The organism is Pseudomonadales bacterium (assembly GCA_041395945.1).
Classification (GTDB): domain Bacteria; phylum Pseudomonadota; class Gammaproteobacteria; order Pseudomonadales; family Azotimanducaceae; genus SZUA-309.
In genome coordinates this window covers 1,899,364-1,957,034 of sequence record JAWKZN010000001.1, presented here as the reverse complement: position 1 = coordinate 1,957,034, position 57,671 = coordinate 1,899,364, and the positions used below count along the sequence as shown (strand labels likewise).

The following is a 57,671-nucleotide window of genomic DNA, read 5'->3' as shown; positions in this document are numbered from 1 at the left end:
CACTGTCTGGAGAGAAGTTTGAAACGGGTGGTTTTCAGCCGCACCCGTACGCCTCCTGCAAGCAGGCCCTTGCGGCGCAGCCGCCGGGCGATTCTGTCGGCGGAACGTTGCAGATGTGAGGCGATGTCTGCCGGATTGAGCACATCGACAGCCAGTGTACGTTCTGATCCCAGGCTGCGCTCCCGGCGTCCACCTTCGACCCGGCGCGGATCCCGGGCCTGGGCGAGATCATGGAAGTGCCGGCCCTGGCTCCCGAACCGGGCAACCAGGCGGTCGACGTCCTCGCTCGCGATATCACCAATGCGGTGATAGCCGGCGGCGGTGAGTCGGGCCTGGGTTTTCGGTCCTGCGCCCCAGAGGTGCGAGACGGGCAGGGCGGCCAGCCAGTCTCTGGCCTCGGCTGCGGGAATCACCAGCAGACCGCGGGGCTTGCAGTGTCCGCTGGCCACCTTGGCCACATATTTGCTCGATGCCACCCCTACCGAGACCTCGAGACCGGTGGCGGCACGCACACCATCCCGGATGCGCTGGCCCATCTCGGCAGGCTGGCCGAAGAGATGTTCGCTGCCGGTCATATCCAGGAAAGCCTCATCCAGGCTCAGAGCCTCCACCGCCGGTGAGAAGTCCCGGAACACGGCCATGACCTGGCTGGACACCTCTGCATAACGCTCGAACCGGGGCGGTACCACAATGGCCTGGGGGCAGCGCTCGAGAGCGAGCGCCATGGGCATGGCGCTGCCGACCTTGAAAGGGCGTGCTTCATAGCTTGCGGTGAGTACAACACCCCGGCGCGAGCGCGGACCCACCAGCACTGCTTTGCCGCGCAGTTGCGGATTATCGAATTGTTCTACAGCGGCGTAGAACGCATCCATGTCGGCATGGATGATGATCCGCTGCCAGCGCTCAGGCGTAGTCGGTATTGCGGCGGCCGGGCTCGTTTCTTCTATCTTTGTCAAGCAGGACCCCCCGATCGGGCAGGCCGAAATCGACATCCCGCCGCAGATCATCGCGCCGATCGGTGTGGTGCTGATAGCGGCAGCGACAGCGCCCCTTCAGAGTACAGCCCTCTACCGGGAGGCCGGGTGCCTCCACGGACAGAAATCGCTGATCGCCCAATACTGCAACCGCCTGACAGCAGTTGCTGCCGTGCCGGATAGACACGGCATGGTAGTCCCGAAACATGTTCCTTCCCTTGATATTTCCGAATTTCTCCCTTTTCCGCACATCGTCCGCAGGACAGCGCCGGTACGACAGCGTACGTTACTGCCTGCCTCACGCCCGCTCTCCCACCGCTGCGGTCCATGAGGTTCGGACCAGCCCGCCGCTCTTTTGACGGCTGAGGGGTTACTCTAAACCCCTCGGAGCACGGTGAAAAGTCCGGTCGATCTGAGGAGGTCGGAATCAGTGCGGGCAGGTCACTTACCGACTTTCGAGTGCCGCCAGCATGCGCTTCAGCGCGAAGTGCCGGTAGCTGCCCATCAGCAGACGCTCCACCTCTTCCCAGTCGACCCCATCCTCGATGTCGAGATCGATCCAGCCATTGTGTCCCGTGTACTGGGGGATCAGGTAGCGTGAATCATAGGTCAGGGTCGCCTGCCGTTCGGGCCCGACCCAGAACGACAGATGCAATCGACCGGTGTGGTAGTGGGTACTCACGAAGGTTTTCTTGCCCGCCTTCCACACCGGATTGCCGAACTGTTCGGCGGGACCGGTCTCAGGTAATCGTTCGCACAACGTGCCGAGTTTCTTCAGCACCTTATTAACCTTCGGGCGCAGGAACGGGTTGATGTCTGCCGCCGTCGGCATTCGCTCCGGTGGACGCACTTCCGGTGCTGCCGGCGCCTTGCGGACCAGGGCGGCCGGTGCCGTGTTCAGGTAAGCCTCGTGTACCCGCGCGCAGACGGTATTCCAGTTCAATCCCGTATTCAGCATTACCCCGAGCCAGCCCCGTGGCCCGACATAGGGTGGCACGAAATAGTGCTCGGGCTCCATCTCGGTATAGAGCTCCTGAGCACCAGCGGGTGCAGCGAGCCACAGTGCCAGTCGCCCATCGCCGTGATGGTTGGTGACGTAACTGGCAAAGCCTTTACCACGCACTTTGAAGTTCGGTGAACCGTGGGACAGTATCTCCTCGCACTCAGGCAGCGCGCTGAACAGTTCGCGCAGTGCGGTATCCAGATCTCTGGCCATCCTGGTCTCCTTCCTTACGGTATCATTCTTACTCCTATCACCCTGCCCTGCAAAGTTCGAGGCATCCTAAGTGTTCGATCCGATCCGTTCTCAACGACCGCTCATCGTCTATCTCGACTGTAAGAGCCCCTATGCCTTCATTGCCCGCAAGCCGACTTATCAGATGGCGCAGACCCTGGGCATCGACATCGACTGGCGACCGCTGACCCTCGACATTCCCAGCTATCTCGGTTCGGCGCGTCTCGACAGCGCCGGCAGGGTGGCGGAGAGTCAGCGTTCACCCGGACAGTGGTCGGCGGTCAAGTACGCCTACCGTGACGCCAGGCGCTATGCGGGTCTGCAGGGTTATGTACTGCGTGGTACCGAAAAAATCTGGGACACCTCCCTCATCCACATCGCCATGCTCTGGGTGGCCGGGCAGGGTGACCTGCTGCTGAAACGATTTCTCGATGATGTGCTCGAGAGTTTCTGGAAACGGGAATTCGATGCAGAAGACCTGGAAGTGCTCATCGATGCGCTCGATCGAGCCGGTGCCGATGTCGATGGATTCGAAGCCTATGCGACCGGCGCAGGCCGTCAGGTCCACGATGAAATGCAGAAGCAGATCTTCGCTGCGGGTATTTACGGTGTGCCTACCTATGTGGTCGAAGAAGAGGTGTATTTCGGTCGGGAGCATCTGCCCCGGGTGCGCTGGATCCTCGAAGGTCGTAAGGGACCGGCACCGGACATCGCCTATGAACTCGAGACAACCGGACGGGAGGTGCTCTGATGGACCAGCCACTTACCCTGCTGTTCGACTTCCGGGATCCGTACTCCTACCTTGCGCTCGAACCCACCTTCGCGCTGGTCGATGATCTGGGTATAGCGTCGCGTTGCGAAGTGCTGCTGATCCCGCAACCGAAAGCGCCCCGGGAGCCCGCTGCGGATGCGGATCGCGGCACCTGGCATCGCTGGCATCGGGGACGCTACCAGGAGATGGACGTGCGTCGTTACATGGAATCCCGCGGACTGCCGCTGCAGCGTATCGATGCAGGCGGCTGGTACACGCCCACCGCGGCTCGCGTGGCCGCCCAGGGTTCGGCCTGGCTGTCTGCCCATCAGCCCGATTCCCAGCGAGCCTACCTGCAGGCAGTCTTCTCCGGCTACTGGCGCGCCGAGCTGTCGCTGGATTCGGTAGAGGACGTCAGTCTGGTAATGAAGGCGCTGGGTGCAGATCCGCAACGCTTCGCCGCCTATCTGCAGGGGCCCGGGCCTGCTGCACTCGATGCACAGCAGAAAGTGCTGGGGGAACAGGGCTACTTCAATGTGCCCGCCTATCTGGTGGGTGCCGAGGTTTACTACGGTCGCCAGCATCTGCCGCTGATCCGGCGCCAGCTGCTCGCCGCATGAACTGGGAACAGCCCTGTGTCGCCGCCCGCTCTCCAGTGTGTGCGGATAATGTGGTGGCCTCGTCCCAGCCCCTCGCGGTGCAGGCGGGGATTGCGGCACTCAAGGCCGGCGGTAATGCGGTGGATGCCGCACTCGCAACGGCCATCACGCTCACAGTTGTGGAACCCAACAACAACGGGGTGGGCAGCGACGCCTTTGCGATCCTGTGGGACGGGGCGCAACTTGTCGGCCTGAACGGTTCAGGCCGGGCACCCGCGGCCTGGACACTGGATCGATTTTCCGGTCGCAGCCGCATGCCCGATCGCGGCTGGGACACGGTCACCGTACCCGGCGCCGTCAGCGTGTGGGTCGCCTTGTCGGAGCGCTATGGAAGGCTGCCGTTCGAGCGTCTGTTTGATGCCGCCATTCACTATGCCGAGGAAGGATTTCCGGTCGGCCCGAAAACGGCCGGTTACTGGAAGATTGCTGAACAGACCTACAGTGACTTTGCGAACTTCGCAGAGCACTTTCTCCCCGCCCCGGCGGCGGGTCAGCGCTTCCGTCGACCGGATCTTGCCCGGACCCTGTCGCTGATTGCCCGCACCCGGGGTGAAGCCTTTTATGCGGGGGGACTCGCCGAGGTGATCGCGCGTACGGCGGCTGCGGAAGGTGGTGGGTTGTCCGCGGAGGATCTTGCCGGTCATCGTTGCGATTGGGTTGAACCCATCGCGCAGCCTTACCGGGATGTGTGCCTGCACGAGATTCCCCCCAATGGTCAGGGGCTGGCCGCCCAGATTGCCCTGGGCATTCTGGGTCATGAGGCAGCGCCCGACATCGACACCGGTGCCGGCGTGCACCGACAGATCGAAGCGATGAAGATCGCCATCCACGCCGCCTTCACCCATTTTGCTGATCCTCAGGCCATGCATCTGACCCCGGCCGAACTGCTCGAGCCGGGGTCCCTGGCCCGGGCGTCCGCGGGCATTGGCCCCCGGGCCGGAGCGCTGCCACCGTGCGCGCTGCCGGTGAGTCAGGACACCGTCTATCTCGCGGCGGCGGATGCAGCCGGCATGATGGTGTCATTTATTCAGTCCAACTATCAGGGCTTTGGCTCCGGCGTGGTGATTCCGGGTACGGGGATCGCCATGCAGAACCGCGGCCGGGGTTTTTCCCTTGATCCTGCCCACCCGAACTGTGTGGCCCCCGGCAAGCGGCCTTTCCACACCATCATTCCGGGATTCGTCACCGGAGGCGGGAATCCGCTGCTGGCATTCGGGGTGATGGGCGGTCATATGCAGCACCAGGGTCATGTACAGATGGTGCACCGCCTCTTCGACCGGGGTGAAAACCCCCAGGCGGCCAGTGACGCACCGCGCTGGCACCTCTACGAGGATTTCAGCGTCGGCCTGGAGAGTGGCTTTCCGGAAGCGATCGCCAGGGATCTGGCAGAGCGCGGTCACCGGGTGCGTTACGAGCCGCGGGAGCACGTCTTCGGCGGCGCCCAGCTCATCCTGAAGGGGACCGACGCCTACGTTGGCGGTTCAGACCACCGCAAGGAAGGCCTTGCGGCGGGGTACTAGACCGATCGTTATAATTCCTGCTTCCCGACTAGACCGATTGCTAGAAATTCCCTCATGGGGGCCTCATGATCCGGCCATGGCGCGCCCGGATCACAGGACCAATCTCACCACCGCGGCGATCATGCTGTTCCGTGCCCAGGGGTTTGCCGCGACCGGCCTCAATCAGATTGTTGCAGACAGCGGGGCGCCGAAAGGGTCGCTTTATCACTATTTCCCGGGGGGCAAGGAAGAACTCGGTGCTACCGCTGTGGAGGTGGCCGGTGTCGCTGTTGCCGATGCGCTCAGGAGCATTGCAGCCGAGTCCGTGTCATTCGCCGACTTCCTGAGCCGCTATTTGTACATGGTGGCTGGCTGGCTCGAGGAGTCCGATTTTTCTGCCGGTTGCCCGATCGCTACTGTGCTGCTTGAAAATGCTCCCGGTTCCGAATCCATCACCGCAGCGGGTCAGGCGGCGCTCGATGACTGGACGGACATCATCGCCGATGTGCTGCGGCGGGACGGTGTCGAAGATGCTGCCCGTCAGGCTCGCGGTGTGCTGGCTGCGGTAGAAGGGGGCATGCTGATGGCGCGGGTACAACGCTCAACGGCGGTGCTGCTGGGGCTCCAGTCGGTACTGCGACGATCTATTCTCGATACCGATTTTCCAACCCAAAAGGAGACGACATGAAAGATTTTTCCGGCCGAATCGCGGTAGTAACCGGAGGTGGCACGGGTATGGGCAGAGAGCTGTGTGTCGCTCTCGCGAAAGCGGGTGCCCATGTCGCCATGTGCGATGTGTCGGTGGACAACATGAGTGAAACCCGCGCGCTGTGCGAAACAGCGGCGCCAGCGGGTACCCGCATCTCCTGTCACCAATGTGATGTCTCAGACGAACAGCAGGTGCTCAATTTCTGTAACGAAGTGCAGGAAGCGCAGGATACGGACCATATCAACCTGCTCTTTAACAATGCTGGCATCGGTGGTGGTGGCAGCTTCGTGGACGGCGATCGGGAAGAGTGGGAGCGCACCTTCGGTGTGTGCTGGTACGGTGTGTACCACTGTGCACGAGCCTTCATGCCACTGCTGGTTGCAAGCTCCGAAGGCTACCTGGTCAACACGAGCAGTGTGAACGGCATGTGGGCGAGCATTGGTCCCGGTGTTCCCCATACCGCTTACTGCGCGGCGAAGTTCGCGGTAAGGGGCTTCAGCGAAGCGCTGGTAACGGATCTGCGTGTGAATGCGCCCCATGTCAAAGTGGCCGTGGTGATGCCTGGACACGTCGGCACATCCATCGCGCTGAATTCCTCTGTCGTGCTCGGTAAGGGCACCGCACTGGAGATGTCAGCGAAGGAAGTCGCTCTGCTGCGCTCGCGCTGGTCGGCTATGGGTATGCCGGTGGACAATCTGCCGGACGACGACATCCGCCAGGCAGTTCATCAGAGAGGCATTGAATTCCGTGATAAGGCGCCGACCAGCGCAGCCCAGGCAGCTGAGATTATTCTCGACGGAGTGCGGGGCGATCGCTGGCGCATCCTGGTGGGTGAGGACGCCCACCGGATCGATGAACTCGTGCGCGAAATGCCGGAGCAGGTCTACGAGGTCGAATTCATGCAGCGCCTGCTGGAAGCCGGCCACTTCGGCGGTCTGTTACCGGCGAATTCACCCGGCACCTGATCCGCATGTCACATTCCGGTCTGCCCGGTCGTCTATGGGGTGGTTACTACAGAGGATGATGGCCATGACTGTGGAATCGACCGGAATACCGGCCGGGGAAATGACCGGAACAGCACCCGGAACCGACCAGACGACCGGCAATGGGATACGCCTGCTGAAGAAGGCTCAGGCGCTTTCCGGTCTGGTGTTCGCCGCCTTCCTGGTGCTGCACCTGCTCAACACCTGGCTTGCCGCTCTCGGACCGGCCGCCTATGACGGCGCGCAGCAGGAATTGCGGACCGTCTACCAGGCGCTGGCGGTGGAAGTGGTGGTGCTCGCTGCACTCCTTATTCATATCGGTGTCGGAGTGGTGCGAATTCTCATCGAGCCGAAACGCAGCCTGAGTCTGCGGGCGCGCCTGCATCGCTATGCGGGCTTCTTCATGATGCTGGTGATCGGCGGGCACATCCTGGCGGTGCGGGGACCCTCCTGGTTTTTCGATGTGCACCCGGGTTTCGCAGGACTGGCATTCTCAATCGCGGCGGTGCCCGGGTACTTTTACCCCTATTACTTTCTGCTCGCGCTGGCTGGTTTCTATCATGGCCTCAACGGGGTCAGCATCGCTGCGGGACGGCTGGGCTGGCCGGTGCGCGTGCCTTCGGACATATTGCGGCGCCTGTCGATGATCGCAGGGGTGCTGACAGCCCTGGCGCTGATGGGCTTTGGCGGCCTTTTCTTCGATGTCGGCGATGTCTACGCCAGCCCCTTCGCAAGACTTGCGATGGAGATTACGGGTGTCACTTTCACGCCTTGAATCCCTGGCCTATCGGATGCTCGGCTCGATTGCCGATGCGGAGGATGTGGTGCAGGAGGCCCAGGTTCGGCTGCTGCAGCTCAAGCAGAGTGAAGAGGCGGCCGCTGTGGAAAATGAGCAGGCCTGGCTGTTTCGAGTAGTGACCAATCTTTCGCTCGATCGGCTGCGGGCGCTGCGACGCGCCCGCGAGCAGTACCCCGGACCCTGGCTGCCGGAACCAGTGATGACCGACCAGGAAGCACCCGAAGCACTGACCGGTCTGGCCGAGGAGCTGAGTCTCGGTCTGCTCTTTGTCCTCGAACGCTTGAGTCCGCTCGAGCGCGTAGTGTTCATTCTCCGCGAAGGCTTCGATCTGCCCTTCGATGACATCGCGGTGATGGTGGATGCCTCGGCAGCCAGTTGCCGGCAGCGCTACCGCAGGGCGCGTGAGCACCTTCGCGATGAGCCACGGTTTCCTGCTCCCGCCGCAGCCCAGGGGGAGCTGTTGAACCGACTCCTGCTGGCAGTCGCAGAAAAGGACTCGGCAGCGATCGTTGCTCTGTTTGATGCTGATGCAGTCGTCTACACCGATGGTGGCGGTGTCGTCAGCGCCGCAGTGCGACCGGTCACCGACCCGCGGCGCATTGCTCAGGTGCTGCTGCATCTCGCACAGAAAGGGATAGAGGAGGGCGGCATCGATTACACACAGACACTGCTCAATGGCGCCCCTGCGCTGCTGTTAAGTCAGAACGGTGTACTGCATTCCACCGTGCAGCTCGAAGTTCGCGATAATCGCATCCTGCGTCTGTATGTGATGCGCAATCCGGACAAACTCACACGCGTGCGTCTTACACCGGCTTGCACCGGCCGTCTCGGGACTCGCATCAACGTCAGCGTTGGCTGAAGCGGTGACCTGGCGCGCGGGATTTCCACTATATACGGCAAAGCAGACATGTCGGAAGGGTTACTCTGGACGGGAGGCAGCCAGTAGCGGAATAACCGATTAACCTGGTACTGGTGCGCGCTGTAACTCCTGCCTCGCACGGCGGAGAACACGCGTGGCTGACCTCAGAAAGACCGCGAGCAGAACGATGGCGATCAGCAGATCTGGCCATCCGGAGTCAAACAGCCATACTGCAATGCTCGCAGCAATGACTGCGAGTCCATCCCAGATGTCGTTGCGTGAACATTCCCACATCGACTCCATATTCAGATCGTCTCCTCTGACCGGGTAAAGCAGACTCAGGCAGACCAGATTTGCCACAAGGTTCAGCGCGGCTGCAATACCCATCGATTCGAAAATGGGCGTCTCCAGATCGTACAGACGCCACGCGATCTGGATTGCCACTAAGATCGCCGCGCTGAGGATCAGCATGCCCTTGAGGAACGCCACACGTGCTTTGGTCGAAGTGGACGCGCCGACCACGGCCAGACTCAGAGCGTAGGTCAAGGCATCGCCAAGATTGTCCAGCGTGCCGGAAAGCAACGATGAGGACCCGCTGTGGACCGAGCCGAGGACCATGATGAAGAACGCCACGATATTGATCAGCAGTACCCAGAGCAGTACGCGCCGATGGCGCTGCTCAAGGGCGCCAGCGTCCAGACCGTCTCCGCAGCAACCGTCGCTCATCCCCGCTTAACCCATTCCATTGGAAATCCAGCATTAGCAATGATCGCGCGGAATCAGCTGCGGGCACAAGGCAGAAGCCGTGTGGTGCAGCACAATCGGCAGCTTTCAACTGCGGATGGACAGCACCTATTTGACGGGTTCTGCCTCCTGCTGCCTGGCCGCTTCCTGCTGGTGCATTGACGAGAGCCGCTCATCAACCAGTTTTCGAAACTCCGGCCGCCAGTCCGGCCTGGTGACGTCCAGCCATTCGCGGGTGCCCCGGTTGATGAGGATTTCATCGAGCAGACGCGCAGTACCCGAAAATTCCAGCGGATCGTGTACCAGTGAAAGCTGGCGAATGTATCCACCTTGAATACCGGCAAAAATATTTCGCAGTAACATACCGAATCGGAATTTTTCTGACCCACTGAGTGCTTTGAAGCTCTTAAAGCCGCTCAACAGGAGCTGTGCGAGATCTGGATTCAATATCAGCAACTCACGAATGTGGTTTCCTGACTCCACATTGCGTTCGAATGCCGCCAGCTGGTTGGCTTCAACATTACGGGTCAGCTGTTTCGTGTTCTGGCGGATTTGCACAGCCACATACAGGAAGGAGATGAATACGGCCAGTGCGCCTGCCGCTTCGGATATCGCCCCGAGGGCTTCCCAGTTCATAGATTCTCCTTGAAAAAGTGGCCGTGAGACGACGCGATCCGAGAGATTGGTCCGTATCAGAACAGACACGGCCCCGGAAACCTACCTGTAAGAAAATATTCTGTCATTGAGGCTTGAAGTCGGCTTAAGGCACCAGGCCGACATCCCCTGAACTGCTGCCGCTTTTTGAAACTACAGGCAGTCAGTCGTTCAACAGTTTTGTATTCCTTGAGATTTCAGATTCTGATCGAAGTGGTGCAGATCGCGTTTAAGGGCCAGCCTTGCCGCCGCCCCGTTGAATTCCGCCGATCGTTCCGTCTCTGCAAACCAATGCTCTGTTCCCGGATAGTCACAGGCGCGATAGCTGCATTCGGATTTGCTGATTGCTCTTTCCATGTTCTTTCGCGCACTGGTACTGACCCAGGGATCCTGCTCAGCAAAATGTGCGAGAACACTGGACCGGCAATGCGAGAAATCGCCTGCGCGTGCAGCGTAGTAGAGGACGGTTGCCGTCACATCGTACTCCGGTCTCTGGGATAACCAGACCGCCCAGTGGCCGCCCATGGAAAACCCGACTATGCCGGTCCTGATGTTGTCAAAATCTGCAATGGAGCGAAGTGAGGCAATATCCGCGCCCAGCGTTCTGTACATCGGGGTGCGGCGAGATGACGCTCGAAGCTGCCGGGCTCTGGCTTCGGTTCTGGCGGTCTGGCCGTCAAAAAGGTCGGTCAGCCCAACGAGGTAGCCCGCATCCGCAAGATAAGAACCGTAAGTTCGGAAAGAGTCGGTCAAACCCCACCAGGAATGGATGATAAGAACTGCTCCGGATGGTGTGCCGCTGGGAATGATAGTTTCCATGAATCTGCTTCCTGTGGCCCGTCATACATGCGCCGGGATGTTTCCGAAAATATCGTGCCTTGGCGAGCGCGGCGCTGTTTCTGCCCGCAGATTCCTTCGCAGATCTCATTGTCCAATTTTATGGAGACGAACGGCCAGCGTATTTTCATCATCCGGCGCGAGAAAACGAACCCAGCGATCCGCCAATCCGTATTTTTCACGAAGCGCACGATCGATCTGCGGGTGCGGACCAGGAATCGCTGCTGCCGAATACTTCTCCAGGGTACCGTTTCTGTCCAACTCAACCGTCGAGTGTTCTTCGAACAGTCGATGCCAGCTCTCTCCCGTGCTGTGCAGCCATACGGCGCCCTCACAGTCCACCACCCAGAGCCGCCTGAAATGTCGGTCACCCGACGTATCGGTCGTCCAGAGTACGACCACCTCTCTGCCCACTTCGATCAGGGCAAGATGTGACATGGCGACGACAAGCGCGAGGCCGAGTACAACAACAATGGATTTGAGTATTGTCTTCAAACTGGAACTTTCAGATATCTTTATCCTGGTTTGTTTTCCCGAATCCGTTGCGCACCGCAAGAACAGCAGTGTCGACGCTCGAGGCATAGTGCACTCGTGGTTTTTTCAAGCCATGAGTGAGCAATACACGGCGGATGTCCCGGCTTGCTCCACTTAACCACAATGTCACTCCTCGCTTATGCGCCTTATGAGCAAGACCTTCGATCATGTTTGCCCCGGTAGAATCGAGGAAAGGAACCGCCGAGAAGTCTACAACCAGGACTTTATGGCTATCCTGGATCTGATCGAGAACCGAGCCGATCGATGCGGTCGCACCAAAGAACAGCGAGCCGGTTATGCGGTAAACAACCAGGTCAGGATTCGCGGCCAGCTCTTCGTTGTACTCGCCGCGCGGCATTGTCCTGTCCGCTTCATCACGCCCGACGAAAGGGGCATCGGTTTCGACCACCGTGGTGCGGCTCATGCGCTGAATAAACAGGACTGAGCCAAGGGCGACCCCCACGACGATGGCTTCTGCCAGGTCACGAAATATGGTCAGGAAGAAGGTTGCGCTCAGGACCGTTACTTCACCCCAGCCTGACCGCACGAGGATTGCAATTGCTGGTTTTTCGATCATGTTCCAGGCAACGACGGTCAGAACACCAGCCAGCGCTGCCAGAGGGATGTAGGCTGCAAGCGGTGCGGCGACGAACATGAACAGCAATAGAAAAACCGAGTGCAACATCCCTGCGACAGGCCCATGTGCGCCGGATCGCACATTGGTCGCCGTGCGTGCGATCGTGCCTGTCACACAGAAACCGCCGAAGATCGAACTACCGATATTGGCTGCACCCTGTGCCACCAGTTCGCAGTTCGAGCGATGCCGTCGGCCGCTCATGCCATCGGCCACAACGGCGGACAACAGCGACTCAATTGCACCCAACAGAGTGAACGACATCGCGGCTGGCAGGACGGTCACAATCCTGTCCAAGGATAGCTCAGGGAGGCTCGGGGCCGGCAGCAATGATGGGATTCCGCCGAAAGTCGTGCCAATGGTCTGCACCGGCAGATGCAGCAGGCTTGTCGCGGCAGCGGCAGTACCGACGGCGATCAGCATGCCCGGCCAGTGCGGGCGAATTTTACGCAGCCACAGGATGATCGCCACACTTGTCAGGGACACTGCGAGGGCTTCCGGGGTCACCGTCGCACGGGCCGCCCAGAGGGTCGGGATCTTCTCGAGCAATTCGCCCGGTTCCTGGCTGAGCGATAAGCCAAATATCTCCTTGATCTGGCTCGCGAAGATGATTACTGCGATACCGGCCGTAAAGCCAACGGTCACGGGGAACGGGATGAACTTGATGAAAGTACCGAGGCGAAGTAAACCTGCCGTGCTGAGCATCAGGCCCGACAGAAATGTCGCGAGGATCAAACCATCCATCCCATACTGGACCACGGTCGCCGATACCAGAACGATGAATGCGCCAGCCGGTCCACCGACCTGAAAGCGGGACCCACCAAGAAGCGAAACCAGAAACCCGCCGACGATCGCCGTATAGAGTCCCTGGGCGGGTGTCGCACCCGAGGCAATTGCGATCGCCATGGACAGCGGCAGCGCGACGATGGCGACGGTCAGTCCGGCGATAGCATCTGCCCGAAGCTGGGGCAGTCCGTAGCCCTCTCGAAGTACCGTGACTAATTTCGGGGTATAGAGTTCAGCGAAGCTTGGCGCGTCGATGTGTTGAGATTCAGCGGTCTTCATGTACAGGACTATTGCGCATAGCTTTGCTCGATGCCACTACAGGTGGCACGATACTACTCGCTGATTGAGCGGGCGTAATGGACAAAAAGAAGACACCCCCGCGGTGGAGCAACCATCGGCGCTGTGCTGTGTTTTAATTCACCCAGACAGCAGCTGCGGGAAGGGATGAAGATGAACGGAAAAATAGCGAACTCTGTGTTCTGTTGTGCCTTGCTGGCGCTGTTGTTCCTGGGAGCCTGCTCGGATCCGGCACCCGGCAGGACCACCCAGGATGGCACACCGGAACCTGCCGCCTCGGATCAGATCCAGCAGGCGGTCGGGCAGGGCACGATGCACGCCGCCGGCACGATTGCCGCCAACCCGAACCGCAGTGCCTATTTCGGCGACCTGCACGTCCACACCCGCTTTTCTTTTGATGCTTTCATCTTCGGCACGCGCACAGGCCCGGACGACGCCTACCGGTTTGCGAAAGGTGAGTCCATTCCCCATCCGGGCGGTTTCGACATGCAGCTCAGCAGGCCGCTGGATTTTCAGGCCGTAACCGATCATGCCGCCTATCTGGGCATGCTGGCGGAGATGAGTGACCCTGCAACCCGGGCCGGTCAGCATCCGGCTGCCCGCTACCTGCAGCAGGCGAAGGACGTTCCCTCCATCCGTGAGGCCTTCCAGCAGATGGGCGGATACTTCCGTGGCGATATGGATGGCAGTGATCTGCTCGATCCGGAGGTGTTCCGATCGGCCTGGAAGGCCATCGTCGAGTCGGCAGAGCGACACAATGACCCCGGATCCTTTACCACCTTCATCGGCTATGAATACACCTCCTCCGGCAGCGAGAATCAGAATCTCCACCGCAATGTGATCTTCCGGGGCAGTAAGGCGCCGCCCCTGCCGTTCAGCAGACTCGACGACACCAATCCGGAGAAGCTCTGGGCCTGGATGGACGGTCTGCGTGATGAGGGCATCGAGGCGCTGGCCATTCCCCACAACTCGAATGGTTCGAGCGGCATGATGTTCGAGCTGACAGACTGGGCCGGTGACCCGATCGACGCGGAGTATGCTGAACTGCGGATGCGCAATGAACCGCTGGTGGAGATCACCCAGGTGAAGGGGACTTCGGACACCCACCCGGCGCTCGCGCCGAACGACGAGTGGGCGAACTTCGAGATCTTCCCCTACCGGATAGCCACCACGATACCCAGCGATCCACCGGGGAGTTATGTGCGCGACGCTTATCTGCGGGGCCTCACACTGGAGGCGACGACTGGCGTAAACCCCTACCGCTTCGGCGTTGCTGGTGCCAGCGACACCCATGTGTCGGCCGGCTCGTTTGACGAGTCCAACTACTGGAGCAAGGTCGGCCTGCTCGATGCAACTGCCCCGTTACGCGGATCCGTACCCCGGACGCCGGGTGATCCGGATACCTATCTGGACGTCTACTACCGGTTCTGGAGTGCGGCGGGTCTGACCGGGGTGTGGGCCGAATCCAACACCCGGGATTCGATTTACGATGCGTTCCGGCGCAAGGAAACCTTTGCCACCAGTGGCCCGCGCATCCAGGTGCGCTTCTTCTCAGGATATGACATCGATGGGTCCAGTGACGACATCGGCGCTCTGTATGCGCATGCGACCACGATGGGTGGCGATCTGCTGGGTAAGGGTGCGCGAGCGCCGGACTTCCTGGTCTGGGCCAGTCGCGATCCGCTCGGTGTGCCGCTGCAGCGGGCCCAGATCATCAAGGGCTGGTATGAAGAAGGCGGCGCCCGGGAGGCCGTTTACGATGTCGCGTGCTCGGGCGGAGTCGCGGTCGACGCCACAAGCCATCGCTGTCCGGATAACGGGGCTTTGGTGAATCTGAGTGACTGCAGCACCAGCGCTGGTTCCGGAGCCGCCGAGCTGCGGGCTTTGTGGCAGGATCCGGATTTTGATCCCCGGCAGCAGGCCTTTTACTACGTGCGGGTTCTGGAAAACCCGACCTGCCGCTGGTCGACCTGGGACGCTTTGCGCGCCGGTGTTCCGGTGCGTCCCGATCTGCCGGCAACCCTTCAGGAGCGGGCCTGGTCTTCGCCGATCTGGTTTATACCGGGAGCGGAGGGGACGGACGGGGGTGCCGGCAACGGTGCCTGAGCGGATCCGTCCGAAGTCGCCGGGCCGGCTGTCGCCCGGGTAGCCTTCGCCTGGGTAAAGGGCACCAGATTGTCGAGAAACTGATTGAGCGACTCGTCCCAGGAGTGGGCGAGGGCGCGCGCTCTGCAGAGGGCCGGGTCGATGCCGATGGCGCCCTCGATCGCAGCGGCAAGATCCGTATCGAGATGACCTGCACCGCTGTCGGCGACGACGTCCAGCGGGCCCATTACCGGGAAAGCGGCCACGGGCACACCGCAGGCCATGGCTTCCAGCATCACCAGTCCGAGGGTGTCCGTGCGCGAAGGAAACACGAAGACGTCCGCCGCACTGTAGTGCGCCACCAGGTCTTCGCCGAATCTGGCGCCGAGAAAGTGTGCGTGGGGATAGCGGCGCTTGAGTTCTGCGAGCTGGGGTCCATCGCCGATGAGGACCTTGCTGCCGGGGGTTGTGAGTTTAAGAAAGTCTTCGAGTCCCTTCTCCACGGCAATCCGGCCGACGAAGAGCTGGATGGGCTTCGGCAGATTCAGTTCGACCGGGGGCACTGGCCGGAACAGTTCGGTGTCCACCCCGCGCACCCACTGCACCAGGTTGGAGAAGCCGTGGGATTCGAGCAGCGCGCACAAAGTCGGCGTGGAATACATGGTGGCAGCTGCACCGGCGTGAAACCTGCGTAAGCCCGCAAAGGTCCAGCGCGCGGGCAGGCCGAAGCGCACTTGGAGATAGTCGGGAAACAGGGTGTGAAACGAGGTGGTGAAGGGCAGTCCGCGCTGCTTCATTACCCGGCGCACCATGAGCCCCAGCGGACCTTCGGTGGCAATGTGCACCGCATCGGGCGCAACTTCATCGATGATTCGTGCGATCCGTGCGGGCGTGCTCAGTGCCAGCCGGATTTCCGGATAGGTGGGGCAGGGCAGGCTGCGGAACCTGTCCGGACCCAGCACCTCCACCTGGATCCCTCGAGCCGCGGCCCGATCACGGATGGTCGACAGGGCGCGTACCACACCGTTGACCTGGGGGTGCCAGGCATCTGAGATCAGCAGCAGGCGCATGCGGGTGGGTTCCCCCTGATTAACGTACCGGCGCGCATGGTAGCGCCCTCCCCGATGATCTCAAGTGCGCAGATCGAGCTCGGTGCGGGCCGCCGCATGCTCGGCTTCGTTGAAACTGAAGGTCGTGAAGAGCAGTCCACCGAGGAAATAACAGGCAGCGGGCAGCAGACCGAAGATGGCCTTGATGGCGTCCCGGGTGTCCTCGGACTGCACCATGTTCGGCTCGAAACCGGACGCCTGGAGCACCAGTCCGGTGATCAGCGCGCACAGCGAAGCCGAGCATTTGCGGATCAGGTTCCATACCGCCAGATAGGCACCTTCTTTGCGTTCTGCGGTTTTGAGTTCGTCATAGTCGATCACATCCGCCTGAATGGCCGGCTGCAGCACCGCGCCGCAGCCGGCGAGGAAGCCGGTGATGAAGGTCAGCACCCAGAACGTTATCCCAGGTGATTCGAGCAGATAGAAGCCCACAAAGGGCACAGAAGCGCACAGCAGTGCCGTGGTCCACACGCGCTGCTTGCCGAAGCGTCCGGCCAGCCACATCCAGACCGGGGTGAAAAGTACCTGGGGCAGGGCATAGGTGAGCATCACGGCCACCAGCAGGGCTTCGAGCGGGAATACGTAAGCCACCAGATAGGGCGTGAGGGTGAACACGCTCGCCAGGCCGTAGGTCTCCACGCCGAAGACCACCAGCAGCACCCGGGCATGGGGATTGCGGAACACGTCGAAGAACGACTTGAAGACGTTCGAGCTGCCGCGTCCCTGGTGCTCGGCCTTCTCCGGCAGAGCGCGGGTGGTCAGAAAAATGGTGGCCATGACGATGACACCGGCCACCAGCGAAAGATCGAAGGCAAACGCCCGCTTGTCCTCCACCATGTTCATGACCTGCAGGGTGGCCATGCCCAGCACACTGCCGATGAAGCCGATCATGTGCACATAGCCGAACAGCCGGGTGCGCTCGTGATAACCCGGCGTGAGCTCCATGCCGAGGGCGCCATGGGGAATCAGGAAGGCGGTGGATGCGGTCTCATAGACGAGCAGAGCCAGTACCATCCAGCCCACCAGCAGCGCGCCGCTGAGATCCACCGGAGGTGCCCAGATCATCACGGTGCCGATACCCACCGGCAGCGCCGAGGCGTACATCCAGATACGCCGTCGGCCGAAACGCGAGCGGGTGCGATCCGACAGGTAGCCGACCAGGGGGTCGGTCACACCGTCCCAGAGCCGCGCGGCGGCGAGCAGAGTGCCCATCACCGCCGGTGCGATCAGCAGCACGTCGGTTGCGTATTTCATGAAATACACACCGAACATGACCCCCATGATGGACAGACCGACCCGGGACAGGGTGTAGGACCAGATCACCCGCAGCGGCAGGTTCTTCGGCGGTCTGCTGCCGTGATCCTCTGGCACGGTGCTTGGGGTCGACGTCATGGGCGGATACTACAGGCTCAGGGGAAAATTTCTGCTGCGCATGACGCTTGTCCCTGCCGCGGCTACAATCCTTCCCTACAGTCTGGAGTCTGAATGATGAGCGCAGTGAAAAACACTTCCGTAGACGTGAATTCGGTACCGCTGGAAGAAATTGATGTGAGCCGGGCCGAACTGTTCCGGGACGATTCCTGGCGACCCTGGTTCGCCCGCCTGCGCAAAGAGGCCCCCGTGCACTATCTGGCGGAGAGCAGTAACGGCCCGTTCTGGTCTGTCAGCAGCCATCAGCACATCATGGACGTGGATACCAATCACACGGACTTTTCCTCCGCCCAGGGTATTTCCATCGTCGATCCGCCGAGTGAACCCATCAATGGCGTAGACCCGGAAGAGATGCGGATCGAAAACTTCATCTCCATGGATCCTCCCCAGCACGGACCCCAGCGCAACACGGTTTCCCCTTCTGTATCGCCCCGCAATCTGGCCAATCTCGAGCCGCTGATCCGCGAGCGGGTGGTGGACATCCTCGAGAATCTTCCGGTTGGCGAACGCTTCAACTGGGTCGATCGGGTCTCCATCGAGCTGACCGCGCGGATGCTGGCCACCCTGTTCGATTTCCCCTACGAAGAGCGCCGCAAGCTCGTCTACTGGTCGGACATCACCACCGCAGTACCCCAGGTGACGGGCGATGACAGCCTGGATATGGAGCAGCGCCACAAAGACCTGATGGAATGCGCGGGTGCGTTCTATCAGCTGTGGGCGCAGCGTGCGGCGGCACCACCGACTTTCGATCTTATTTCCATGCTCGCCCATGGCGAAGCGACGAAGAACATGGCTGAAAATCCGAAGCTGTTTCTCGGCACCATCCTGCTGCTCATCGTCGGCGGCAACGACACCACCCGCAACAGCATCAGCGGCGGTGTGCTGGCCCTGAATCAGTATCCGGATGAATATGACAAGCTGCGCAGGAATCCCGGTCTGATCCCGAACATGGTGTCTGAAATGATCCGCTGGCAGACGCCGGTCATTCACATGCGTCGCACGGCGCTGCGCGATGTCGAACTCGGCGGCCAGCAGATCCGTGAGGGCGACAAGGTGATCATGTGGTATCTCTCGGGCAACCGGGATGAGTCGGTGTTCGAAGATGCGGATCGATTCCTGATCGATCGACACAACGCCCGCTCCCATGTTTCCTTCGGCTACGGCATTCATCGCTGCATGGGCAACCGGCTCGCGGAAATGCAGTTGCGTATCCTCTGGGAAGAGATCGTCAAACGTTTCCAGCGTGTGGAACTGCTCGACAGTGCGGTACGCCTGCCCAACAATTTCATCCGCGGCATCAAGGACGTTCCGGTGCGCCTGCACCCCCATTGATCAGAAACGCCTGTTACAGGCCGCTGATGCTGCGTGAGTCAGGCCGATGAGCCTGATCGGCTGGTCGTGGCTGTTTCTGGTGCTCTATGTGGGCCTGATGGTGGCCATCGGACTCTATGCCCAGCGCCGTATCGCCCACGCGGATGATTTCGCGACCGCAAGAGGTTCCTACGGACCTGTTTTCCTGGCCTTTGCCTTTGCGGCCTCCACCGCGAGCGGTGCGACCTTCCTCGGCGGACCGGCCCTGTCTTACGAGTGGGGGCTGTCTGCGACCTGGAGTCACTTCCTCTATCCCATCGGTCTGTACTTCGGTGTTCTGATCAGCATGCGGCTGATCGCCACCGCCGGAAACCGCTTCGGCAACCGGTCGATCCCCGAGTATCTCGGCGATCGCTATGGCTCCGAGGGCATCCGGGTGCTGGTCTCGCTGATGTCGCTGGTGCTGCTCTTCTATCTGGCCGGGCAACTGGTGTCCGGTGTGGTCATGTTCGAGCAGATGCTGGGACTGTCACCGGGCTGGGCGCTGCTGATCACGACCCTGGTGCTGCTGTTTTATGTGGTGCTCGGGGGTGCCCACGCGGACATCCTCACCGATGGCGTGCAGGGTTTCATGATGCTGGTGCTGGCGGTGGTGGTCATCCTCATGGTCCTGTTCGGGCTCGGGATCGAAGGTGGTTTCGGTGCAGTGGTCGACAGACTGGCCGCCCAGGATGACAATCTCGTTGCCCCACTTAATCCGGGAACCCCGCTGTACCACTCCTGGTGGGCGGTGCTTGCCATCGTGCTCGCCCACATGCCGCTGGGACTGCTGCCGCACCTGGGCAACAAGCTCTGGGCACTGAAGGACACAGGCGGACAGATGCGTTTCGTGAAACTGGCCTTCGGTTTCGGTATGACACTGGCGCTGCTGGGTATCGGCGGTCTGCTTGCCCGGGCACTGTTCGGCGCGGAGCTCTACGCCGACGGTGCCAACCCGAACGAGGCGCTGCCACGGCTGTTCATCGAGCTGTTTCCCCCCTGGCTGGCCGCGCTGGTTGGCATCGGCGTCCTCTCCGCGGTGATGAGCACGGCGGACGGACTGGTGGTGTCATCCTCCCAGATCATTGCCAACGATCTTTACCGGCGCACCATAGTGCCGCGCCTGCAGACGCCGCTGAGCGAGGAGGTACTCGACCGGCGGGTGCTGAAGATCAGCCGGGCGTCGACGGTGGTGGTACTGCTCCTGACCATGGGCATGGCCTGGGCCCTGCTCGATGTGAACATCGCCCTGATTGTGTGGATCGGCAATGGCGGCATGATGGCGGCCTTTGCCGGACCGCTGGTGGTAGGCGCGCTGTGGCAGGGGGTGACCCGCAGCGGTGCCTACGCCGGACTGCTCAGCGGATTCCTGACCTTCCTGATACTGCATACCCGGATGCTCGACCCGGCATGGTTCGACCCCGGTCTCCTGCATTCCGTAGTGGCCTGGCTGTACGCCGAGGGTCCGAATCCCTACAGCTGTGCCGCCATGGGCGAACTGGTTTCGATTCTGGTGACCTTCAGCGTCTCGAAGCTCACCCGGCCGCTGCCGGCCGCCCATCTGGCCCGGCTGTTCGATCCCGCCTGAACACCGGGGTGCGGCGGGTTGGCGCTGATACCCCGGGGAATGCGACAATCGCCGCCTTCCAGGATTCCCGCGAACAACGGAGGCCGTCATGGCACGAATCAATTTCGGGGCGTTTCTCGCTCCGCACCATCCCATCGGGGAAAATCCGACCCTGCAGCTGCGTCGCGATCTGGATCTGGTGGCCCATCTGGACCGTCTGGGATTCGACGAGTTCTGGTGCGGCGAGCATCATTCGACCGGCTGGGAGACTATCGCCTCCCCCGAGCTGTTTCTCGCCGCCGCTGCGGAACGCAGTCACCGCATCCGGCTCGGCACCGGCGTGGTCTCGCTGCCCTACCACCACCCCTTCAATGTGGCCCAGCGCATCGTGCAGCTCGATCACATGACCGGCGGCCGGGTGATATTCGGCTCCGGCCCGGGGGCTCTGCCGTCGGACGCCCACACCCTGGGTATCGATCCCATGGTACAGCGGGATCGCCAGGATGAAGCCATCGGGGTGATCCGCAAGCTGTTGCGCGGCGAGGCGCGTTTCAGCCACGACAGCGACTGGTTCACCCTGCGCGATGCGCGGCTGCAGCTGCTGCCCGTACAGGAAGACCTGCCCTTCGCGGTAGCCTCCATGATCAGTCCATCGGGCATGACCCTCGCCGGAAAACACGGCACCGGTGTGCTCTCCATCGGCTCCATGTCCACCGCCGGTCTGCAGGCGCTGCCCACCCAGTGGAGTTTCGCCGAGGAAAGTGCGGCGAAACATGGCAACCGGGTCGACCGGAAAGACTGGCGTGTGGTGCTTTCCTGGCACCTTGCAGAGACCAAGGCGAAAGCCAGGGAAGAAGCCAAACACGGCCTGCTGCGCTGGCATAACGAATACACCGTGGGCACCCTGATGCGTCCGGGCGCGGTGGCCTACGACAACGCGGACGAAGCGATTGAGCAGATGTCCGGCGGTGACTCGGCAATGGCCATCATCGGCACACCGGATGAACTGATCGATACGATCCGTCGGCTGCAGACCCTCACCGGCGGTTTCGGCACCGTGATCGGCTTTGTCAACGACTGGGCTAACCCGGAAGCCACCTTCCGCAGCTGGGACATGGTTGCCCGCTACGTGATTCCGGAAGTGCGCGGCATGCTCGACGCCTACCGGGATTCACAGCGCTATGTGATCAACAACCGGGAGGTCTTCGACCGGGCCGGTGCCGCCGTGATCTCGAAGATCATGGAAAACGAACGCGCGGTGCAAGCGATGAGCGAGGAAGCCAATGCTCAGACCGCGATCCCCGCGCATCATGCGCCGAAGCTTGGCGGCAAGTCCGCGAGCTGACGTCAGGTCAATTGCCTGGGACCGCTGCCAGACCGGCCGGTCCCCGGTCCACGGCTTTACGATTTTCAAGTTTCAACCAGAAAAGGAGACCTCCATGAGCACACTCACCGCCATTTTCGATACCAGCAAAGGCACCATCAACGTCGATCTGATGCCGGACAGAGCACCGGTCACCGTGGCCAATTTCGTGAACCTGGCGCGCCGGGGTTTTTACGACGGGCTGAAGTTTCATCGGGTGATTGCGGATTTCATGATCCAGGGCGGCTGCCCCCAGGGTACCGGCACCGGTGGACCGGGATACAAATTCGAAGACGAATGTGTGAAGGAACTGCGCCACTCCGAACCGGGCAAGCTGTCGATGGCGAACGCCGGTCCCGGCACCAATGGCTCCCAGTTTTTCATCACCCATGTGGCCACGCCCTGGCTCGACGGCAAGCACACCATCTTCGGCGCGGTGCAGGGCGCGGCGGATCAGACTGTGGTGGACATGATCGCCCAGGGCGATCTGATCAACAGCATCACCATCGAAGGAGATGCGGATGCACTGCTCGCCGCACAGGCGGATCGCGTCACCGAGTGGAACAAAGTCCTGGATCGTTAGATCGGGTTCGATCCGCCTGCTCGGGTCGCAGTGACCGGGGAGGCGGCGTCGACCTCGAAGGCGGGCTTTACTACAATCGCGCGCTTTGGTTGCAATCGTTTTTAAAGGCAGATCAGAAAGATGGTGAAAATCACGCTACCCGATGGTTCGGTCAGGTCCTTCGATGGGCCGGTGACCGGTACCGACGTGGCCGCGGACATTTCGAAGTCTCTGGTCAAGGCGGCGCTCGCCATCAGGGTCGACGGGGAACTCAAGGATCTGTATTTGCCCATCGAACGCGATGCCCGGGTGGAGATCATCACCGCGAAAAGCCCGGAAGGGGTGGAGCTGCTGCGTCACGATGGTGCGCACATTCTCGCAGAGGCGGTGAAGGAACTGTTCCCGGACACCCAGGTCACCATCGGCCCGGTAATTGAAAACGGCTTCTTTTACGATTTCGCGCGGGAAGAGCGATTCACCCCGGAAGATCTCGAAACCATCGAAGCGCGCATGCGCCAGATCGTTGCCCGGGATGAGGACATCCGGCGCGAGGTCTGGAATCGGGACGAGGCGGTTGCCTTCTTCAAGAGCATCGGCGAGCACTACAAGGCTGAGATCATTGCCGGTATCCCTGCCGGTGAAGAAGTCGGTCTGTACCGCCAGGGTGAGTTTATCGATCTGTGTCGTGGACCCCACCTGCCGTCTACTGGAAAACTGGGTAAAGCGTTCAAACTGATGTCCCTTGCCGGCGCGTACTGGCGGGGTGATTCCAACAACGAGATGCTGCAGCGCATCTACGGTACCGCCTGGGCCAGCGAAGCGGACCTGAAGGATTATCTGACCCGGCTCGAGGAAGCGGAGAAACGCGACCATCGCCGGCTCGGGCGGGAGATGGATCTGTTCCATCTCCAGGAAGAAGGCCCGGGTGCGGTGTTCTGGCATCCGAAAGGCTGGACGCTGTTCCAGGCGATGATCGGCTACATGCGTGAAAAGCAGGCGCGGGCCGGGTATCAGGAAGTGAACACGCCGGAAATTCTCAACCATTCCCTCTGGTTGAAATCGGGGCACGCCGAGAAGTTCGGCGAGAACATGTACCTCACCCAGACACCGGACGAGCGCCTGTACGCGGTCAAGCCGATGAACTGCCCCGGCCACATCCAGGTCTTCAAACAGGGCATCAAGAGCTACCGGGATCTGCCGCATTACATTGCCGAGTTCGGCAAGGTGCATCGCTATGAGCCTTCCGGCGCGCTGCACGGCATCATGCGGGTGCGGGCGTTCACCCAGGACGATGCGCACATTTTCTGCACAGAGACGCAGATCGCTGAAGAATGTGTGAAGGCATCCAGACTGATTTATGAGATCTACCGCGATTTTGGTTTCGAAGATGTGGTGGTGAAATTTTCCGACCGTCCGGAACAGCGGGTGGGTTCGGATGAGGTCTGGGACCATGCCGAAGCGGCCCTGAAGGAAGCCCTGGCCCTGATGCAGGTGGAATGGACCCTCAACCCGGGCGAAGGTGCCTTCTACGGACCCAAACTCGAATTCGTGCTGCGGGATGCCATTGGTCGCGACTGGCAGTGCGGCACCGTGCAGGTCGATCTCAACATGCCCGAACGTCTCGGTGCCACCTTTGTGGATGCGGACGGGGAGCGTAAACATCCGGTGATGATCCACCGGGCGATGTTCGGTTCCCTCGAACGCTTCTGTGGCATCCTCATCGAGCACTATGCGGGGCACTTCCCCTTATGGCTGGCGCCGCTGCAGGTTGTGGTTGCGACCATCACCGAAGAGGCGGACGACTATGCCAGGTCCGTGCTCCAGGCACTGCAGGCTGCGGGCCTGCGCGCAGAACTCGATCTGCGCAATGAAAAAATCTCCTACAAGGTGCGCGAACACAGTCATGCCAAAGTGCCCGTGCTGCTGGTGGTGGGTAAACGGGAAGCAGAAGAGCAGACGGTGGCTATCCGTCGTCTTGGGGGTAAGTCGCAGGACGTGCAGGCGCTTGTCGCCACGGTCGCGGCGCTGGTGGAAGAGTCGCAGTCGCCGCTGGTCCGCAACGTTTCCTGACGGGACCCCCCCCAGCTTCGAGATGGTTCCGAGACAGGCCCGCGAGACCAGACCGCTTTAGAGGTAGCACCCAACACGCGCATCGCAGGACTCAGAGATCCCCATTAAGCGCCGCGTGACCGTTGTGAATTGCGGCCAGAAGCACGGCCAGGAATCCGGGAAGAATTTAACCGGCGTGGGTGAGGACCTGTGACCCCGGGCCGTGTAGCGAGGCCGAGTACGGCTTTTTGACTCGCGGGCTTCCCGCGAGGCAAAAAGCCACACGAGGGCACAGCGGAGCTGCCGAGCGAGGCCCGGGATCACAGGTCCTCACCCACGCCCCGATTAAACTGCTTCCGAAATACCTGGCCGAAGCGCGTGGAGCTCAGGCCTTGGCATCCTCGTCGAACAGATCCCGCAGTTCCCGCGCGGCGTCCACCGTGGAGCGGCGGAAGGCCTCTTCGTCGTGATAGAGGGCGAGCTGTTTGTCCAGGGTTGCGGCATCGTGCACGCGAAAGGTGGCGACGGCCTCTTCGGCTTCGCTGCGATTCATGCCCACAGTAGTCAGCAGTTCGATCGACAGTTCCAGACTCGACAGCAGCGTTTCCCGGATCACGTAGTCCACGCCGATTTCACGCAACCTGAGTTCGTGCTGGCGATTGGTGGCGCGGGCCAGGATGCGGGTGTTCGGACAGGTCTCGCGCACCTGGCGGGCGATCTGCACGGCGGCGTCATCGCTGTCGACGGCAATCACTATGGCCTTCGCGGACTCGATGTGGGCGGTACGCAGCAGATTCATGTCCGATGGATCACCGAAATAGATCTTGTTGCCGAACTTGCGCACAAAGTCGACCTGTGCCGAGCTGGTTTCCAGAGCGGTGAAGGGTATCTGCCGCATGGAGAGAATGCGGCCCACGATCTGGCCCACTCTGCCGAATCCGGCAATCACAACGGGTGTCTGGGGCTCTTCGATTTCGTCATAGGCGCGGGTGTCTTCGCTTTGCAGCAGTCGATCCGCGAGTGCTGCCAGCCCGGCCGTAGATGCCATGGACAGGGTCACGACCAGTACCGCGATGTCTGCGGTGCCTGAGGTCAGAGCGCCGACACCGATGGCGGCGGTAAGCAAAACAAAAGCGAACTCGCCGCCCTGAGAGAGGATGATCGCGGTGCGCAGGGATTCCCGTGCGTCGAGGCCGTGCAGCAGGGCAAGCGGGAAGACCAGCACGGTTTTCACGATCACCAGCGCCAGCGTGAGCCCAAGGATCAGCCCAGGTGCGGAGACCAGCAGGGAGAGGTCGGCAGACATTCCGACCGCCATGAAAAACAGTCCGAGCAGCAGGCTCTTGAAGGGGGTGACATCCGCTTCCAGCTGGTGGCGGTATTCCGAGTCCGCCACCATCATGCCGGCGGCGAAGGCGCCGAGCCCCATGGACAAGCCGATGGACTCCATGGTCAATGCCGCACCTGCCACCAGCGCAAGGGCCGCGGCGATGAAGAGTTCGTGAATGCCGGTGGAAGCGACAAACCGCAGCAGCGGGCGCAGAGAAAAACGTACCACCGCAAGGCCCGCCAGAGTGCCGAGGACCACGAGCGTGTTTTCGACCCAGGTCGATTCGCTGCCGTCGCCTTCCCCCATCAGATTGACCACGGCGATGGCCGGAATCACCGCCAGATCCTGCAGCAGCAGCGTGCCGAAGGCGGCACGACCGTGTGGATGATTGAGTGTGCGACGTTCACCCAGCAGCTGCAGCACGAATGCTGTGCTGGAGAGTGCCAGGGAGAAGCCGAGCAGCATGGCCGGTGTCCACGCCAGCCCCAGCAGCCAGGTGGCAATCAGTGTGATGGCCACCGAAGTCAGCACAACCTGTGCCGTACCCAGTCCAAACACGATCCGGCGCATCACCCACAGGCGCCGGGGCTGCAGTTCGAGGCCGATGATAAACAGCAGCAGCACCACGCCGATCTCGGCGAAGTGCATCACTTCACTGGCTTCTTCCTTTTCGAGGACGAGCCCGATACCGCTGGGCCCGATGAGCACACCGGCGGCCAGATAGCCGAGCACGGCAGAGAGCCCCAGGCGCTTGCAGATCGGTACCACAATGATGGCGGCGCCCAGGAAGACGAGCGCCTCAGCCAGAAAGTTCAATCCATGACTCCAGCGATGCGGCGGGGCCTGTACCGGACTACAGTGCCCCGGCCGGATCGAGCATTTCCCGAAGCTCACGCTTCAGGAATTTACCATTGGCATTGCGTGGCAGGGGGGCATCCACGAACCAGATGTAGCGCGGGATCTTGTGACTGGATATCCGCGCCTTGCAGTGAGCGCGTATCGCGGCCGCATCGACCTTTGCGCCGGGATTGCGGAATATGGCCACACCGACTTCTTCACCGAGTCGATCGTCCGGCACCCCGAACACGCTGCACTCGGATACTGCCGGGTGGTCGAATATCGCGCTTTCCACTTCCGCGCAGTACACGTTCTCACCGCCGCGCAGGACCATGTCCTTTTTCCGGTCGACGATGAATATGAAGCCGTTTTCATCGAGACGCGCCACATCGCCGGTATGCAGCCAGCCATCGGTGATGGATTCGGCTGTTGCGTCCGGCCGGTTCAGGTAGCCGCGAATCACACTGCCGCCTTTGACCCAGAGTTCACCAACCTGGCCGGGACCGACGGTGTTGCCTTCATCATCCACGCACTTCACATCGAAGTTCGGCATTGCCGGCCCGCAACTCTCGGGCTTATCGACAAAGAAGTCACCACCGATGGAAGTGATGATGCCGCAGGTCTCGGTCATGCCATAGCCGGTGCCGGGTCTGGCGGTTTTGACACTGCTGTCGATCTTGCCCACCAGGTCCGGTTGCAGCTGGGCACCGCCGCCGCCAACCGAGAGCAGGGAGGAAGTATCGTACTTGTCGAAATCCGGATGAGAAATGAGCTCCCGGGACATCACCGGCACGCCGGTAAAATTGGTGATCTTTTCGCGCTCGATGATTTTCAGCGCTTCCAGGGCGTCCCATTTGTACATGTGCACCAGCTTGCCGCCGTTGAGGGTCGCACCATGGGCGAGGCAGTTATTGGCGGTGACATGAAACAGCGGTGTCGTGATGAGACCGGCCATGATCGGCGGATTGGCCGGATCCGGCGGCGGTGGGGCCTTACCCTGCCGCTGTGCGAACAGCGCCAGGCACTGGCCCCAGAAAGCCAGGTTCATGATGTTGTTCACACAGCCCCGGTGGGTAAGCTGGGCGCCTTTCGGATGGCCGGTGGTGCCTGAGGTGTAGAAGATGCAGGCGTCGCTGTCCGGATCGATCGCCGCTTCCGGCAGCTCAACATTCGCGCCGGTAAGTTCCTGCCAGTCGATTACCCCGCTGGGTACGCCACCCGGGATGCGCACGCCCACGATGCTCATTGCGGGAATCTCGTCGATATGTTCGAAAACCCGCTCCAGCCGCTCTGCGTCCCCGATCAGCACGGTGGGTTTTGAATCGTTGAGACCGTAGACGAGTTCCGGGCCGATCCACCAGGCGTTCACGCCGACCACGGTGGCGCCGATACTCACCGTCGCCCAGTAGGCGAGCAGCCACTCCGGATAGTTCCGCATCGCGATGGCCACCCGGTCGCCGCTGCCGACTCCGTGATTTACGAGCCACTGTGCGATCGAAGCGACCTGGCGATGCGCCTCTGCGTAGGTGATGCGCTCATCTTCGTAGACCAGATAGTCGCGCGCGGCGAACTGCTTCGAGGCCAGCCACACCTCCCGCAGACTCGGTGGCGCGGCAGTGTAGGCCTTGATCCGGTTGCCACGGACCTCGATTTCAGAGATGGCAAACGGACTGCCCTCGGCTATCAGTTCGTTCCATACCTGACGCAGTTCCCGATACATCACTCACTCCCCCGGGTTGAATAGCGCCTAACTCTAAAATAGATTCGATCACTCTGCGAGGCGGGTTTGGGGAAATCATGAATATGAGGGGATGCTGCGGCTGGATCCTGGCGGTTCTGGCCACTCTGACGGCGTCCTGCCCGGCACACGCAGCCCGGTTCGATGTCGAGCCTGGTGAGGAAGGCCCGGCGCTGGCAGCGTCACTGGGTGTTGGGCTGCCCGCTCCGGCACCGGAGCGACAGGAGGGATCGGGCCCATTTGATTCTCTGCTGATCCGCAATGTGATGCTGATCAATGGGGAGGGGGCGCCACCCCAGGGTCCGGTAGACGTCCACATTCGCGGCGGACACATCTACAGCATCGAGCGGCCGGGACAGACCGCACCGGCGTCTGCAACCGAAGAACTGGACGCCCGCGGCATGTACGCCCTGCCTGGCTTCGTCGATTCTCATGCCCACATCGGCACCATCGGTCAGGGCCTCACCGGCGATCTGACACCGCCGGAATACGTCTTCAAGCTCTGGCTCGCCCACGGCATCACCACCGTGCGGGAGGTTGGCGCCGGCATGGGATTGAAGTGGACGCTCGATCACAGGCGCCGCAGTGCAAGTGGCGCAATCACCGCACCCCGCCTGGTGGTCCATGCAATGTTTCCCGGTGGTCGGATCACCGATCCGGAAGCGGCGCGGCAGTGGGTGCGTGCGGTCAGGCGTACTGGTGCAGATGGGGTGAAACTGCGTGGTGGCCGGGGCGAAGCACTCGAGGCGGTGATGGCGGAGACTCAGAAGCTCGGCATGGGCACCTCGCATCATCACGACCAGACTGCCGTCTACAAGGTCAACGTGCTCACCAGCGCCCGCATGGGCCTCGACAGCATGGAGCACTGGTACGGCCTGCCCGAGGCACTGTTCGAAGACCGCACCGTGCAGGACTATCCGCCGGACTACAACTATTCCGACGAGCAGTGGCGCTTCTCGGAAGCGGGTCGACTGTGGGCGCAGGCGGCCGCGCCAGGCTCGGAGAAATGGAATGCGGTGCGGGACGAGCTGCTCGCCCTCGATTTCACACTGGTACCGACATTCACCATCTACGAGGCCAACCGGGACGTGGCCAGGGCGCGGGACGCGGAATGGCACCGTGACTACACCTGGCCCGGTCTGAAACGCTTCTTCCTGCCCGACCCGCGGCTGCATGGCTCCTACCACTTCGACTGGACCACCGCCGACGAAGTGGCCTGGCGGGACAACTTCCAGCGCTGGATGCGCTTCGTGAACGACTACAAGAACCACGGCGGCAGGGTTGCGGCGGGCTCGGATGCGGGCTTCATCTTCAAACTGTTCGGCTTCGCCTACATCCGGGAGCTGGAGATGCTGCAGGAAGCGGGTTTCCATCCGCTCGAAGTTCTGCAGGCGGCCACCTTCAATGGTGCCCGGCTGCTCGGCCTGGAGAATGAGATCGGCTCCCTGGTGCCCGGGAAGCGGGCGGATCTGGTGCTGGTCGCGGGCAATCCGGTGCAGAACTTCAAACTGCTCTACGGCACCGGCCACATGCGTCTGAATCGGGAAACCGGCGCCCTCGAACGGGCAGGCGGGGTCGCCTGGACGATCCGGGATGGCATTGTTTTCGATGCGAAAGCGCTGCTGCAGGATGTCCGCGACATGGTGTCTGCCCAGACGGAACGGGAAGCCGGGACCCCGGCTGCGGGGGCGACCCCTGAACCCGCCCGATACTGAGATCGCCGCTGATCGGCCAGTCGCGTATATTCACTCCATTAACCGGCCAATAGAACGCAACAACTCTCACTGGGGGAACACCATGGATTTCGATATTCCTGAAGACATCGCCACTCTGCTCAAGCGGCTCGACGATTTCATTGAGAAAGTCATCAAGCCGCTGGAACAGCAGGATGACAACATCCGCTTCTTCGACCATCGCCGCGAAGACGCGCGCACGGACTGGGAGCGCGGCGGTCTGCCCAATGAAGAGTGGGAGCAGCTGCTCTTCAAAGCCAAACGTCTGGCGGATGAGGCCGGTTTCTACCGGTATCCGCTCGCCAAGGAATACGGCGGCATGAACGGTACCAATCTGGGTATGGCCATCATCCGCGAGCATCTGGCCGTCAAGGGTCTGGGCCTGCACAACGATCTGCAGAACGAACACTCGATCGTGGGCAACAATGTCGGTCTGCTGCTCATGCTCCAGTACGGCACTGAAGAACAGAAAGCGGAGTGGGTAAACGATCTGGCGGAAGGCCGCAAAGGCTTCGCCTTTGGTATTACCGAGCCGAATCACGGCTCGGATGCGACCCACATGGAAACCTCTGCGGTCCGTGAAGGGGACGAGTGGATCATCAATGGTGAGAAGACCTGGAACACGGGAATTCACAAGGCCCAGTACGACATGGTGATGGCCCGTACCAGCGGCAAGCAGGGCGACGGCGATGGCATCACTGCTTTTCTTACCCCGATGAAGGCCGAAGGGGTGAAGATCGAAGAGATGCTGTGGACCTTCAACATGCCCACCGATCACGGTCGGGTGTCCTTCACCAATGTGCGGGTGCCCCACGGATCCATCTTCGGTGGGGAAGGGCGTGGCCTGCAGGTGGTGCAGCACTTCTTCAATGAAAACCGCATCCGCCAGGCCGCATCGAGCCTCGGGGCTGCCCAGTTCTGTGTCACCGAATCGGTGAAATACGCCATGGAGCGCAAGCCTTTCGGCAAACCCCTGTCCAGCAATCAGGGTATTCAGTTTCCGCTGGTGGAGCTGCAGACCCAGTGCGAGATGCTGCGGGCGCTCATCCACAAGACCGCCTGGCTGATGGATAAGAATGGCGCGTTTTCCGTCTCGGATAAGGTCTCCATGTGTAACTACTGGGCGAACCGCCTCTGCTGTCAGGCTGCGGATCAGGCGATGCAGGTACACGGCGGGCTTGGCTACTCGCGCCACAAGCCCTTCGAACACATCTATCGGCATCACCGCCGCTACCGCATCACCGAGGGAGCGGAAGAAATCCAGATGCGCCGCATCGCCGGCTACATGTTCGGTTACATGAAGCAGCGCGCACCGAAAGGGGTGAAGGAAGTCTGATCGATGAGTGTGTCCGAAGAGTTCCAGACCCGTCTCGAGCGGGTTCTGATTCGGGAAATCGGCGGCTGCGAGGGTCTCAAATCCGTGGAGCGCCTCTCCGGAGGCGCCAGCCAGGAAACCTATCGCATCGTCATCACCGAAGCGACCGGTGAGCGGCGGCTGTGCATGCGGCGGGCCCCGGGCGGGGTTGTTGTGCAATCCGAGGTAAGGGTGGCACCGGGTCTGGCAACCGAAGCGCTGCTGATGGATTGTGCACGCAGGGCGGGTGTACCTGAACCCGAGGTGCACTACGTGCTCAAGGAGTCGGACGAACTCGGCGAAGGCTTCATCATGCAGTGGCTCGACGGCGAGGCACTGGGCGCACGCATCGCCCGTTCACCCGACCTGGCAAAGGTGCGCGAAAGGCTTGCCTTCGAGTGCGGCCGCATCATGGCGCGCATTCACGCCATCGATCTGGATCAGACCGGATTGCGCGAACGGCTTGAAACCGCACCGCCGGAGTACTTCGTCAACCAGACCTGGGAGCGCTACAAGCTGCTCAACACGCCTCAGCCGATGATCGACTACACGGGTCGCTGGCTCATGGAGCATCTGCCGGAAAACTATGCGTCCACCCTGGTGCACAATGATTTCCGCAACGGCAATTTCATGGTGGACGAAAGTGGCATCGTCGCCGTGCTCGACTGGGAGATCGCGCATATCGGGGATCCCATGCGGGATCTCGGCTGGATCTGCACCAACTCCTGGCGTTTCGGGAAATCAGAACTGCCCGTGGGCGGCTTCGGCACCAGGGAAGATCTGTTTGCCGGCTACGAGGCTGAAACCGGTCGGCCGGTGGATGCGGACCATGTGAAATTCTGGGAAGTGTTCGGCTCTTTCTGGTGGGCGGTCGGCTGCCTTGGCATGGCCGAACATTTCCGCAGTGGTCCGGACAAGACCGTGGAGCGTCCGGCGATCGGCCGGCGTTCATCAGAGTGCCAGGTGGATTGTGTCAATCTGCTGATTCCCGGTCCGGTGGATCTGGTGGCCCCTGCCGATCTCGACGACGGTGTCGACATGCCGCGAGCGGACGAACTGCTATCGAGCGTGCGCGATTTCCTCCATGGCGATGTCATGTCGTCCAGCAGCGGTCGCACGAACTTTCTCGCCCGGGTGGCCGGTAATTCCCTCGACATTGTCCTGCGTGAACTGGCGATTGGTCCCGGCCATCGGCAGCTCGAAGAGGAGAAGCTGCGCAGACTGTTTTCCAGCGCAGCGGATCGAGTGACTCTGCGCCGACGACTGGTAAATGAATTGCGGGACGGCACCATGACGCTGGACAAGGCGGAACTGGTCGATTACCTGCGCAGTTCCGTGGTTAATCAGATTGCCATCGATCAGCCGAAGTACTCGGGGTATAAGACCGCGCTGAGCAATGCCGGTTTGCAGTCCGGGTGATCAGACCGCTGCAGCACCATCTGACACCCAGCCTGAGTCGTCCAACAGCTGCTTACTCCGTAGCAGACATTGCTTGGTCTACATAAATCGCGCCAGAACGGCCAAGAGCCGCCATTCGAGCTTGTGGTTATAGCAATTCCTGTCACGCTTAGGCCATGAATATTAGAATTGCAACCGTCACCGATTTGAACGATCTAGTTCGACTCAACGACCAGATACAGCGTCAACACGCTGAACAGTACCCTGAAGAATTCAAATATCCAGCTAACTCAAAGGAGGTTGCGAAATTTTTCGCAACACTGATTGAAAGTGACACTGATACGGTTTTGGTCGCCTCCAATGAAACCGGCGTCTACGCCTACCTCTACTATGAAATACAACGCATACCTGAAAACACGTTTAAATATGCTAAATCCAGATACTACATCCATCATGTGTTGGTAGATTCATCAGTTCGTCGCTCTGGAACGGCATCCGCTCTATTCGCGAAAGTAGAAGGACGTGCTCGACCGGAAGGTATCGCCCATATCGCTCTGGATACTTGGATGCTGAACAAAGAGGCTCACGACTTCTTTGAGTGGAAGGGTTTCACAGTAACTCAGCTGCTTTTTTCAAAGATGCTCAACTAATCTCTAGATCAGCTTTCGGTAACCAATGGACATAGTAAATGCAGATTTTGTTATGCTCCGTCCACTTTCGCTCGCGATCTGGTGAATCGCCAGGAAGGACCGCTATGGCTCTAAACCGATTCGGTCTGCTCGCTGCAGGCATGCTGCTCGTCGCGATCATGGTCGGAACGACCTACGTGCTCACTACGTCCCCGAACGGGAATTGCGATATCGAGAAGCACCAGCGTGACGCGGATCTGGGACACGCCGACGACATCACCGCGCTCGCGGTCATGTACTCGCAGGGCATTTGCGTTGAACAGGACCCGGTGACCGCCGCAATGTGGATTCACATCCATGACCGCCAGGTGTCATTCATTGCGCCTCGCAGCGGCATTGGAGACGGCACGAACGTCAACACTGCGGCGCAGTTTCTGTTCGAGCAAGGCGCCGAAATCGAGGAACTCGGTGCGTCCATCAACGCAACGTTGAATGAGAAGCAACAAGCGCTTGCTCTCGAGCGCGCAATAAACTGGGTTGGCCCGCTGGAGCGTGATCTTCTGAGCCGCGCCGAAAGCGGTGACGCTGATGCCCGGGCGCAGCTTCGAAAAATGTACAACTACCGGCTGATCGGCGGTAAACCGTGGGCCAAACCACGCGCCGATGAGGGCACGGCGAAAGTCGAAGCTCTGGAAACAGCAGCTCTGGCAGCTTCCCAGGAGTCGCCTGAGAACCCATTGCCTTAGATCGGATATCGAGCTTGCGAACGCACGCTTGCTGATTCCGGTAATGTCCCCTGTGGGCATCTTCCGGGCTTCGCCAACCCGCTGGGCTACATCCGGTTCGGCAGAAATTTTGAGGTAGATCGCGCAGAGCGGGTGACTACCTCGTAATCCGCCATTCCCGGAGCGCCCTCCCACTGGCGGATCCGGGAGCTTAACAGTCGCGCGAAATCCGCCGATCACAATCTTTCATCCGATCAGCCTTTGCGTGGATGTGTTCTGCGCCACTCCCAGGGTGGCTGTCGCTGAGCCGCAGGCAATGCCCAGAGCCCCTTTTTCGCCTGCTTTGCCGCGCGCTCCAGATCAGACAGCCGTGCCTCTCGCTGATAGTGCCGGTACACCCATGCCGACCCGGAGGCGATCATTTCGGCGGACACATCCGTGGTGCCGACATAGGGTCGTGCGACTGCTCGACCATAAGTGTCTGTGGTCTGCACGAGCAGCTGCACGCTGCGTCCGCTCACGAGTTTTGTCAGCGCCCTTTTTGACTGGTCACCGAAGGGTTGGTCCTGTTCTGGAGCGTCGATTTCCGCAACCCGCACCACGAGGCGAACGCCTTCTGTAGTTTCCAGCAAAAAGGTATCGCCATCTGCAACACTGCGGACCCGGCCCGTCACATCAGCTGTGATGTCCCTGGTGTCGCTTGCGCTGTTAACAGATTCCGAAGCGTCATACAGCGCCTGGAATCCGCTGATCAGGGAAGACAACAGGGCAAATGCTGCCAGTGCGACCACAACGTAGAGGGGTGCGAGCAGTACCTTCCGCCATGCCGACCGGCGCGGGGCCGACACTTTGTAGCGAGAGGTGCCAGGGTGTCGCGATCGCGGGAGATCTCTGTGTGTCGGCACTGTTTCTCACATTCTCGAACTCAGCGCGCAGTTTATGACGACTGGTGTGCCGATTGCCTGCTCTGTGATGAGCGGCGCTGATGCAGATTAGACCTGCAGGAGTGGTTGCAATTGGATCCGCCGGCTTCTAGCGTGAGATGGTCGTTCGCCAGGTACCCTGATTGAGCATGACAGTGCTGACATACGAACTTCTGATGCAACGGCTGAGTAATATCGAACCGCTGATCCGGGGTGCTGCAGAAAGCGCGGAAGCCCGGCGTCATCTTGACAGTGCGGTCGCCAGCGCCATGGCACAGGCCGGCCTGTATCGCATCGCAGTGCCCCGCAGTCTCGGCGGTGCCGAGGCGCATCCCCGCGAGCAGATTCTGCTGATCGAAGCGGTGTCCCGCATCCATGGTTCCAGCGGCTGGAACCTCATGATCGGCATCGAGAACATGGGCATGCTTGGTGCGGTGTATGACCGCGCGGTAACAGAAAGACTCTACGCGGATCCACGACTGATCATCTCCGGCAGTCTCAACCCCCTGGGTAAGGCCCTTCGGGAAGACGGTGGCTACCGGATCAGCGGGCAATGGCCCTTCGTCAGCGGTATTCACAACGCCGGCTACTTCTGGAGTCAGAGCATCGTCCAGGACGCCCAGGGTCCTGTGCGCGACGATCGGGGTGTGGTGCTCTGCGAAACCATGGTCCCGACAGACCGTGTAGAGATCCTCGACACCTGGGAAGTCTCCGGGTTGAGGGGCTCGGGCAGTCACGACGTGGTGATCAGGGATCTGTTCGTTCCGGATGAATTCGTCAGCCAGGTGCAGCGACAGAAGCCGGTGGAGGCGGGCGTGCTCTACCGGTTGCCGATTTACAGCCGGCTGGCCTACAACAAGGTCGGTGTGGCCACCGGCATCGCCCGGGCCGCCATCGAACAGTTTGTCGAACTGGCCTGCGAAAAACGCCCGCGCGGTTCCGCCGCTCTGCTGCGCAATAGAACCGACGCCCAGCGGGCGGTAGCGGAGGCGGAGCGAATCGTGGGATCGGCACGCAGCTATGTTTTCGAAACGGTGGACGCCCTCTGGCGGACGGTTGAAAAGGGAGACCCAGTGACCGCGAAGCAGAAGGCACTGCTGCAGCTCGCCTGTTCGGGTGCTGCCAGCGAAGCGATCAGGGCAGTGGAAATGCTCTACGCTGCCGCGGGAGCCAGTGTGAATTTCACTACCAGCCCCCTGGGACGCAGCCTGCGCGACGTGCTGGTGGTGCGCCAGCACATCATGGTCTCGTCCCAGTTCACGGAAGCGGCGGGCAGGGTATTGCTCGGCATGGACTCTGATTCGTTTCTGTTCTGAGCCGGGATTTCGATCGTAGGTCTGCTCGAAGTCGAAAACCTCAGAGTAAGCATTGGCCATCGCGAAGCCGTGCCTGGTGTTTCCTTCTCGATCGAAGATGGCGAGACGCTGGTGCTGGTCGGTGAATCGGGTTCAGGATAATCCGTCGCCGCGTTGTCAGTTCTGCCGGCTGCCGCGTTTGTGGCGTCACTGGACCTCTTGAGGCGAGGGTTGGCGGCGCGGTCGTCTGTCGCCCGCAAAGGCTGTCTGGACCCGTCCCGGTCCCTGGGCTACTCTCGCTCCCCGTGCCTCTTTTCTAGGGACTGTGTTGAGACTTGTGATAACTGTCCTGCGCTGGCTGCTGGTGCCTGTTTCGCTGGCTGCGGTCGTCGGTGGCACGCTGTTCGCTGCCCGAAGCACAGTGGATCTGATCGATGCGCGCTGTCCGGCACAGAGTATGGTGGCGGGTTCCTGTGTGGAGCCCTGGCATACGGGTGCCATCGAAACCGTCATCTATGTCGCCCTGCTGATCGCGGCGGCGGGTCTGGTTGTGATTCCCACGCTCATCGCCCCCGGGATCAAACGCGTGGTGGCGAGTGTCGGCTTTCTGCTCGGTGGCGGCCTGGTCGGCGGGCTCTATTTCATGACCACCTGGTCCGATCTTCGAATGCCGCTGCTGATCGTGCTGGTCAGTGGTGGTCTCAGTCTCTGGTGGATGTGGACGAGAGGAGTCGCCGATGTCGGGCGCTAGTTTGAATTACCTGGCCGGAGTTCTGGTCTGCTTCAGTTGCCTTTACGTCACGGCCGCGACGCAGGCCGAATCTGCTGCCGCAAATGCGGTCGCTGATCTGGTTGCAGAACCGAATGCAACTGAAGCGATGATTCCCCGCCAGGCGGATGGCAGGCCGGACTTCAACGGTGTGTGGCAGGTACTCAATACGGCGAACTACGATCTGCTCGCCCACCCGGCGCGACCCGCACTGGCAACCCGGCAGGGCCCCTTCGGTCCGGTACCCGCTCTGGAAGTACTGGCGCTGGGTGCGGTGGGTGCGGTGCCGGCGGGACTGGGCGTGGTGGAGGGCAATGAGATTCCCTATCTCCCGGAAGCCCGGGAGAAGCAACTGTTCAACCAGGCCAACTGGCTGACCGAAGACCCGGAGATCAAGTGCTACCTGCCCGGTGTACCGAGGGCGAATTACATGCGTTTTCCCTTTCAGATCTTCCAGAGTCAGCGCGCGTTCTTCATCGCCTACGAATACGCCGGAGCGGTGCGCAATTTTCATCTCACCGACCCGGGTGAAGCGCCCGTGGAGTCCTGGATGGGTCAGTCCTATGCGACCTGGGAAGGCGACACACTGGTGGTGGAAGTCACCGGACAGAACGATCGCACCTGGTTCGATCGCTCCGGCAATCACCACAGTGCCGAATTGAAGGTCACCGAGCGCTATCGGCTGCTCAACGCCCATGTCATGGAATATGAGGCCAGGATCGAAGACCCGGCTACCTTCAGCCGCCCCTGGACGATGCGCATGCCGATCTACAAGCGGGTAGGCATGGACGCCCAGCTGCAGCAGTTCAAGTGCGTGGAGTTTGTCGAGGAACTGATGTACGGACATCTGCGCAAGACGCCGCTGCCCCGGGAGGAAGTGCGATGAGACAGATTCAACGTTACAGAGGACGCTCCCCGGTGCTGATGATCGTTGCGTCAATGCTCGTTGCCGCCGCATCCGTCGCAGCATCTGCCGCATCGGCGGCCGCCGCGTGGCAGCCGGCGCGTACCGCGGATGGCGTGCCTGATCTGCAGGGGAACTGGACAAACGCGACTGTGACGGCGCTCGAACGACCGGCGCAATTCGACAGCCTGGTGCTGACCGAAGAACAGGCCCTCGCCTGGGAAGGCCGCACTGCTGAAATGTTCGCCGCCATCGATGATGTCCCTGAGGAAGGCGTGCCGGCAGGCGGAGATGTCGGCGGTTACAACTCCTTCTGGATGGATCCCGGCACCCGGGTGATGCGTGTCAACGGAGAAATCCGCAGTTCGATACTGATATCGCCGAAAAACGGCAAGCTGCCCTGGCGTCTTGGCGCGCGGGCCAAGCTCGGCGAGTTTCTGCTGCGTATTCAGGGCGCTTTTGATGGCCCGGAACAGCGACCGCTCGGCGAACGGTGCCTGGTGGGATTCGGTTCCACCGGTGGGCCGCCAATGTTGCCGGTGTTGTACAACAACAATTATCAGATCGTGCAGTCACCCGGATACGTGATGATCATGGTGGAGATGAACCACGATGCACGCATCATCCGTCTCGACTCGGAACATCTGCCCGCAGACGTGCGGCCCTGGATGGGTGATTCCATCGGTCACTGGGAAGGCAATACCCTCGTGGTGGAGACCACCAATTTTCACCCCGGCCAGAGCTTCCGGGCCGCAATCAAACACCAGTTCTATGTGACGAAAGATGCGGTGGTCACCGAGTGGTTCACTCCGGTCAGTGAGAACGAGATCGTCTATCGATTCGAAGTCAATGATCCGGGTGCCTACACGGAAAACTGGATCGGTGAAGTGGCGTTGCGACGTACTCAGGACACAATCTACGAATACGCCTGTCATGAAGGCAACTATGCGCTGCCGGGCATTCTGGCGGGGGCGCGGCGGGAAGAGAATCCGGAGTCCCTGTAATCGCGCACCACTAGCCTGCAGCCAGGGTGTTCGGCCTTGGAGCTCGGAAGAAGGTTGATCAGTGGGTGGGCGAGGACCTGCGATCCCAGGCCTCGCTCGGCAGCTCCGCTGTGCCCTCGCGTGGCGTTTTGCCTCGCGTAGGAACACGAGTCAAAACCCCGTACTCGGCCTCGCTACACGGCCCGGGATCGCAGGTCCTCGCCCACTCCCGATGAAACTTTCCGAGTTTCGTGGCCGAGCGTCTGGCTGACGTCAGGGGAACTCTCACGCTTGTAGAAGCTGATCTTCGAATCCTGCGTTGTGTTTGAATTTTGCGTGGTGCTCCCGTGCTGGCCTGCACTCGGCCGTCCTGTCTCGGAGCCATCGTGAAGCTGGGGTGGTGAGGGGGGTGTGACGGACCGTGGAGCGAGGCCGAGCGCGGCAGATTGACCCGCTTCGGGGCAACTCTGCCAAGAGAGGGGAGCCCGGAGGGCCCGAGCGTAGGTCCGCCACACCCCCCTCACCACCCCAGCCTCTCAATCCGATCCAAATACAGACCCGCTGATCGTGCGTGCCTCCAGCGGTGGATCAGCGACGGAACGTTCCAGGTACTACCAGGCCGCCGGATGCTCCCCCGGCAACGCCGAAGGCCATCGCCAGTGCGCCGGAGTCACAGAAAACTCAGCCGCGTGCGGCATCGCCCTGAGCTTTGCATGGGTGCAGGGGTAATCGAGCAGGTGGTCTGCGAGCTTTGGTCGCTGCACAGCGAAACCGTTATCGATCCGACCGAGACTCCGTAACCAGTTGGCCGTCTGCAGCAGAGAGACCTGCACGTGCCAGCTGCCGCCCTCGATGCGCTGTCTCAACAGTGCAGTCTGCGCACCGAAGGCCATCAGAAAGCCGGAGGCGTAGTCGAGTATCGGTACCGGCAGCGCTTTGGGCTGCCTGACGCCGTTCGCCGCGGCGCTTGCCTCGCCCTCAGCAACATTGAATCCGGTGGCTGTCTGCACAAGGGAGTCGAAGCCGCGGCGTTCTGCCCAGGGTCCCTTGGGTCCGTAAGCCGACAGCGAGACGGCGACGATGCCCGGTCGCCTTTGGGCGAGCTCCCCGGGGCTGAAGCCCAGCGCGGACAGGCCACCGGGCCGGTAGCCCTGCACGAATAGGTGTGCCGTTTCGAGCAGGCGACCGAGCTGGCCGCGACCTGCTTCGGTGCTCAGATCGATATGTGCCGAGCGTTTGCCGCGACTGGTGTCGGCGATGGACTCGATGTTCGGCAGGTGGGGTGAGTTGATGAGCATGACATCCGCACCATAGGCGGCCAGGGTACGCCCGCAGATGGGGCCGGCGAGAATGCGGGTGAGGTCGAGGACTCGAATACCCGTCAGCGGTGCCTGGTCCGCACTGATCGGTGGATCGGCCAGGGGCTTTGCATCGTCGATTCTGTCGATGGTCAGCAGCGGCAGCTGCGCAGCGGCGAGGGCGTGGGGGTGACGGTCCCACTCTTCGAATGAGCGTGCCATCGCCACCACCAGACCCTGTTGTGCTGCGGCTTCTTCGAAGTCTGCGGCACGCCAGGGCTGCAGAGCGCTGGCAACTGCCTCCCGCGGGGCGGATTCACCGGGCGGCAGTCCCAGCAGAGCCAGCACGCCATCGCGATGATGGTCGAAGTTCGCATGGATGCGCACATGACCATCGCTGCAGCCATAGAGACCGGAGTACTTTGCCCAGGCCTCCGGCACCTGTCCGTCGAGGGTGAAATAGCCCGTGCACTCAAGCTCTGCCGCAGCGCGTGGCACACGGATGAGCTGGCGCGCACCGGTTCGGTGGCTCCAGAACTCAGCGCCCGCGAGTGCTGCGGCGGCGATACTGGTCTGGGCGGCGGCACTCACGGCGAAGGAAGACGCCAGTGTGGGGGGCGATTCGCCGATCTCGAGCTCGTTGACCGGCTCCCGGCCGGTCACGGCATGCGCCCACAAACCCTTCAGAATGTGAGCTGCAGTTTCAGGTGCTCTGTCCGGCGATGCCATGACCGGGCGATTGTCTGGTCTGTGGTGCGGTCGATCAGCGGCCGAACAGTTTACCCGCCATGCCGAGGAGATCGTCGACCTTCGGATTGTCGCCGCCGCCCAGCAGACCGCCGAGCAGACCGCCCAGCGATTCGCTGCCGCCGGCTTCGCTGGTCTGCTTACTCAATGCACTCATGGCCAGGGCGGCCACCATCGGCAGCATCTGCTTGATGAGGCTGTCGCTGATCCCGGTCTGTTCCGCCGCCTGGCTCGCCAGCTTGCGGCTGACGTCCTTGCTGCCGAGGATGTGGCCGAGAATCTTGTTGCCTTCGGCGATTCCGCTGTCACTCACTGTCTGCGCGGGGTCGTCGAGGAAACGCTCATGGTTGCCGGATTTCAGGGCTTTGAGCAGGTCGTTGAGGTTGGCAGGGTCCGCGGATTTCTTCGCGATGCCCTGGCCGAGGGCGGGCGCGAGGGTGCCGATCAGCTTTCGGGCATCACCGTCGCTCAACCCGAGTCGATGCGCAATCTCAGAAACAGCCCTGCCGTTCCCGGCAGAAAACATGGTGCCTAACAGATCCATATTGAGTCTTCCCTGTATGTGGGCCTGATGGCCAGTGCGGCCTGAGTGCTTTCAGAAGCTTCGAGGGATTCTGATCTTCTGGCCCGGAAAAATCTTGTCCGGATCTTCGATGACTTCCCGATTCGCCTCGAACAGCTTCGGGTAGTCCATGCCCTTGCCGTAAAACTCCTTGGCGATCCCGTAAAGTGTGTCGCCTTTCTGAATGACGTAAAAGCGGGTCGAATCGACCGCCGCTGCTGATCGGGCGTCAACTGCCGCTGATGTTTCCGCCGCCGCCGAGGGTTCCGGGGCGGTGGCCGTCTTTTTACCGAAACCCGCTTTTTCCATCTGTTCAGGCGTTGCTGTGGGGATCACAGAGATGCCTTCTGCATCAACCCGCTCGACGCCCTTGACGTTACCCGCCATCAGCACCACCTTCTCCTTGGCTGCCTGGTCACGCGCGCGTCCGGTGAGGGTTACCGCCCCGTCGTCGAAGGTGACCCGCAAGGTATCCACACCCGGATTGTTGGTCTGGATGTGCTTGAGGATGTTGTCTGCGGCTTCGGCATCGGTGTCGAATATCTTCCGACCGATGTGTTTCGTGAAATCGAGCAGGTTACTGAGCATGATTGCCTCTTCAGTGATAGATCAGGATAGATCGTCTGTGGTGGCACCCGGTGCGTTTTTCATCACCGATTCGATGCCCGCCTTGCAGGCGGCTGGCGATTCATACATCTCGCCCTGACCGATCACCTGATTGTTGCCTGCCTTCAGCACGAAATAGGGCTTGCCGGAGCTGGACTCGCGGGTCTCGAAGCGCTTGTTGTCCGCTGCGTTTTTCTTGATCGATTCAATGCCGTTGAGGGCGCTGGGTTTTGACGAGTAACCTTCGCTGGCCAGAATTGACTGCCCATTGGATGCTTTCAATCGGAAACGGAATTCGCCGGCCTTGTCTTTGTAGAGTTCGAATTTCCCTGCCATCTGTTCCTCCTGGAGTGAGTTGATTGATTTTTAAGGAAACCATCAGAAGGAAAAAAGCTCAAGGTTGACGTGGGAAATCCGGCAAGTTAGGCGGGCACGCGGGTTGCTCAGCGAGAAGCTACCCAGGGCTGAACCGGCTCAGGGAAAAAGATGGCAGGCCACCCGCCGGTCCTTCTCGAGTGCGATCTCGGGTGGTTCCACAATACGGCACTGGCTCATGGCACGCGGGCAGCGAGTATGAAACCGGCATCCGGACGGCGGATTGCGGACACTGGGCACTTCCCCGGGAATGATCTGCGCGGCACGGGAGGACTCGACCACAGGGTCCGGCACAGGCACTGCACCCAGCAGCGCCTGGGTATAGGGGTGCCGGGGTCTGTCGAACAGATCGTCGCGATCGGCGATTTCCACCAGGCGGCCGAGATACATCACCCCGATGCGGTCGCTGATGTGCCGGACCACCGAAAGGTCATGGGAGATGAACAGATAGGTCAATCCCAGCTGATCCTGCAGATCCATGAGCAGGTTGAGTACCTGTGCCTGAATGGAGACATCGAGTGCAGAGACCGCCTCGTCGCAGATCACCAGTTCCGGATCCAGCGCCAGGGCGCGTGCGATACCGATACGCTGGCGCTGGCCACCGGAGAATTCGTGAGGATAACGATCTGCCATATCCGGCAGCAGGCCGACGAGTGCCATGAGTTCGTCGATACGCCTGCGAAACGCCGGTTTGTCGCCTGCGAGCGCGTGCACGGTCAGGGGCTCACCGATGATGTCCCGTATCTTCATGCGCGGGTTAAGGGAGCCGAAGGGATCCTGATAGACCATCTGCATACGGCGGCGGATCGCGCGCATCTGCACCGGCGTGAAATGCGTGATGTCCTCGCCGTCGAACAGAATGCGCCCTGCGGTGGACGCCTGCATGCGCAGCACCGCCAGGGCGGTGGTGGATTTGCCGCAGCCACTCTCGCCGACCAGGCTGAAGGTTTCTCCGCGCTTCAGCTGGAAGGAAATGCCGTCGACCGCGCGCACAGCGCCGATTTCGCGTCGCCGCAACACACCTTCATGGACAGGGAAGTGCACCTTCAGCTTCTCCACGGCGAGCAGCGGTGTGCTGGGCGGGTCGGGACGAATATCACTCATAACCGATGCACGCGCAGGTGTGCTGGGGTGCGATTTCAGTCAGAGGAGGAACGGCCGCCCGGCAGGCCGCCCGGACATGCGGACAGCGCGGTGCGAAGGCGCAACCGGGCGGCAGACGGGCGAGATTCGGTGGCTGTCCCGGAATGGTGGTGAGCCGGCTTCCCGGCTTACCGGTCAGGGAAGGCACTGCAGCGAGCAGCCCGCGGGTATAGGGGTGGGAAGGATTGGCGTACAGAGTGCGCGCCGGTGCGGTTTCGATGATGCGTCCTGCGTACATCACAGCCACGCGCTCGGCATAGCGTGCCACCACGCCCAGGTCATGGGTAATCAGGATCAGTGCTGCACCTGTTTCCCTGGTCAGGTTTTTCAGCAGTTCGAGAATCTGGGCCTGAACCGTGACGTCCAGCGCGGTGGTAGGTTCATCGGCAATGATCAGGCGGGGATTGCAGGCCAGCGCCATGGCGATCATCACCCGCTGCCGCATGCCGCCGGAGAAGTGGTGTGGATACTGATCGAGGCGTTCGCGCGCGTCCGGAATGGTGACCCTGTTGAGCAGTTCCGCCGCGCCGTCGAGGGCCTGCTCCCAGGATTTTCCCTGGTGCAGCCAGATCGGTTCGGCGACCTGCCGACCGATGGTGAGTACCGGATTCAGAGACGACATGGGTTCCTGAAAGATCATCGCAATCCGGTTGCCTCGAATCCCGCGCAGCTCGGCGTCGCTGAGCGAGCGCAGGTCGACACCGTCGAAGCGGGTGCGTCCGCCACTGATACGGGCATTGTCTGCCAGCAGCCCCAGTATCGACAGCGCGGTGACGCTCTTGCCCGAGCCGCTTTCACCGACGATGGCGAGGGTTTCACCGGCATCCACCTGCAGGCTGACGCGGTCCACCGCGCGGACGATGCCGTGCTCGGTATGAAAGGACACGGACAGGTCCTCGATGCTCAGCAGTGGTGGGCGAGCGTCCATCAGAATCCCAGCGCCCGTTTCAGATCCTGATCGATCCATATGCGCGCGTAGATGGGCGCAGGCCGCACCGCACCTGCACGCAGTTCGCCGCCGTAGTTGCGCACCCAGGGCCACCAGGCGGTGTACGCATAGCCGGTGGGCAGCCAGATGTAGGGCGCCTGTTCGAGAATTTCCCGGGTCAGTGCGCGGATCATTTTTACCCGTTCGGTTTCATCCCGGGTGCGGTAGGCCTCTGCCATTCGGGCGTCGAAACTCGGGTCCGAGTACTGGGAAGGATTCCAGGTCTGCCCTGTCACGAAGCTCTTGCGCAATGTGGTGGTCGGGTTCACATGCCCGCTGGTCATCAGGTAGAAGGGCGCGTGTGTACGGGTGGTCATCGCGGAGAGAAAGGAGGCATATTCCATCGGCCTGATGTTGAGGACGATGCCGACCCGGGAGAGGTAGTCCTTCAGCAATGGCACCAGGTCCATGTGACTCGGGCTGCAGCTGCAGACCTGCAGGTCCATTTCGAAGCCATCCGGATATCCCGCCTCCGCCAGCAGGCGGCGGGCTTCATCCGGGTCGTAGCGAAAGAGCTCTCTGACCGCCGCAGGCATGTCCTCGAGGGGTTCGAAGTATTCCCCGAAGTCCGGATGCTGGGGGTAGGCCATGAGTTCCGCGTGACCGCCGTAGAAACTCTCCACGATTTCGGGCTGATTGATGGCCAGATTCAGTGCGCGGCGAACGCGCAGATCCTGCAGCGGCGCGACATCCATGCGTAAAGCCACAAAAGTGCCTCCGGTGCCGAGCCAGCGCGACCAGCGCAACTCGGGCGTGGTCTCCTTCAGATGATCGACGGCTATCCAGCGGATGGCTTCGAGGATGTCGAGCTTGCCGGTGCGCAGGGCGGTGAGATAGGTGGCTTCGTCTTTGATGATCCGGTAGGTCACCCTGTCCAGGAACGGGATCTGGTAGGACGCACTGTCGATGATTTCCCTGTCCCAGTAGTCCGGATTGCGCAGATGCGTCTGGGAATTGCCGTGGATGTACTCCTGGAGAAGGAAAGGGCCGGTGCCGGTGACCGTGCGCCAGCTCTTGCGGTCGACGGCACTCATCTCCCTGGGCACGATGCCCGAGTAGTAGCCATAGCCGAACCGGTAGTCCCATTCGGCATTGAATTCGTTGAAGTGAAAGACCAGGGTGCGATCGTCTCTGGCTTCGACCGCATCGATGTGATCGAAATAGGAGGGAATTCTTCGTGGCGAATCCCGCAACAGCTCGAAGGTATAGACCACGTCGTCGGCACGGGCGGGCCGCCGGGCCATCACACCGGGTTTGTCTGGAAAGTAAGCGTTGTCCCGCAGTTCCACCCGTAATGTGAGCGGATCTTCCCAGCGCCAGCGCTCGGCCAGTTCGCCGCGAATTGCCGCGCTGGGCAGGTAGGCTTCGGATATGAACGCAAACTCGCCGCCTTTGCGCAGACTCCTGTCGAGATTTCCGGAAAACAGCTGTTCCCGCATCATCCCGGTGTCGTGATTGCTCTTCCAGGTCCAGTCCGCAGGATCCCAGGACAACGCAGACAAGGTGACGGACACAGTTCCGACATCGAGACTGCCACCATATTGTGGCTTGCCGGGTGTGTAGGCGGATTCGTCGAAATCGTGGCGTTCGGCGCAACCGGCCGTGAAAATCGCGAGTGCCAGCAGTGTGCTCCAGCGGATGATCTGCACCGGTGCTTTCACCGCGAGCCCCGCATGCGCGGGTCCAGCAGATCGCGCAGCGCATCCCCGTACACGTTGATCGAATAGACGACCACGGTCAGACAGAGGCCGGGGGCCAGCGCCAGCCAGGGCGCCAGATACATGTAGCTGCGACCGGAATCGCTCAGCATGCCACCCCAGGTCGGCGCGGGTGGGGGTACGCCGAGTCCGAGAAAGGACAGTCCGGCTTCGGCGAGAATCACCGCACCCACCCGTGTGGTGAACAGCACGATCACCACCGGCATGATGTTCGGCAGTATGTGCCGGCCGAGCACGTGCAGGGTCCGTGCGCCCATGGACTGGGACGCGTGGGTGTAGGCGTTTTCACGGACCGACACCACAGCTCCGCGCACGATGCGGGAACCCGCAATGCCATAGAGGAGGCCGAGGATGATCACGATCTGGGTCGCTCCGGGGCCAACGATGGACACCACGACAATCAGCAGAACCAGATCCGGAAACGTCATCCAGGCATCGACCATGCGCTGAATGAACATGTCTACCCGGCCGCCAAGATAGCCGGAGAGCAGACCGAGCACGATGGAAACCACGGTCGCCAGTCCGGCGGCGAGAAATCCCACGATCATGGACAACTGAGCGCCGACCAGAATTCGCGAAAGCACATCGCGTCCGAGATGATCGGTACCCAGGAGGAACTCGCCACCGGGTGGTTTGAGGCGATGCAGCATGTCCGTGTCGTTGATGCCCTGAGGGGCGAGCAGATCGGCACCGAGTCCGGCGATCAGAAACAGCAGGAATATCACACCACCGACCGCACCCAGTGGCTTCTCGCGCCACAGCCTGCGGAAAAATACCATTGCTCTCACTGGTGTCGCACCCGCGGATCGAGCCAGCCGTAGGTCAGATCCACCAGCAGGTTGATCAGCAGAATGCCGACACCAACGACGAGGAATACGCCAGAGATCACCGGATAGTCCCGTTGAAATACCGCTTCGAGCAGCAGCAGTCCCATGCCGGGTACGACGAAGATCTGCTCGAGGATCACCGCGCCGCCAATCAGCAGTGGCGCCTGCAGACCGATCAGCGTCACCACCGGTATGAGGCCGTTGCGCAGCGCGTGACGCACGATCACCAGCCCCTCGCTCAGGCCCTTGGCCCTGGCGGTACGGATGTAATCCTGGCGCATTACCTCGAGCATCATCGTGCGCGTCATGCGCATGGTCACCGCAGAGATTGCCAGGCCCAGCAGAATGGCAGGCACGATCATGTGAGAGAGGTTCTGCAGCGGATCTTCGAAGAAGGGTGTGTATTCCAGCGGGGGCGACCAGCGCCACCAGACAGACGGGAAGACCATCACCAGAGTACCGAGCCAGAAACTCGGTACGGCGAGCATCAGCAGCGAGACGGAGCGGGCGACATAGTCGCCGGTGGTGTCCTGACGCATCGCGGAGTAGGTACCGATGGGAAGCGCTACGGTGATGGAGATGATGAGCGCGAGAAATCCGAGTTCGAAAGTGATCGGAAGTGCGTCGGCCAGCTGCTCGCTGACCTCGGTGTTCTGCCACAGGGATCGACCGAGATCGCCCGTCAGCGCGGCGCCCAGCCAGGCGAAATACTGTATGTGCACGGGCTTATCGAAGCCGAGTGCGGATTCTATGGTGGCCCTGTCCTGGTCCGTGGCAATGTCGTTCTGCGCCAGCATCAGGTCGATGACATCACCGGGGATCAGGCGCATGGAACCGAACACGATGAGACTGGCAAACAGCAGTGTCGGCACGACCGCCAGCAGCCGACGCAGAATATAGGCGCGCAATCCATCCCCCTCAGGCTTCGGTCCCCGCGGAATTGTAGCGCAGTGGTTACGGCATCGCCGCGCAGGAGAGCAGGTGTCGACTGAAAACCGCGCATCCGTGCACGCGTGCAAAGTGCACGGCGGCGGTGACTACCGTTGAGTCGCGATCTGTCGGGATACACCTGCCTCGATCGCACGCGTGGCGGGCCGTAACGGTGGCTGAAGAAGTTGCATGCTGGTGGGCGCCGGGACGCCGGAGGCCGTCATAGTGAAAAAGCGGCGTTGTGATGCCAAAACACTATTGGACGATGGGGTTTCCAGCTCTCACTATGTACAGGTGAATCCGCTGCCGGACTGAACAGCAACCCCACCCGGAAGGCAGCTGCAGACAGCCCGAACGCAGTTACAGTATGAGCGGCCACAGTATGAGCGGCCAAAAATGAATGGAGGTGCGCTATGCACGGTCGATTGATAGTTTCTCTGTTCGCGACCGGTATCCTGGTGGTGACAGCGGCATCGGTGGATGCGGCGCGCGGCAAAGTCCCCGATCTCTCAGGGACCTATGACATCGCCACGGTCACACCGCTGCAGCGCCCTGCGGAGCTGGGCAATAAGCTGACACTGTCAGAAAAGGAAGCCAGCGCCATCGCAGCCCGGGTCGCAGCGGCCAAGGCGGCCGGTCTGGAGCAGAGCGATCCTGACAGAGAGGCCCCACCGGCGGGCGGTGACGGCTCGGCGGGTGCCGCAGGCAACGTCGGTGGCTACAACTCCTTCTGGATCGACAACGGCGATACCGCCATCCGGGTCGATGGGGAGTTCAGAACTTCGATCATCGTGGACCCGGCCAACGGCCGCTATCCGGAGATGACGCCGCAGGCCCGCATGAAGATGGCGAAATTTTTCGCCCAGTTCCGGCAGAACACGGGTGAAGCCTGGTGGGTCGGGGAAAAAGGCCCTGGTCCCTACGACGATCCTGAAGCCCTCACCCTGAGCGACCGCTGCCTGCTCGGCTTCGGTTCTTCAGCGGGGCCGCCGATGCTGCCGGTGCTCTACAACAACCTGAAACGGATCGTGCAGACCCCGGATCATGTGATGATCCTTAATGAGATGGTGCACGACGCACGCATCATCCGCCTCAATTCGGAGCACGTGGATCCTTCGGTGCGGAAGTGGATGGGCGATTCCATCGGCTGGTGGGAAGGAGACACTCTGGTGGTAGACACCACCAACTTCTCCGACCGGACTGCACTCTACGGTGCCACCCGGGAACTCCACGTAGTGGAGCGCTTCCGGCGGATCGACGACAGCACACTCATGTACAGCTTCACGGTGGAAGATCCGAATACCTGGACCAGCGCCTGGAGTGGCGAGTATCCCTGGCCGGCGTCCGACGACATGGTGTACGAATACGCCTGCCACGAAGGCAACTACGCGATGGAGGGCATTCTGCGGGGTGCCCGGCTGCTCGAAAGCGAAGTGGAACCGGCAGGAGGTTCGGCTCCCGGCGGACGCTGACGGTCGGCGCTGCACGCCGGGGGCCGGTCGGCGCATCGCGGCGCTGAATCGGAGCGGTCCGTGTGACCACTCCAGCTTCTGACAGGGTACACTTGCCCGCTCGCCAAGTTCGTCCCTGTTTATGCGTTCTCTACTGCGGCTGATCCCCTACCTGCGTCAGTATGCCTGGTCATTCTGGCTTGCCGTTGCGGGCATGGTGGCGTCCCGGATATTCGAGGGGATCATCCCACTCTACCTGAAGATGGGTATCGACAGCATTTCCGACGGGCAGAAGGCGCTCGGTGCCGGCACCCTGGCAGTGGAATCCGCCACCGAGGTCCTAGTCTATCCGGCCCTGGCCATAGCCGTCTGTGTGGTTCTGCAGATGCTGGCCACCATCGCCTACCGAATCGCGCTGCGCCGCATCGGTGTGAACGCCGCTTTTGATCTGCGCAACCGTCTCTATCACCACCTCCAGCTGCAGGGGCCGATGTTCTTTGCCCGCTTCTCCGTGGGTGATCTCATGGCCCGGGCGATCAACGACATCAATCTGTGCCGGGAGATTCTTGCCGGTACGATACGTCTCACCCTCATTCTCCTGATTACCGCCGGGGTTGGCGTGTTCTTCATGTTCACCCTGTCGGTGAAGCTGGCGCTGGCCATTCTGGCACCCATGCCGGTGATTGCAGTTGTGGCCTATCTCTTCTCGAAACGCATCTACGCCGAAAGCTATGTGGTGCAGGCTGGATTTTCAGCGCTGTCGACCTTTGTGCAGGAAAATCTCAATGGTATCCGCACCGTGCAGTCCATGGCCCAGGAGGACCGGGAGATAGAGCGTTTTGCCGCTGTGAATCAGACCTTCGCCGATCGTAATCTGGATCTGTTCACTACCACCTCGGTGCTCGGCGCTGTCATGCCGGTGCTGGCTGCCAGCGGCACACTGATCATCATCGGCTACGGCAGTGCGCTCCTCCGGCAGGGTGAGATCACCATCGGGACTTTCGCCGCGTTTTTCTCCTACCTGGCCCTGGTCCTGTGGCCGGTGCGGGAGGCGGGATCTCTGGTGGCGCAATGGCAGCGGGGTGCTTCCGGTACCGCGCGACTCTTCGAAATTCTCGATCACCCGCCGGAAATCCGTGACTCACCCAGCGAAGCATTTCCCGAACTCACCGGCGCGGTGTCGGTACGGGGTCTGAGTTACTGCTACGAAGGCAAGAACCGGCCGGCGCTGGAAAACGTCAGTTTCGAAGTGGCCCCCGGTGAAACGATCGCCCTGCTCGGTCGGGTGGGATCCGGAAAGTCGACCCTGCTGCGCCTGTTTGTAAGACTGCTCGAACCCACCGAGGGTGACATTCTGCTGGATGGACACCCCGTCTCGGGGTATCCACTGGCCTTCCTGCGCTCCCGGGTATGCATGGTGCTCCAGGATCCCTTTCTGTTTGCAGACAGCCTGGGTGAAAACATCGCCTACGACGATCCGAGCCGGGATCATCAGGAGATTCTGGAAATCGCCCACGCAGCCGCCCTTGAAGAAACCATCGAAGGCTTTCCCGAGGGCCTGAACACCATTCTCGGCGAACGGGGTGTCACCCTGTCCGGCGGTCAGAAGCAGCGCGCCGCCCTTGCCCGGGGACTGATACGACGTACACCCCTGCTGATTCTCGATGACTGTTTTTCCGCCGTGGATACGGAAACCGAAGAGCACATCCTTGCCGGACTGAAGAAGGTACGGCATGAAGGTACGACTCTGCTGGTCTCGCACCGGGTGTCCACCGCAAGACACGCGGATCGCATCATCGTCCTCGAGCAGGGCAGGGTGATCGAGACCGGCAGTCATGCCGAGCTGCTCGCTGCAGGAGGCTTCTACGCGGATCTCGAACGCAATCAGCGCCGCACCGACAACGCCCGCGCGAGCCTCGAGGATGACCGTCTGCAGGCAGTCGACGCGCAGAAGCTCGCGGAGGAAGGTTCATGAGCAGCACGGGCCACGCCCGCAGCGGGACTCGAAAGGTACTCGATCACTCCATCTTCGATGCAGACATCGAAGGGCAGTCGATGAACATGCAGTATCTGCGGCGGATTCTCGGCTGGGTGGCACCTCACCGCAGGCTGGCGATTCTCAGCGTGGTGCTGGTGCTCGTTGCCTCCACTCTGGCGATTCTGCTGCCGGTGGTGGTCACCCGGGTGATCATCGATGGTGTGATCCTGGGAGAGCCGGATGTCCTGCTGCCCGACTTCGGCATGATCACCCTCACCAGCTGGGTGTCCGGATTGACCGGCTGGCAGCCGCTGGTGAGTGCCTGTGTCCTCTACGCGGCGTTTTCCATCGCCTGCCACTTCTTTTATCACCTGCACCGGGTGACCTTCGCCCGCACCGTACTGACCGCACTGCGCGACATGCGGCTGGATCTCTTCGCGCATATGGAACGGCGGCCGTCGAGTTTCTACGACAAGGTGGCGGTAGGTCGGGTGATGACACGCATCACCAACGACGTGCAGGCGCTGTTTGAACTGCTGATGGGTATGGGCATGCTGATCGGAGAATTCGTGCCTTTCCTGCTGGCCCTGGTGATCATGTTTGCCATCGACGTACAGCTCACCCTGTACCTGCTTATCGCGATTCCGCTGTTTTCGGTGATTACCTATTTTTTCCGGCAGGCCACCCGGCGTATCTACCGCCTGATCCGCAACACGGTCTCAGCGCTCAATCAGAATCTGCAGGAAAATCTCTCGGGCATGCAGGTGGTGCAGCTGTCCAATCGGGAAGCACGCAATCTGCAGGCATATCGGGAGATCAACGAAGACAACCGCCAGCAGGAAGTCAGTGCCATCAAGCTGGAGTCCAGCTATGGCGCTTTCATGGACAACATGGTGAACATGGCGCTGGTGGTCATTCTCTGGTTCGGGGGCGGTTCTGCACTGCAGGATGCGATCTCGCTCGGCAGTGTGATTCTCTTCACTCAGTTCGTGGACATGTTCATCCGGCCGATCCGGGTGCTCGGCCAGCAGTACAACATCCTGTTTCGTGCTATGGCGAGCGCGGAGCGCATTTTCCAGGCCCTGGACTGGCATGAGCAGGTGCGTGAGCCCACCCGGCCTCTGCAGCTGCCTGCCCGGCTGCAGGGCAAGCTGGAATTCCGTGATCTGACCTTCGGTTACGAGCCTGACAAACGGGTTCTGCACAATGTGTCTTTCGTGGTGAATCCCGGTGAGAAGCTTGCCGTGGTGGGCCCCACGGGATCGGGTAAGAGCACGCTGATACGTCTGCTGGGACGGTTTTACAACTTCCCGGATGATTCCATCTTCATCGACGATCTGGATCTCAACCGGATCGCAGCCTCGGACCTGCGACGGCGGGTGGGTGTGGTGATGCAGGATTTCCACATTTTTTCGGGTTCGATACTCGACAACATTGCGGTGGGTAATCCGGATATCAGCCGGGCCCAGGCGATCGCGGCGGCAGAGGTGGTGAATGCAAACATCTTCATCGAAGCACTTCCGGAAGGCTACGACACGCAGCTCGTGGAGCGCGGACAGAACCTCTCACAAGGTCAGCGCCAGTTGCTCGCCTTTGCACGGGTGCTGGCCGCCGATCCGGAGATCCTGATCCTGGACGAAGCGACTGCCAGCATCGACACTGAAACAGAGCAGATCATTCAGCGGGCGTTGCAGGCGATCATGAAAGATCGCACATCCATCCTGATTGCCCACCGTCTGCAGACCATTCGTGAGGCAGACAGGATTCTGGTACTCAAGCACGGCAGAGTGAAGGAACTGGGCACGCACGACGAACTGATGGCCCTGCGCGGCGTGTACTACACCCTCAATCAGTTGCAGTTTCAGGATGTCTCGATACGGGAAAGCAGTCGCTGATCACCGGGCTTCCATCCGGATGATCACGAAGGGTGGTGCGGTCTCCGGCTCGTCCTGCCAGCGCCGCCGCACGTCTCAACTCAGCCAGCCGGTGCCAGTTCGAACAGCCACAGGGAATTGGCCTCGACCGCGGCCGGTGTCGCGGGAACCTTGTATTTCTCAACGATCTGAGCGGTGAGCGGGGCGATCTCCGGCCCCGACGTCACCCGAACCAGACGGCGGTCGTAGAGGGTGCCGTTGACGCGCAAAATCGCCTGGCCATCCTTCTCCGCCTCTATCGGCCACTGTTTCCAGAATCGACCCCAGGCGGTGTCCATATAGCCGCAGGGGATATAGATCCTTCCCTCGTGTTCGAGAATCCAGGTGGTGCGTGAGCGTGGCGGGTCCATGAGCTGGAACTCCACGGTGACGATGTCCCGCACGAATGCCCAGTCGGGCTCAGGGCCCCGGTACGGTTTGCCGCTGGTGAAAGGACCGCCGGCGATCATTTCCCACGGCCCGTCCGCGTATCGCGCGCTGACCAGAATGCCCACCACACACAGCAGCAGGACTGCCAGGATGGCGCCAGTAATCTTGAGTATTCCCACAGTTGCTTTCGCTCCCCAGCTTGCTCCCCAGCTTCCATGCCCTGGCTTTCGCGCAAGACCCAGTGCCGGGCATGCTATCACTTTTTCCTGCTGTGCAATCTCAACTTGCCGCAGCAGCCGGCTGGAAGTCATTGAATTGCGGGGAAACGGTGAAAGCGGTTGTCCGGTTCGGACCGGCCACGGATAATCGGCCGTCCGGGTCCGGGAGATATTCAAGGGAGGTACCCAGTCATGCAGCAGCTCAGTGGTCAGGATGCATCTTTCCTTTACTTTGAAACGCCGAAGACGCCCATGCACATCGGTGCCATTACGATTTACGACCAGTCCACGGTTCCGGGTGGTAAACAGGGATTCAAAGACATTCTGCGTGCGATCGAGTCCCGTCTGCATCTGGCACGCAGCTTCCGGCAGAAGGTTGTGCATGTGCCCTTCAATCTGGATCACCCCTACTGGATCGAAGACAGGGATTTCGATCTCGAGTATCACGTGCGCCACATCCGCCTGCCCGAACCCGGTGACTGGCGGCAGCTCTGCATACAGGCCGCACGTCTCCACTCGCGTCCGCTGGATCTCACCCGGCCACTCTGGGAGTTCACCGTAGTGGAAGGACTCGATGGCATTCCCGGTCTGCCGAAGGGCAGCTACGCCATCGTCTCCAAGGTGCACCACGCCTGTATTGATGGGGTGTCCGGAGTCGACATGACCGAAGCCATCCATGATCTGCAGCCGGAACCCGCAGACATTCCTTCGACACGACCCTGGACGGGCGAACGTGACCCGAACCCCGCAGAGCTGCTGTTGCGCGCACAGCTCAACACCTTCACTCAGCCCTGGCGTTTCGCGGAAGTGATGGCCAGGACCATCCCGGCGATGGGTCGTCTGGGACTCGGGTTCATGCAGCGGCGTTTTGAAGCACCAGCCGTCCAGCCGCCGAGAACACGTTTCAACAGACAGGTGTCCGCGCACCGGGTGCTCGAAGGCCGCAGTTTTGACCTGGGCCAGGTGCGCGCCATGAAAAAGGCGGTGCCGGGTGCCACGGTAAATGATGTTGTGCTGGCGGTGGCTGGTGGCACCCTGCGCCGCTATCTGGAAGCCAAGCAGGAACTGCCCAATGAGCCGATGACGGCCATGGCGCCGATTTCGGTCCGCAGCGAGGGTGAGAAAGGCGCCCTGGGCAATCAGGTGGCAGGGATGACTGTGGCCCTGGGCACGGACATTGCCGATCCGGTGGAGCGACTGCAGGCGGTGCACGCCGCTTCAATGGCGTCCAAATCCATGACACATGCGGTCGGTGCCAAGCTGATGACCGACTACACACAGTTCATTCCGTCCACCACTGCTGCGCTGGCAACCCGGGTATATACGGAATACGGTCTCTCCCAGCAGATGAACGTACCCTTCAACTGTGTGGTGACCAATGTGCCCGGTCCCCAGGTCCCCCTGTACTGTGCCGGCGCGAAGCTGGTGACCCAGTTCGGCATGGGGCCGATCTTCGATGGCATGGGACTGATCTTCCCCGTTTTCAGCTATTGCGGCCGGATCATGATTTCCATGACCTCCTGCCGGGAAATGGTGCCGGATCCGGAATTCTTCGGGGAGTGCATGGAGGCTAGTTTTGCCGAACTGAAGGCAGCCACTCTGATCGATGTCCCGGAGCCGGGAGAGTCCGTGGCCTGATCAGCCTGCCGGGGGATTCGCCGTCCAGGACTCGGACAGCTGGTCGGCGAGCGGGAAGAAGCGCTTGCGCAGCCGGTTCAGAATCCCCGGGCTGACTTCTTCTTCGAAATCCCCGAGGGTGAAGCGCAGCCGGATGACCCCGGCACCGTGCTCGATACCGGTGAGTTTTGTTTCACTGGAAAGGGGTGGCAGAGGAAGATAGGTGCGAAACAGGGAAGCCACGTAAGCCGGAACACCGAGAATCGACGCCCGCTTCGGTTGCAGGATGAACCAGCCCCGCACCACCTCGAGTTTTGTCTCGAACTCCGCCACAGGAAATCCGGCGATCCGGGTGTGCACGATCAGGCCGTCCTCGCCGAGCTCGATCCGATAGGGCATCTGAAAGCGCGACATCCAGCGATCGAGCTCGGCCTGGCCGACGCCGATCACCACAGCGGGATTGGTCAGTGAGAAGCGGGCGGGGAAACCGGGGATGAATCTGGCTTCGCTCGCCTCCCAGGCCACCTGTTCGAGATTCAGCCAGGCGGTGGCGACACCCTGGAACTCCAGGTGAGCATCGTAAAAGGTGTCGGGAAAGGGCACCCCGCTGACCCGGCTCCAGCGTACGGATACCGGCACTTTCAGGTAGGAGCCAATCAGCTGATCGATGACGTCTGAGCGGGTTCGGTTGTCCATCGCCATAGTGTACGCGATGCGGTAGCCTCGCTTCATGAATGATGCAGCGCGGGGTCAGAGCGGGGGACTGGTACCGCTGGTGGTGGGTGTAACCGGACACCGTGATCTGCCGGTGGAGGAACAGGCGCTCATCAAGTCCCGGATCCGGGAGTTCTTCCTGGAACTGCGGCGTGATTATCCTGAGCTTCCTCTGCTGGTGATGACCCCTCTGGCCGAAGGCGCGGATCGTATCGCGGCGGTGGTTGCACACGAGCTGGGTATCCCGATTTCCATACTGCTGCCCATGCCACTTGCACTCTACGAGCGCGATTTCACCGGCGATTCGCTCGTCGAATTCAAGGAAATGCTCACGCTCGGCGAGCGGGTGGAGTTACCGCTGCTGGAGGGGACTGACAGAGTGGCCGTAGCGGGTTCCGGTCGGGTCCGGGACCTCCAGTATGCCCAGCTCGGTGCCTACCTTGCGGCGCACAGCCACATTCTGCTCGCCATCTGGGACGGGAAACCGTCCACATCACCGGGTGGCACCGGTCATGTGGTGAAATTTCACCAGCACGACGTCATCGAACTGATCGCCGAAGGTCAGCATCGCTCTCCCATCGATTTCACCGAAGACGAAAGCGATCTCGTCTATCACGTGGTCTGCTCGAGGCGGGAGGGTGGCCCGCCGGATACGGGGCTGGCACCGGGAGACGTCTTCTGGCTGACCCGGGATGAACTCAAACCCCGGACGCTGTACATGCCGCCCCGTTACCGGCTGGTCTTCCAGCGGATGGCAGAGTTTTCCGCGGATCTTCGCCGACCTGCGGATGAGCGGGTGTTCTATGAACTGCTGCCGGCGGACGCCCTTACACAGTGTCCACCCGGCGCACGTGACATCGATGATCTGTATCACAGAGCAGACGCCCTTGCGCGTCGCTATCAGCAGCACTTCTACATGGCCCTGCGCAGTACTTCGGTGTTCGCCCTGCTTGCCGGCTGCTGTTTTGTGCTGTATGCCGACCTCGGCCAGGACCTGCTGATCTATCCGTATATTTTCAGTCTCGCGCTGGTTCTGGTGCTCTCCTGGCTCGACCGGCGTTTCGCCTGGCGGCGCAGATTTCAGGATTACCGGGTGCTGGCGGAAGGGC

51 protein-coding genes (2 of these 51 only partly in view) are annotated in these 57,671 nt (G+C 61.2%); 27 read left to right on the top strand and 24 right to left on the bottom strand.

The window, feature by feature from the left end; translation table 11 throughout:
• The 3 genes from dinB to R3E82_09160 all read right to left on the bottom strand — a co-directional run.
• Positions 1-956 carry the 5' portion of a DNA polymerase IV gene (gene dinB, locus R3E82_09170; GenBank protein ID MEZ5551044.1) on the bottom strand. 301 nt of this gene lie to the left of the window's left edge, so the window shows 956 of its 1,257 coding nt (coding positions 1-956); the start codon lies at positions 954-956; the stop codon falls past the left edge of the window.
• The gene (locus R3E82_09165; protein ID MEZ5551043.1) at positions 904-1,182 is read right to left on the bottom strand and encodes a hypothetical protein; all 279 of its coding nucleotides are present in this window, start codon (positions 1,180-1,182) and stop codon (positions 904-906) included. Before R3E82_09165 ends, dinB begins: the two co-directional genes overlap by 53 nt.
• 237 nt (positions 1,183-1,419) lie before the next feature.
• The gene (locus R3E82_09160; protein MEZ5551042.1) at positions 1,420-2,190 is read right to left on the bottom strand and encodes an MmcQ/YjbR family DNA-binding protein; all 771 of its coding nucleotides are present in this window, start codon (positions 2,188-2,190) and stop codon (positions 1,420-1,422) included.
• Between the two features lie 70 nt (positions 2,191-2,260).
• Between R3E82_09160 and R3E82_09155 the strand changes: the two genes are divergently transcribed.
• The 7 genes from R3E82_09155 to sigJ all read left to right on the top strand — a co-directional run bounded on the left by R3E82_09155 (position 2,261) and on the right by sigJ (position 8,467).
• Positions 2,261-2,959, top strand: a complete 699-nt coding sequence (locus tag R3E82_09155; GenBank protein ID MEZ5551041.1) for a DsbA family protein — start codon at positions 2,261-2,263, stop codon at positions 2,957-2,959.
• Positions 2,959-3,579 (top strand): DsbA family protein, encoded by a 621-nt coding sequence (locus tag R3E82_09150; protein ID MEZ5551040.1) that lies wholly within the window; start codon positions 2,959-2,961, stop codon positions 3,577-3,579. Before R3E82_09155 ends, R3E82_09150 begins: the two co-directional genes overlap by 1 nt.
• The gene (locus R3E82_09145) at positions 3,576-5,138 is read left to right on the top strand and encodes a gamma-glutamyltransferase family protein (protein ID MEZ5551039.1); all 1,563 of its coding nucleotides are present in this window, start codon (positions 3,576-3,578) and stop codon (positions 5,136-5,138) included. Before R3E82_09150 ends, R3E82_09145 begins: the two co-directional genes overlap by 4 nt.
• A 76-nt stretch (positions 5,139-5,214) precedes the next feature.
• Positions 5,215-5,805: a helix-turn-helix domain-containing protein gene (locus R3E82_09140; GenBank protein MEZ5551038.1), complete on the top strand. Its 591-nt coding sequence runs from the start codon at positions 5,215-5,217 to the stop codon at positions 5,803-5,805.
• Positions 5,802-6,791 (top strand): SDR family NAD(P)-dependent oxidoreductase, encoded by a 990-nt coding sequence (locus tag R3E82_09135; protein ID MEZ5551037.1) that lies wholly within the window; start codon positions 5,802-5,804, stop codon positions 6,789-6,791. The genes R3E82_09140 and R3E82_09135 overlap by 4 nt, the downstream gene beginning before the upstream one ends.
• 64 nt (positions 6,792-6,855) lie before the next feature.
• Positions 6,856-7,584, top strand: a complete 729-nt coding sequence (locus R3E82_09130) for a hypothetical protein (protein MEZ5551036.1) — start codon at positions 6,856-6,858, stop codon at positions 7,582-7,584.
• Entirely contained in the window at positions 7,565-8,467 is a 903-nt protein-coding gene (gene sigJ, locus R3E82_09125) for an RNA polymerase sigma factor SigJ (protein MEZ5551035.1), read from the top strand. Before R3E82_09130 ends, sigJ begins: the two co-directional genes overlap by 20 nt.
• A gap of 99 nt (positions 8,468-8,566) precedes the next feature.
• Here sigJ and R3E82_09120 read toward each other — a convergent pair whose 3' ends face one another.
• From R3E82_09120 to R3E82_09100, 5 genes are all read right to left on the bottom strand, one after another.
• Positions 8,567-9,100: a hypothetical protein gene (locus R3E82_09120; GenBank protein ID MEZ5551034.1), complete on the bottom strand. Its 534-nt coding sequence runs from the start codon at positions 9,098-9,100 to the stop codon at positions 8,567-8,569.
• Between the two features lie 219 nt (positions 9,101-9,319).
• On the bottom strand, positions 9,320-9,847 hold the full coding sequence (locus R3E82_09115) for a hypothetical protein (GenBank protein MEZ5551033.1): 528 nt from the start codon (positions 9,845-9,847) through the stop codon (positions 9,320-9,322).
• Between the two features lie 189 nt (positions 9,848-10,036).
• The gene (locus R3E82_09110; protein MEZ5551032.1) at positions 10,037-10,684 is read right to left on the bottom strand and encodes a dienelactone hydrolase family protein; all 648 of its coding nucleotides are present in this window, start codon (positions 10,682-10,684) and stop codon (positions 10,037-10,039) included.
• Between the two features lie 105 nt (positions 10,685-10,789).
• On the bottom strand, positions 10,790-11,197 hold the full coding sequence (locus R3E82_09105; GenBank protein MEZ5551031.1) for a hypothetical protein: 408 nt from the start codon (positions 11,195-11,197) through the stop codon (positions 10,790-10,792).
• A 10-nt stretch (positions 11,198-11,207) separates the two neighbouring features.
• Positions 11,208-12,935, bottom strand: a complete 1,728-nt coding sequence (locus R3E82_09100; GenBank protein ID MEZ5551030.1) for a SulP family inorganic anion transporter — start codon at positions 12,933-12,935, stop codon at positions 11,208-11,210.
• Positions 12,936-13,106: 171 nt separating this feature from the next.
• On the opposite strand from R3E82_09100, the gene R3E82_09095 reads away from it, so the two are divergent.
• Positions 13,107-15,059: a DUF3604 domain-containing protein gene (locus R3E82_09095; protein ID MEZ5551029.1), complete on the top strand. Its 1,953-nt coding sequence runs from the start codon at positions 13,107-13,109 to the stop codon at positions 15,057-15,059.
• Here R3E82_09095 and R3E82_09090 read toward each other — a convergent pair.
• Both R3E82_09090 and R3E82_09085 read right to left on the bottom strand, forming a co-directional pair.
• Positions 14,978-16,108, bottom strand: coding sequence for a glycosyltransferase family 1 protein (locus R3E82_09090; protein MEZ5551028.1), 1,131 nt, complete (start codon positions 16,106-16,108; stop codon positions 14,978-14,980). The genes R3E82_09095 and R3E82_09090 overlap by 82 nt on opposite strands.
• 60 nt (positions 16,109-16,168) lie before the next feature.
• Entirely contained in the window at positions 16,169-17,539 is a 1,371-nt protein-coding gene (locus tag R3E82_09085) for an MFS transporter (GenBank protein MEZ5551027.1), read from the bottom strand.
• A gap of 105 nt (positions 17,540-17,644) precedes the next feature.
• Between R3E82_09085 and R3E82_09080 the strand changes: the two genes are divergently transcribed.
• The 5 genes from R3E82_09080 to thrS all read left to right on the top strand — a co-directional run bounded on the left by R3E82_09080 (position 17,645) and on the right by thrS (position 24,490).
• On the top strand, positions 17,645-18,910 hold the full coding sequence (locus R3E82_09080) for a cytochrome P450 (protein MEZ5551026.1): 1,266 nt from the start codon (positions 17,645-17,647) through the stop codon (positions 18,908-18,910).
• A 46-nt stretch (positions 18,911-18,956) separates the two neighbouring features.
• On the top strand, positions 18,957-20,516 hold the full coding sequence (locus tag R3E82_09075) for a sodium:solute symporter family protein (protein ID MEZ5551025.1): 1,560 nt from the start codon (positions 18,957-18,959) through the stop codon (positions 20,514-20,516).
• Positions 20,517-20,604: 88 nt separating this feature from the next.
• A complete protein-coding gene (locus R3E82_09070; protein ID MEZ5551024.1) occupies positions 20,605-21,840 on the top strand; it encodes an LLM class flavin-dependent oxidoreductase in 1,236 nt (411 codons plus the stop codon).
• A gap of 94 nt (positions 21,841-21,934) precedes the next feature.
• Positions 21,935-22,441, top strand: coding sequence for a peptidylprolyl isomerase (locus R3E82_09065; GenBank protein MEZ5551023.1), 507 nt, complete (start codon positions 21,935-21,937; stop codon positions 22,439-22,441).
• A 120-nt stretch (positions 22,442-22,561) separates the two neighbouring features.
• On the top strand, positions 22,562-24,490 hold the full coding sequence (gene thrS, locus R3E82_09060; protein MEZ5551022.1) for a threonine--tRNA ligase: 1,929 nt from the start codon (positions 22,562-22,564) through the stop codon (positions 24,488-24,490).
• A 364-nt stretch (positions 24,491-24,854) separates the two neighbouring features.
• Here thrS and R3E82_09055 read toward each other — a convergent pair whose 3' ends face one another.
• Both R3E82_09055 and R3E82_09050 read right to left on the bottom strand, forming a co-directional pair.
• Positions 24,855-26,615, bottom strand: coding sequence for a monovalent cation:proton antiporter-2 (CPA2) family protein (locus R3E82_09055; protein ID MEZ5551021.1), 1,761 nt, complete (start codon positions 26,613-26,615; stop codon positions 24,855-24,857).
• Positions 26,616-26,652: 37 nt separating this feature from the next.
• Positions 26,653-28,356: a class I adenylate-forming enzyme family protein gene (locus R3E82_09050; protein MEZ5551020.1), complete on the bottom strand. Its 1,704-nt coding sequence runs from the start codon at positions 28,354-28,356 to the stop codon at positions 26,653-26,655.
• A gap of 77 nt (positions 28,357-28,433) precedes the next feature.
• On the opposite strand from R3E82_09050, the gene R3E82_09045 reads away from it, so the two are divergent.
• The 5 genes from R3E82_09045 (at position 28,434) to R3E82_09025 (ending at position 34,234) form a co-directional block, all read left to right on the top strand.
• Entirely contained in the window at positions 28,434-30,089 is a 1,656-nt protein-coding gene (locus R3E82_09045) for an amidohydrolase family protein (GenBank protein MEZ5551019.1), read from the top strand.
• An 82-nt stretch (positions 30,090-30,171) separates the two neighbouring features.
• The gene (locus R3E82_09040; protein MEZ5551018.1) at positions 30,172-31,443 is read left to right on the top strand and encodes an acyl-CoA dehydrogenase family protein; all 1,272 of its coding nucleotides are present in this window, start codon (positions 30,172-30,174) and stop codon (positions 31,441-31,443) included.
• Positions 31,444-31,446: 3 nt separating this feature from the next.
• Complete coding sequence (locus tag R3E82_09035) at positions 31,447-32,880, top strand: phosphotransferase family protein (protein MEZ5551017.1); 1,434 nt, start codon at positions 31,447-31,449, stop codon at positions 32,878-32,880.
• A 155-nt stretch (positions 32,881-33,035) separates the two neighbouring features.
• The gene (locus tag R3E82_09030) at positions 33,036-33,509 is read left to right on the top strand and encodes a GNAT family N-acetyltransferase (GenBank protein ID MEZ5551016.1); all 474 of its coding nucleotides are present in this window, start codon (positions 33,036-33,038) and stop codon (positions 33,507-33,509) included.
• A gap of 140 nt (positions 33,510-33,649) precedes the next feature.
• Complete coding sequence (locus R3E82_09025) at positions 33,650-34,234, top strand: hypothetical protein (GenBank protein ID MEZ5551015.1); 585 nt, start codon at positions 33,650-33,652, stop codon at positions 34,232-34,234.
• A 233-nt stretch (positions 34,235-34,467) separates the two neighbouring features.
• Here R3E82_09025 and R3E82_09020 read toward each other — a convergent pair whose 3' ends face one another.
• Entirely contained in the window at positions 34,468-35,061 is a 594-nt protein-coding gene (locus R3E82_09020; GenBank protein MEZ5551014.1) for a thermonuclease family protein, read from the bottom strand.
• Positions 35,062-35,285: 224 nt separating this feature from the next.
• On the opposite strand from R3E82_09020, the gene R3E82_09015 reads away from it, so the two are divergent.
• From R3E82_09015 to R3E82_09000, 4 genes are all read left to right on the top strand, one after another.
• On the top strand, positions 35,286-36,452 hold the full coding sequence (locus tag R3E82_09015) for an acyl-CoA dehydrogenase family protein (GenBank protein ID MEZ5551013.1): 1,167 nt from the start codon (positions 35,286-35,288) through the stop codon (positions 36,450-36,452).
• 307 nt (positions 36,453-36,759) lie between these two features.
• Positions 36,760-37,182 carry a hypothetical protein gene (locus R3E82_09010; GenBank protein ID MEZ5551012.1) on the top strand — a complete coding sequence of 141 codons (423 nt, stop codon included), beginning with the start codon at positions 36,760-36,762 and terminating at the stop codon, positions 37,180-37,182.
• On the top strand, positions 37,169-38,086 hold the full coding sequence (locus R3E82_09005) for a hypothetical protein (GenBank protein MEZ5551011.1): 918 nt from the start codon (positions 37,169-37,171) through the stop codon (positions 38,084-38,086). The genes R3E82_09010 and R3E82_09005 overlap by 14 nt, the downstream gene beginning before the upstream one ends.
• Complete coding sequence (locus R3E82_09000; protein MEZ5551010.1) at positions 38,083-39,108, top strand: hypothetical protein; 1,026 nt, start codon at positions 38,083-38,085, stop codon at positions 39,106-39,108. Before R3E82_09005 ends, R3E82_09000 begins: the two co-directional genes overlap by 4 nt.
• A 590-nt stretch (positions 39,109-39,698) precedes the next feature.
• On the opposite strand, the gene R3E82_08995 is transcribed toward R3E82_09000, so the two are convergent.
• The 9 genes from R3E82_08995 to R3E82_08955 all read right to left on the bottom strand — a co-directional run bounded on the left by R3E82_08995 (position 39,699) and on the right by R3E82_08955 (position 48,259).
• Positions 39,699-41,048, bottom strand: a complete 1,350-nt coding sequence (locus R3E82_08995) for a CoA transferase (protein MEZ5551009.1) — start codon at positions 41,046-41,048, stop codon at positions 39,699-39,701.
• Positions 41,049-41,148: 100 nt separating this feature from the next.
• Positions 41,149-41,676 carry a DUF937 domain-containing protein gene (locus tag R3E82_08990; GenBank protein MEZ5551008.1) on the bottom strand — a complete coding sequence of 176 codons (528 nt, stop codon included), beginning with the start codon at positions 41,674-41,676 and terminating at the stop codon, positions 41,149-41,151.
• Between the two features lie 51 nt (positions 41,677-41,727).
• Positions 41,728-42,282 (bottom strand): LysM peptidoglycan-binding domain-containing protein, encoded by a 555-nt coding sequence (locus R3E82_08985; GenBank protein MEZ5551007.1) that lies wholly within the window; start codon positions 42,280-42,282, stop codon positions 41,728-41,730.
• Positions 42,283-42,303: 21 nt separating this feature from the next.
• On the bottom strand, positions 42,304-42,636 hold the full coding sequence (locus R3E82_08980; GenBank protein ID MEZ5551006.1) for a YegP family protein: 333 nt from the start codon (positions 42,634-42,636) through the stop codon (positions 42,304-42,306).
• A gap of 138 nt (positions 42,637-42,774) precedes the next feature.
• Positions 42,775-43,779 (bottom strand): ATP-binding cassette domain-containing protein, encoded by a 1,005-nt coding sequence (locus R3E82_08975; GenBank protein MEZ5551005.1) that lies wholly within the window; start codon positions 43,777-43,779, stop codon positions 42,775-42,777.
• Positions 43,772-44,746, bottom strand: a complete 975-nt coding sequence (locus R3E82_08970) for an ABC transporter ATP-binding protein (protein MEZ5551004.1) — start codon at positions 44,744-44,746, stop codon at positions 43,772-43,774. The genes R3E82_08975 and R3E82_08970 overlap by 8 nt, the downstream gene beginning before the upstream one ends.
• Complete coding sequence (locus R3E82_08965) at positions 44,746-46,467, bottom strand: ABC transporter substrate-binding protein (GenBank protein ID MEZ5551003.1); 1,722 nt, start codon at positions 46,465-46,467, stop codon at positions 44,746-44,748. Before R3E82_08965 ends, R3E82_08970 begins: the two co-directional genes overlap by 1 nt.
• Positions 46,464-47,303 carry an ABC transporter permease gene (locus R3E82_08960; GenBank protein ID MEZ5551002.1) on the bottom strand — a complete coding sequence of 280 codons (840 nt, stop codon included), beginning with the start codon at positions 47,301-47,303 and terminating at the stop codon, positions 46,464-46,466. The genes R3E82_08965 and R3E82_08960 overlap by 4 nt, the downstream gene beginning before the upstream one ends.
• 5 nt (positions 47,304-47,308) lie before the next feature.
• The gene (locus R3E82_08955) at positions 47,309-48,259 is read right to left on the bottom strand and encodes an ABC transporter permease (protein ID MEZ5551001.1); all 951 of its coding nucleotides are present in this window, start codon (positions 48,257-48,259) and stop codon (positions 47,309-47,311) included.
• A 435-nt stretch (positions 48,260-48,694) separates the two neighbouring features.
• Between R3E82_08955 and R3E82_08950 the strand changes: the two genes are divergently transcribed.
• The 3 genes from R3E82_08950 (at position 48,695) to R3E82_08940 (ending at position 53,605) form a co-directional block, all read left to right on the top strand.
• The gene (locus R3E82_08950) at positions 48,695-49,753 is read left to right on the top strand and encodes a hypothetical protein (GenBank protein ID MEZ5551000.1); all 1,059 of its coding nucleotides are present in this window, start codon (positions 48,695-48,697) and stop codon (positions 49,751-49,753) included.
• Between the two features lie 121 nt (positions 49,754-49,874).
• Positions 49,875-51,707: an ABC transporter ATP-binding protein gene (locus R3E82_08945; GenBank protein MEZ5550999.1), complete on the top strand. Its 1,833-nt coding sequence runs from the start codon at positions 49,875-49,877 to the stop codon at positions 51,705-51,707.
• Positions 51,704-53,605, top strand: coding sequence for an ABC transporter ATP-binding protein (locus tag R3E82_08940; protein ID MEZ5550998.1), 1,902 nt, complete (start codon positions 51,704-51,706; stop codon positions 53,603-53,605). The genes R3E82_08945 and R3E82_08940 overlap by 4 nt, the downstream gene beginning before the upstream one ends.
• 80 nt (positions 53,606-53,685) lie before the next feature.
• Here the strand turns inward: R3E82_08940 and R3E82_08935 are convergent, their stop codons facing one another.
• Positions 53,686-54,192 (bottom strand): hypothetical protein, encoded by a 507-nt coding sequence (locus tag R3E82_08935; protein ID MEZ5550997.1) that lies wholly within the window; start codon positions 54,190-54,192, stop codon positions 53,686-53,688.
• 231 nt (positions 54,193-54,423) lie between these two features.
• On the opposite strand from R3E82_08935, the gene R3E82_08930 reads away from it, so the two are divergent.
• Complete coding sequence (locus R3E82_08930) at positions 54,424-55,869, top strand: wax ester/triacylglycerol synthase family O-acyltransferase (GenBank protein ID MEZ5550996.1); 1,446 nt, start codon at positions 54,424-54,426, stop codon at positions 55,867-55,869.
• Here the strand turns inward: R3E82_08930 and R3E82_08925 are convergent, their stop codons facing one another.
• Positions 55,870-56,580 carry a hypothetical protein gene (locus tag R3E82_08925; GenBank protein MEZ5550995.1) on the bottom strand — a complete coding sequence of 237 codons (711 nt, stop codon included), beginning with the start codon at positions 56,578-56,580 and terminating at the stop codon, positions 55,870-55,872.
• Here R3E82_08925 and R3E82_08920 point away from each other — a divergent pair.
• Positions 56,579-57,671, top strand: partial view of a hypothetical protein gene (locus tag R3E82_08920; GenBank protein ID MEZ5550994.1) — the 5' portion only. Its footprint extends 632 nt past the window's final position; 1,093 of the gene's 1,725 nt are visible here — the first part of the coding sequence; its start codon is at positions 56,579-56,581; the stop codon falls past the right edge of the window. The two genes, R3E82_08925 and R3E82_08920, sit on opposite strands and share 2 nt — an antisense overlap.

What these genes read in the sequence shown, in the direction of transcription:
- R3E82_08940 (MEZ5550998.1), top strand. Translation starts at nt 51,704, where the DNA reads ATGAGCAGCACGGGCCACGCCCGCAGCGGGACTCGAAAGGTACTCGAT.
- R3E82_09110 (MEZ5551032.1), bottom strand. Translation starts at nt 10,684, where the DNA reads ATGGAAACTATCATTCCCAGCGGCACACCATCCGGAGCAGTTCTTATC.
- R3E82_09005 (MEZ5551011.1), top strand. Translation starts at nt 37,169, where the DNA reads ATGTCGGGCGCTAGTTTGAATTACCTGGCCGGAGTTCTGGTCTGCTTC.
- R3E82_09130 (MEZ5551036.1), top strand. Translation starts at nt 6,856, where the DNA reads ATGACTGTGGAATCGACCGGAATACCGGCCGGGGAAATGACCGGAACA.
- R3E82_09115 (MEZ5551033.1), bottom strand. Translation starts at nt 9,847, where the DNA reads ATGAACTGGGAAGCCCTCGGGGCGATATCCGAAGCGGCAGGCGCACTG.
- R3E82_09040 (MEZ5551018.1), top strand. Translation starts at nt 30,172, where the DNA reads ATGGATTTCGATATTCCTGAAGACATCGCCACTCTGCTCAAGCGGCTC.
- R3E82_09135 (MEZ5551037.1), top strand. Translation starts at nt 5,802, where the DNA reads ATGAAAGATTTTTCCGGCCGAATCGCGGTAGTAACCGGAGGTGGCACG.
- R3E82_09045 (MEZ5551019.1), top strand. Translation starts at nt 28,434, where the DNA reads ATGAATATGAGGGGATGCTGCGGCTGGATCCTGGCGGTTCTGGCCACT.
- R3E82_09050 (MEZ5551020.1), bottom strand. Translation starts at nt 28,356, where the DNA reads ATGTATCGGGAACTGCGTCAGGTATGGAACGAACTGATAGCCGAGGGC.
- R3E82_09145 (MEZ5551039.1), top strand. Translation starts at nt 3,576, where the DNA reads ATGAACTGGGAACAGCCCTGTGTCGCCGCCCGCTCTCCAGTGTGTGCG.
- R3E82_08980 (MEZ5551006.1), bottom strand. Translation starts at nt 42,636, where the DNA reads ATGGCAGGGAAATTCGAACTCTACAAAGACAAGGCCGGCGAATTCCGT.
- thrS (MEZ5551022.1), top strand. Translation starts at nt 22,562, where the DNA reads ATGGTGAAAATCACGCTACCCGATGGTTCGGTCAGGTCCTTCGATGGG.
- R3E82_09150 (MEZ5551040.1), top strand. Translation starts at nt 2,959, where the DNA reads ATGGACCAGCCACTTACCCTGCTGTTCGACTTCCGGGATCCGTACTCC.
- R3E82_09140 (MEZ5551038.1), top strand. Translation starts at nt 5,215, where the DNA reads ATGGCGCGCCCGGATCACAGGACCAATCTCACCACCGCGGCGATCATG.
- R3E82_09025 (MEZ5551015.1), top strand. Translation starts at nt 33,650, where the DNA reads ATGCTGCTCGTCGCGATCATGGTCGGAACGACCTACGTGCTCACTACG.
- R3E82_08975 (MEZ5551005.1), bottom strand. Translation starts at nt 43,779, where the DNA reads ATGAGTGATATTCGTCCCGACCCGCCCAGCACACCGCTGCTCGCCGTG.
- R3E82_08985 (MEZ5551007.1), bottom strand. Translation starts at nt 42,282, where the DNA reads ATGCTCAGTAACCTGCTCGATTTCACGAAACACATCGGTCGGAAGATA.
- R3E82_08925 (MEZ5550995.1), bottom strand. Translation starts at nt 56,580, where the DNA reads ATGAAGCGAGGCTACCGCATCGCGTACACTATGGCGATGGACAACCGA.
- R3E82_08990 (MEZ5551008.1), bottom strand. Translation starts at nt 41,676, where the DNA reads ATGGATCTGTTAGGCACCATGTTTTCTGCCGGGAACGGCAGGGCTGTT.
- R3E82_09035 (MEZ5551017.1), top strand. Translation starts at nt 31,447, where the DNA reads ATGAGTGTGTCCGAAGAGTTCCAGACCCGTCTCGAGCGGGTTCTGATT.
- R3E82_09095 (MEZ5551029.1), top strand. Translation starts at nt 13,107, where the DNA reads ATGAACGGAAAAATAGCGAACTCTGTGTTCTGTTGTGCCTTGCTGGCG.
- R3E82_09015 (MEZ5551013.1), top strand. Translation starts at nt 35,286, where the DNA reads ATGACAGTGCTGACATACGAACTTCTGATGCAACGGCTGAGTAATATC.
- R3E82_09165 (MEZ5551043.1), bottom strand. Translation starts at nt 1,182, where the DNA reads ATGTTTCGGGACTACCATGCCGTGTCTATCCGGCACGGCAGCAACTGC.
- R3E82_08945 (MEZ5550999.1), top strand. Translation starts at nt 49,875, where the DNA reads ATGCGTTCTCTACTGCGGCTGATCCCCTACCTGCGTCAGTATGCCTGG.
- R3E82_09085 (MEZ5551027.1), bottom strand. Translation starts at nt 17,539, where the DNA reads ATGACGTCGACCCCAAGCACCGTGCCAGAGGATCACGGCAGCAGACCG.
- R3E82_09075 (MEZ5551025.1), top strand. Translation starts at nt 18,957, where the DNA reads ATGAGCCTGATCGGCTGGTCGTGGCTGTTTCTGGTGCTCTATGTGGGC.
- R3E82_09030 (MEZ5551016.1), top strand. Translation starts at nt 33,036, where the DNA reads ATGAATATTAGAATTGCAACCGTCACCGATTTGAACGATCTAGTTCGA.
- R3E82_09160 (MEZ5551042.1), bottom strand. Translation starts at nt 2,190, where the DNA reads ATGGCCAGAGATCTGGATACCGCACTGCGCGAACTGTTCAGCGCGCTG.
- R3E82_08970 (MEZ5551004.1), bottom strand. Translation starts at nt 44,746, where the DNA reads ATGGACGCTCGCCCACCACTGCTGAGCATCGAGGACCTGTCCGTGTCC.
- R3E82_09090 (MEZ5551028.1), bottom strand. Translation starts at nt 16,108, where the DNA reads ATGCGCCTGCTGCTGATCTCAGATGCCTGGCACCCCCAGGTCAACGGT.
- R3E82_09070 (MEZ5551024.1), top strand. Translation starts at nt 20,605, where the DNA reads ATGGCACGAATCAATTTCGGGGCGTTTCTCGCTCCGCACCATCCCATC.
- R3E82_09000 (MEZ5551010.1), top strand. Translation starts at nt 38,083, where the DNA reads ATGAGACAGATTCAACGTTACAGAGGACGCTCCCCGGTGCTGATGATC.
- R3E82_08950 (MEZ5551000.1), top strand. Translation starts at nt 48,695, where the DNA reads ATGCACGGTCGATTGATAGTTTCTCTGTTCGCGACCGGTATCCTGGTG.
- R3E82_08960 (MEZ5551002.1), bottom strand. Translation starts at nt 47,303, where the DNA reads ATGGTATTTTTCCGCAGGCTGTGGCGCGAGAAGCCACTGGGTGCGGTC.
- R3E82_08930 (MEZ5550996.1), top strand. Translation starts at nt 54,424, where the DNA reads ATGCAGCAGCTCAGTGGTCAGGATGCATCTTTCCTTTACTTTGAAACG.
- R3E82_09065 (MEZ5551023.1), top strand. Translation starts at nt 21,935, where the DNA reads ATGAGCACACTCACCGCCATTTTCGATACCAGCAAAGGCACCATCAAC.
- R3E82_09100 (MEZ5551030.1), bottom strand. Translation starts at nt 12,935, where the DNA reads ATGAAGACCGCTGAATCTCAACACATCGACGCGCCAAGCTTCGCTGAA.